The 57,671-nt window shown below is 59.8% G+C and carries 37 protein-coding genes (2 of these 37 cut by a window edge); 29 read left to right on the top strand and 8 right to left on the bottom strand.

All coding sequences use genetic code 11. The annotated features are described in order from the left end of the window. The 16 genes from fliF to LVD11_RS05510 form a co-directional block, all read left to right on the top strand. On the top strand, positions 1-911 hold the 3' portion of the coding sequence (fliF, locus tag LVD11_RS05585; RefSeq protein ID WP_237057171.1) for a flagellar basal-body MS-ring/collar protein FliF. 424 nt of this gene lie to the left of the window's left edge; 911 of the gene's 1,335 nt are visible here — the last part of the coding sequence; its start codon lies off the left edge, out of view; its stop codon occupies positions 909-911. Then, complete coding sequence (locus tag LVD11_RS05580; protein ID WP_237057170.1) at positions 886-1,251, top strand: hypothetical protein; 366 nt, start codon at positions 886-888, stop codon at positions 1,249-1,251. The genes fliF and LVD11_RS05580 overlap by 26 nt, the downstream gene beginning before the upstream one ends. Continuing rightward, a complete protein-coding gene (locus LVD11_RS05575; protein WP_237057169.1) occupies positions 1,232-1,966 on the top strand; it encodes a FliH/SctL family protein in 735 nt (244 codons plus the stop codon). Before LVD11_RS05580 ends, LVD11_RS05575 begins: the two co-directional genes overlap by 20 nt. Continuing rightward, entirely contained in the window at positions 1,959-3,266 is a 1,308-nt protein-coding gene (locus LVD11_RS05570; RefSeq protein ID WP_237057168.1) for a FliI/YscN family ATPase, read from the top strand. The genes LVD11_RS05575 and LVD11_RS05570 overlap by 8 nt, the downstream gene beginning before the upstream one ends. After that, complete coding sequence (locus LVD11_RS05565) at positions 3,263-3,718, top strand: hypothetical protein (protein WP_237057167.1); 456 nt, start codon at positions 3,263-3,265, stop codon at positions 3,716-3,718. Before LVD11_RS05570 ends, LVD11_RS05565 begins: the two co-directional genes overlap by 4 nt. Further along, complete coding sequence (locus tag LVD11_RS05560; protein WP_237057166.1) at positions 3,705-4,298, top strand: hypothetical protein; 594 nt, start codon at positions 3,705-3,707, stop codon at positions 4,296-4,298. The genes LVD11_RS05565 and LVD11_RS05560 overlap by 14 nt, the downstream gene beginning before the upstream one ends. Before the next feature lie 23 nt (positions 4,299-4,321). After that, positions 4,322-4,735, top strand: coding sequence for a flagellar hook assembly protein FlgD (locus LVD11_RS05555; protein ID WP_237057165.1), 414 nt, complete (start codon positions 4,322-4,324; stop codon positions 4,733-4,735). A 2-nt stretch (positions 4,736-4,737) separates the two neighbouring features. After that, positions 4,738-5,943 (top strand): flagellar basal-body rod protein FlgF, encoded by a 1,206-nt coding sequence (gene flgF / locus LVD11_RS05550; RefSeq protein WP_237057164.1) that lies wholly within the window; start codon positions 4,738-4,740, stop codon positions 5,941-5,943. Further along, positions 5,940-6,701, top strand: coding sequence for a FliM/FliN family flagellar motor C-terminal domain-containing protein (locus LVD11_RS05545; RefSeq protein WP_237057163.1), 762 nt, complete (start codon positions 5,940-5,942; stop codon positions 6,699-6,701). The genes flgF and LVD11_RS05545 overlap by 4 nt, the downstream gene beginning before the upstream one ends. 16 nt (positions 6,702-6,717) lie before the next feature. Next, positions 6,718-7,032: a FliM/FliN family flagellar motor switch protein gene (locus LVD11_RS05540; RefSeq protein ID WP_237057162.1), complete on the top strand. Its 315-nt coding sequence runs from the start codon at positions 6,718-6,720 to the stop codon at positions 7,030-7,032. A 12-nt stretch (positions 7,033-7,044) separates the two neighbouring features. Continuing rightward, on the top strand, positions 7,045-7,410 hold the full coding sequence (locus tag LVD11_RS05535; protein ID WP_237057161.1) for a hypothetical protein: 366 nt from the start codon (positions 7,045-7,047) through the stop codon (positions 7,408-7,410). Continuing rightward, complete coding sequence (fliP, locus tag LVD11_RS05530) at positions 7,407-8,138, top strand: flagellar type III secretion system pore protein FliP (protein ID WP_237057160.1); 732 nt, start codon at positions 7,407-7,409, stop codon at positions 8,136-8,138. The genes LVD11_RS05535 and fliP overlap by 4 nt, the downstream gene beginning before the upstream one ends. 9 nt (positions 8,139-8,147) lie before the next feature. Beyond that, positions 8,148-8,858, top strand: coding sequence for a sigma-70 family RNA polymerase sigma factor (locus LVD11_RS05525; RefSeq protein WP_237057159.1), 711 nt, complete (start codon positions 8,148-8,150; stop codon positions 8,856-8,858). A gap of 353 nt (positions 8,859-9,211) precedes the next feature. After that, a complete protein-coding gene (locus tag LVD11_RS05520) occupies positions 9,212-9,871 on the top strand; it encodes a hypothetical protein (RefSeq protein ID WP_237057158.1) in 660 nt (219 codons plus the stop codon). Positions 9,872-10,386: 515 nt separating this feature from the next. After that, complete coding sequence (locus LVD11_RS05515) at positions 10,387-28,815, top strand: DUF6531 domain-containing protein (protein ID WP_237057157.1); 18,429 nt, start codon at positions 10,387-10,389, stop codon at positions 28,813-28,815. 2 nt (positions 28,816-28,817) lie between these two features. Beyond that, positions 28,818-29,456, top strand: a complete 639-nt coding sequence (locus LVD11_RS05510; RefSeq protein WP_237057156.1) for a hypothetical protein — start codon at positions 28,818-28,820, stop codon at positions 29,454-29,456. Between the two features lie 343 nt (positions 29,457-29,799). Here the strand turns inward: LVD11_RS05510 and LVD11_RS05505 are convergent, their stop codons facing one another. Then, positions 29,800-30,792: a transposase gene (locus LVD11_RS05505; protein WP_237057155.1), complete on the bottom strand. Its 993-nt coding sequence runs from the start codon at positions 30,790-30,792 to the stop codon at positions 29,800-29,802. A gap of 943 nt (positions 30,793-31,735) precedes the next feature. On the opposite strand from LVD11_RS05505, the gene LVD11_RS05500 reads away from it, so the two are divergent. Both LVD11_RS05500 and LVD11_RS05495 read left to right on the top strand, forming a co-directional pair. After that, positions 31,736-32,305 (top strand): hypothetical protein, encoded by a 570-nt coding sequence (locus LVD11_RS05500; protein ID WP_237057154.1) that lies wholly within the window; start codon positions 31,736-31,738, stop codon positions 32,303-32,305. Positions 32,306-33,099: 794 nt separating this feature from the next. After that, entirely contained in the window at positions 33,100-34,941 is a 1,842-nt protein-coding gene (locus LVD11_RS05495) for a fibronectin type III domain-containing protein (RefSeq protein ID WP_237057541.1), read from the top strand. Positions 34,942-35,091: 150 nt separating this feature from the next. Here the strand turns inward: LVD11_RS05495 and LVD11_RS05490 are convergent, their stop codons facing one another. Next, entirely contained in the window at positions 35,092-35,688 is a 597-nt protein-coding gene (locus tag LVD11_RS05490; RefSeq protein WP_237057153.1) for a GNAT family N-acetyltransferase, read from the bottom strand. 483 nt (positions 35,689-36,171) lie between these two features. Here LVD11_RS05490 and LVD11_RS05485 point away from each other — a divergent pair, with 483 nt between their 5' ends. Continuing rightward, the gene (locus tag LVD11_RS05485) at positions 36,172-37,512 is read left to right on the top strand and encodes a DEAD/DEAH box helicase (RefSeq protein WP_237057152.1); all 1,341 of its coding nucleotides are present in this window, start codon (positions 36,172-36,174) and stop codon (positions 37,510-37,512) included. A 46-nt stretch (positions 37,513-37,558) separates the two neighbouring features. Here LVD11_RS05485 and LVD11_RS05480 read toward each other — a convergent pair whose 3' ends face one another. The 4 genes from LVD11_RS05480 to LVD11_RS05465 form a co-directional block, all read right to left on the bottom strand. Further along, positions 37,559-38,917 carry an aspartate kinase gene (locus LVD11_RS05480; RefSeq protein ID WP_237057151.1) on the bottom strand — a complete coding sequence of 453 codons (1,359 nt, stop codon included), beginning with the start codon at positions 38,915-38,917 and terminating at the stop codon, positions 37,559-37,561. A 2-nt stretch (positions 38,918-38,919) separates the two neighbouring features. After that, on the bottom strand, positions 38,920-40,197 hold the full coding sequence (ectB, locus tag LVD11_RS05475; protein WP_237057150.1) for a diaminobutyrate--2-oxoglutarate transaminase: 1,278 nt from the start codon (positions 40,195-40,197) through the stop codon (positions 38,920-38,922). A 27-nt stretch (positions 40,198-40,224) separates the two neighbouring features. Continuing rightward, complete coding sequence (ectA, locus tag LVD11_RS05470) at positions 40,225-40,764, bottom strand: diaminobutyrate acetyltransferase (protein WP_237057149.1); 540 nt, start codon at positions 40,762-40,764, stop codon at positions 40,225-40,227. Between the two features lie 193 nt (positions 40,765-40,957). Then, the gene (locus LVD11_RS05465) at positions 40,958-42,268 is read right to left on the bottom strand and encodes an amidohydrolase (protein WP_237057148.1); all 1,311 of its coding nucleotides are present in this window, start codon (positions 42,266-42,268) and stop codon (positions 40,958-40,960) included. A 63-nt stretch (positions 42,269-42,331) separates the two neighbouring features. Between LVD11_RS05465 and LVD11_RS05460 the strand changes: the two genes are divergently transcribed. The 9 genes from LVD11_RS05460 to LVD11_RS05420 all read left to right on the top strand — a co-directional run bounded on the left by LVD11_RS05460 (position 42,332) and on the right by LVD11_RS05420 (position 54,464). Further along, positions 42,332-42,652 (top strand): tetratricopeptide repeat protein, encoded by a 321-nt coding sequence (locus LVD11_RS05460; RefSeq protein WP_237057147.1) that lies wholly within the window; start codon positions 42,332-42,334, stop codon positions 42,650-42,652. A gap of 7 nt (positions 42,653-42,659) precedes the next feature. After that, the gene (locus LVD11_RS05455; protein ID WP_237057146.1) at positions 42,660-42,884 is read left to right on the top strand and encodes a hypothetical protein; all 225 of its coding nucleotides are present in this window, start codon (positions 42,660-42,662) and stop codon (positions 42,882-42,884) included. A 54-nt stretch (positions 42,885-42,938) separates the two neighbouring features. Then, on the top strand, positions 42,939-44,042 hold the full coding sequence (locus LVD11_RS05450; RefSeq protein ID WP_237057145.1) for an ABC transporter ATP-binding protein: 1,104 nt from the start codon (positions 42,939-42,941) through the stop codon (positions 44,040-44,042). Then, on the top strand, positions 44,039-46,369 hold the full coding sequence (locus tag LVD11_RS05445; protein ID WP_237057144.1) for an extracellular solute-binding protein: 2,331 nt from the start codon (positions 44,039-44,041) through the stop codon (positions 46,367-46,369). Before LVD11_RS05450 ends, LVD11_RS05445 begins: the two co-directional genes overlap by 4 nt. Beyond that, on the top strand, positions 46,366-47,307 hold the full coding sequence (locus LVD11_RS05440) for a sugar ABC transporter permease (protein WP_237057143.1): 942 nt from the start codon (positions 46,366-46,368) through the stop codon (positions 47,305-47,307). The genes LVD11_RS05445 and LVD11_RS05440 overlap by 4 nt, the downstream gene beginning before the upstream one ends. 192 nt (positions 47,308-47,499) lie before the next feature. Continuing rightward, positions 47,500-48,462 (top strand): glucokinase, encoded by a 963-nt coding sequence (gene glk / locus LVD11_RS05435; RefSeq protein ID WP_237057142.1) that lies wholly within the window; start codon positions 47,500-47,502, stop codon positions 48,460-48,462. A 133-nt stretch (positions 48,463-48,595) separates the two neighbouring features. Then, the gene (locus tag LVD11_RS05430) at positions 48,596-51,427 is read left to right on the top strand and encodes a TonB-dependent receptor (RefSeq protein ID WP_237057141.1); all 2,832 of its coding nucleotides are present in this window, start codon (positions 48,596-48,598) and stop codon (positions 51,425-51,427) included. A gap of 106 nt (positions 51,428-51,533) precedes the next feature. Next, a complete protein-coding gene (locus LVD11_RS05425) occupies positions 51,534-53,024 on the top strand; it encodes a tryptophan halogenase family protein (RefSeq protein ID WP_237057140.1) in 1,491 nt (496 codons plus the stop codon). Between the two features lie 54 nt (positions 53,025-53,078). Further along, entirely contained in the window at positions 53,079-54,464 is a 1,386-nt protein-coding gene (locus LVD11_RS05420; protein ID WP_237057139.1) for an alpha-amylase family glycosyl hydrolase, read from the top strand. 62 nt (positions 54,465-54,526) lie between these two features. On the opposite strand, the gene LVD11_RS05415 is transcribed toward LVD11_RS05420, so the two are convergent. Together LVD11_RS05415 and LVD11_RS05410 are read right to left on the bottom strand one after the other, a co-directional pair. Continuing rightward, the gene (locus tag LVD11_RS05415) at positions 54,527-55,357 is read right to left on the bottom strand and encodes a DUF3014 domain-containing protein (RefSeq protein ID WP_237057138.1); all 831 of its coding nucleotides are present in this window, start codon (positions 55,355-55,357) and stop codon (positions 54,527-54,529) included. A gap of 228 nt (positions 55,358-55,585) precedes the next feature. Further along, positions 55,586-56,494, bottom strand: coding sequence for an alpha/beta hydrolase (locus LVD11_RS05410; RefSeq protein WP_237057137.1), 909 nt, complete (start codon positions 56,492-56,494; stop codon positions 55,586-55,588). 182 nt (positions 56,495-56,676) lie between these two features. Between LVD11_RS05410 and LVD11_RS05405 the strand changes: the two genes are divergently transcribed. Further along, positions 56,677-57,671: the 5' portion of an alpha-amylase family glycosyl hydrolase gene (locus LVD11_RS05405; RefSeq protein WP_237057136.1), read on the top strand. 679 nt of this gene lie beyond the right edge of the window; the window shows 995 of its 1,674 coding nt (coding positions 1-995); the start codon lies at positions 56,677-56,679; the stop codon falls past the right edge of the window.

Genomic DNA, 57,671 nt, shown 5'->3' with positions numbered 1-57,671 from the left:
CGGAAAAGAAACTCTTTTCTGAGGATAAAGAGAAGGTCTCGGCTTCAATTACTGTGTACCTTGATCCTGGAAAGGAAATCAGCGCATCCCAGGTTGCCGGTATAAAGAAGCTGGTGGAGTCCTCGGTGCCTAAAATACAGCCGCAGGATATCTCTCTTGTGGATCAGTCTGGCAATGTGCTCGGGGCAGGCGCATCTTCTGTGGAGGGAGCCGTTGGCGGCCAGTTACGTGAGAAGATTCGTACGGAAAAGTATTTGCAGGGCAAGCTTGCCAGTATTCTCGACGGCAGTCTCGGCCCGTCGAATTATGTCGCCCACGTCGATGTTTCCTTGATGTTGAATAATCGCACTGTGCAGACCGAGCGACCAATATCACCGGAGAACGGAACCGGGATCAGGAATATCCGCGAGACCGAGAGTCGGGGGGTGGGTGATGAACAGGGTAGCCGCGAAAAATCCAGGGAAGTGAGTTACGAGTACGGTCGTGAGATCAGTAATACTGAGTATGCGGGATACGAGATCGCCAGGCTCAGCGTCGGAGTAGTCGTCGACAAAGCGCTGGAGGATATCCAGGTCAACGACGTGCAAGAGCTCGTCTCCTCTGTTCTGGGCATGAAGCCGGAACGTGGAGACACGGTTACAGTTATCAAGAATAGCATTGCGCTCAAGAAAGCTTTTGAGAAATATAATGAGGAGTCGGCTCCCGGTGTTGTCAACAGCACGCAGCGGGAGCCTCAAATGCCTGTTCCTTCGCAATACATCCTGATCGCAGTTGGCCTGCTGCTGGCTATAGGGGCTTTAATGATGCTGGCCAGGATGTTTGCAGAGCGGTCGAGAGTACGCAGGGTGTCCCGTCAGCTTCAGCAGTGGGCGGAGCTGCCAGATAATGTGGTGGAATACAGTGATAGATGAAAAGCAACTGGCCATTGACCTTTTCCTGCTCCCACGGAGGAAGCGCGAGAGAATGCTGTCGCAGATTCCGGAATCACGCAGGAAGGTTCTGGAGGGCTATTTTGCCAGGTTTGAGTCTGTATCCTGCGGGACTGGCGCGGTTGCCGGACCGGCGCTAACAGCGGATTTCAATCGTTCATCGAATCTGGCGAGAATGTTGCCTGGTGGTTCGGCCACGCTCATCCGGCGTGTGGAGAAATTGTTGTCAGGCGATGATCAAACTTTTCCGCCAGGCCTTGCCCAGGCATTGCAAGAATATTGTGGCGCCGCCAATGAGGTAGATGATGTCAGCCAGCGCTAAGAGAAAACTTCTCGGCGAGCTGTCCGGGGTTAGTGTGAGCCCGGATCCCGAGAGTGCGCCTGTTGAGGCAGTCAGTTCCACAGCAGAAACGCTGCAGGAACTCCAATTGCTCGTGCAGCAGAAGGACACAGAGCTTGCTCGCCTGCGTGAAGAACTATCGCAAAGCCGGCTTCAGTTGGAACAGCTTCAGGAGTCCATTGCGCGGGGGGAGAAGGAGGCTTACCAGGCTGCTGTTGAACAGGGGCGTGCAGATGGGGCCAGGGCGTTTGAAGAAAAGTTGCAGGAGTTGGAAGTTCGCCACAACAAGGGGCTGGATGAGCTCGTGAAGGTGGTTGAGTCAGCAGTGCAGGAAGATCGTGCGTTTATACAGCAGAACATCGCCGATACAGTTGCGGTTTCAGTGGCACGGATTATCGGGGAAAGCCGCATCAACCCAAACTACCTGGCAGATAGCATCTGTAAGGTCGTTGAGGAGTTGCGTAGCCCGGGCCGGGTGGAAGTTCTCGTGGCCGAGAACGTGCATGCCGCTCTGATGAGAAACCGTGTTGTTTTTGATCGAATAGCACGGGTCGCATCCGTTACCTGCAAGGCAGATATGAAGCCGTTTGAAATACTGGTTGATGTGGAGGACGAGGTTGTTGATGCCGGCTACGAGACGCAGCTTCGCAAGGTCCAACAACTGATCTCCGACTATCTGGCGACCCAGAATGCTTGACAGACTTAACCAGGCACTGAAATCGGCGGACCTGCTGGAGTCTTACGGCAAGGTGGAGGAGTTCGTGGGCCTCAGTGTGAAGGCAAAGGTGCGTGGTGCCTTTTACGGGGAAGCATGCACTATCTCGAGTGGACGCGGCCATAGCCTGGAGGCGGAAGTGAAGGGGTTCCGTGATGGCCAGGTGATTCTCTTGCCCTATGGCGACCTTACCGGGCTTAACCCTGGGTGCTTTGTCAAGCGGAGCCGCTCCGTCCTGCAGGTCTCGGTAGGCGAGCAAATGCTCGGCCGTGTGCTGGATGGAATGGGTCAACCAATCGACGATGGCGCCCCTCTAGCCGAAGGCACGAACCGGCCACTGCGGGCTGGGTCCTTATCGGCGATGGAACGTGGCCGCGTGAATACAGTGCTGGAGACTGGTGTTAAATCTGTCGACAGTCTACTGACACTTGGTGAAGGGCAGCGAATTGGTATTTTTGCCGGAGCCGGGGTGGGAAAGTCTTCCCTCCTCGGCATGCTGACATCAGGAGTAGATGCAGATATCACCGTCATCGCTTTGATTGGTGAGCGTGGTAGGGAAGTCCGGGACTTCCTGGAAGAGGTTGTTGCCCCTGAAGAGCGTGAACGGACAGTAATCATTGCAGCCACGGCGGATGAGCCGGCAGTGATGCGAGTCAATGCGGCTTTCACGGCCATGTCTATCAGTGAGTTTTTCCGGGACCAGGGCAAGCGGGTATTCCTCGCCATGGACTCGCTGACCAGATTGGCAATGGCACAGCGGGAAGTGGGCCTTGCGGTTGGTGAACCGCCCACCGCCAGGGGGTATACACCCTCTGTATTTGCGCTATTGCCGGAGCTGGTAGAGCGAGCGGGCAGCAAAGAGGGCGCGGGTAGTATTACCGGAGTCTATACCCTGTTGGTGGAGAACGAAGAGGCGGAGGACCCGGTAGCGGAGTGCGCGCGTGCGATACTGGATGGGCATATCGTCCTGAGTCGCGCGATAGCGAACGAAGGACGCTATCCCGCCATTGATTACCTTTCCAGTATCAGCCGGTTGGCAGGAAAGCTCCAGACTCCCCGGGAACAGGCCCTGTGTGCAAAGTCACGGAGGCTGATCAAGGCATATATAGAAGGCAAGGAGCTCATTGGTCTGGGAGCTTACCAGGAGGGCCACAATACCGAGGTGGACCAGGCCCTTGAACAGGTTCCCCGCCTGTATGAGCTTCTCCGCCAGAGTGGCAGTGCCGATATTGACCGCGCCGGGGTATATGAACAGATGGCCGGCATTCTGGGTGAGCGATGAGTGAGTTGGCACAGATCCATAGCCTGCTGAAACTGGGCCGCGTCGAGATCGGGCAGATGATGGCGGATCTGGCGGAGCTGAATGCCTTAATCGGCACGGTAGAGATACAGGAAGCCAACGCTGGAGAAGAGATCGCCGCAGCGGAGTCAGCGTACCGGGCGCTGCTGCGGCAGGATCTGTCACCGCTCATGCTGGAACAGCTATCCCTGATCACGGATAGCATTGCCTACAGCGAGAAGCGGCAGGTTGAGCTTCAGGCGGAGCTGGCCGGGTTGCGCGAGCGCGCCAGCGTCCTCAAGGGATCAATCCAGCGCCGTGATGGCAAATGCAAGAAGTATGAAGAGCGAATCGGGCAATTGCGAAAGGATACGGAGCGGCGTCATGAACGGCGCCTTGATTGCCTCGGTGAAGAGCACTTCCTGACAACGTGGGCTGCCCATGAAAGTGGTTGACTTGCCGGCAGCGGCTAATACCGCGGGAGGAAGCCTGGTTTCCAACAAGCGGGACCTGGGTTGGGAAAAGGAATTCCTCCAACAGCAGTCGCGCTACTCCGGTGGAGACTCCAGGGCCGCAGCAGGTGAGCGTCAGGTGTCGCAGCCCGGGGGACCGGAGATCGCTGGCAGGACCCGAGCCGCATCCGTACACAACAAGGCAGCGGCCATCACCCATCCCACGGGCCAGTTGTCCCGGCAGGGCAATGCCATGCCGCCAGCACCGGGAAATCAGGTAACCGGTGCCTACAAACAGGTCAGCGGTATAGGCCCCCGACCGGAGGGGCAGCGGGTGATGCAGCCGGTTGCTGCCCGCCTGGGCCCTGCCGTTGCACGGCAAATTGCCGGTCTCCGGGCCTATCTGGTGCGGCTCAAGGGGCACCTGGTGGTCGATAGCGAGGGTGGCGTATCGATCTGGATCGGCAAGCAGATGGATGTCAATGAGAAGAGAGTGGTCGTCGAATACCTGAAAGCTGCTCTCCGTGATTTTGGGCTGGTCTTTCGGCAACTCACCGTTGCCGGTGTAGCTGAAGAACTTTAATAAATCTGAAGGTGGACAAGTAAATGGATATCGGAACGCTGGGGGCGGTGAATTCTACCTCAACACAACAGCAGCAGACGGCGACGGTGAACCAGGAAGACCTGTTTAATATTCTCCTGACACAGCTGAATTACCAGGATCCGCTTGAGCCGATTGACAATGCCGAGTTTATTTCCCAGCTGGCCCAGTTCACCAGCCTGGAGCAGGCGCGGCAGACAAACGAGAATATTCAGTCATTGATCAAGATTGAAGCGGCCAACCAGGCCATTGGCATCCTCAGCCGGACTGTCGAGGTGGCAACCGAGACCAGTCGGGAACTCGGGGATGTGATTTCGGTAAATTTCAATTCCGGGTCGCCAGTCTTGACGATTGAAACTTCCGATGGCCGGTTTTTGACGAACATTCCTCTCTCCCAGGTACAGGCAGTGGGTAGCTAATTATGTTAAGTACTGTTTTTTCCAGTCTCGCTGGGTTGCAAACTTTCAGTAAGGGGCTCGATGTTATCAGTGGCAACGTGGCCAATGTAAATACGCCCGGATACAAGGGCAACCAGGCGGTATTCGCCGATGTTTACTACGGTTACCAGTTCTCTGATGGTGAGCGGCCTTACCTCGAAAACGGCATTGATGGCGCGGGGGCTGAAGTTATCCAGACAACCATCAATTTTTCACAGGGCGACCTGCGTGATACCGGTAATGACACCGACCTGGCGATCGATGGTGAGGGTTTCTTTATCCTTCAGGATGATGGAAAGCGCTTCTACTCCAGGTTTGGGCAATTCTCGTTTGATAACGACGATTACCTGGTATCCCCGTCCGGTGCGCAAGTGATGGCCCTCGATGACTCGGGGGCGCTGGTTCCGCTGAGCCTCGAGGGTTTGAAGACCATGCCGGCCAGGCCCACCGAGAACCTTACTTTCCTGGGCAATCTGTCCCTGGGGTCGACCCAGCACGTGGTATCGGATGTGGAGGTCATTGACTCCCTCGGTTCGACTCAGGTCCTGACGCTGACATTCCGCAACAATAACGCGAATACGCCACGAAGCTGGTTTGTAGACGTTCGCGATGCTGATAACAACCTGGTTGCCTCTGACCTTGAAATACGTTTCCAGGATAACGGCTCGCCAGCCGACGGTTATAACACCGTGTCATTTGATTTCCAGCCGCAGGATCGCGCCAACCAAAATATCACCCTCAATTTTGGCGATGTTGGCTCTTTTGCCTTTGGCACTTCCTTCTCCGGCGCTTCAGCCTCGGACCTGGCGCTTGAAGATAACGATGGATACCAGCAGGGAGCATTGCTCGGCCTGTCCTTCAACGAGGACGGCATACTGGAAGCAAACTACAGCAATGAGGAAACCCAGCAGGGCCAGCAGATAGCGCTGGCAAATATCCATGACAAGCAGGCGCTTACCCAGCTTGGCGAGGGACTGTTTGAGGCCAATCCTCAGCAAATGATCGAGATCGGAAAGCCAAACCAGGATATCTACGGCCTGGTGGTGGGAAAAAAGCTTGAGGCTTCCAACGTTGAGTTGTCCCAGCAATTTACCGATATGGTCGTCGTGCAGCGGGGTTACCAGGCCTCCTCGCAGATGCTGACCGCGGTCAACGAAATGATGCAGCAGTTGCTGGAGGCCTCCAAGTGACGATTGTGACCGACGTGGTTCGTGACTTCGAGTTTATCGGGAGCCGGCGACTTAAGCGCCTTCGCGTGGAACTGGAACATCGACTTGAAGCGTTTGAGGCGGACTGGTGGTCTGGTGCCAACTCTCTGAAACTTGTGGATGTTTGTGAGTATTACGCGGAGTCATCTCTCTACAATGACTACCGTATTTTCCGCAATATCCGCTTTGGTGAAGAAAACATCATATTCGTTGGTGACTCAACGGTTTGGCATGAGCTGTTTTCGTCACTTTTCGAGGGCGAGTCGCTGGAGAGTCCTGAGCTCGAGCATCACATACTGGAGCGCCTGTGCCTGGACTTCTGCTGTCGACTTGGCCTGGATTCGGGCGGTGTGAGTATCGGCATTGATGAGCACGATGAGTCAGTCAATCGCTATGGCAGCGGTTGTGTCGCACTTGAACTGGACGTGCGTGGTATTCCCATCTCGATACTGTTGACACGGGGAATATGGCAGCCGTTGATCGGTCTCGCAAAGGCCGAGGCCCGTAAAGCGGTTGAACCACTGAGCAGCGCGCTGGGTACAGAGTCGACTTTACTACGTGCCTGGTTCAAGGCCAGTGATATTCCCTGCGAGTTGGTAATGGATTTGAAGCCCGGCGATTTTATCCCGCTCGGGCAGGACTTCACCGGCATGGTCAGCGTGTCCTGTGGCTCGCAGGCAGATATGTTTGGTGCCGTTCTGGGTAAGACGGATAAAAACCGCGCTATTAAGATCAGGTAAAAATTGAGAGGTTGTTGTGGATACTTTAGATGTTGAACTGCAGGAATTGGCGCAGGATAGTGAAGGTGCTGCGGTGGTGCCCCCTTCGGTAGACATGATCAGGCATGTACAGGTTGAGCTGCGTGTCTCGGTCGGTAGTGCGCGTATTTCCGTGGAGGAGCTGTTCAACCTTAAGAAAGGTGAGCTGCTTTCCCTGGATAAAAAAGTAGATGAACCTGTAGATGTTTTTGTGAATGGGGCATTGGTTGCACGGGGCGTGCTGGCCTCAAAGGGCGACTCGCTGGGCGTCCGGATCACGGAAATTGACAACGTCAATAAAACGGTTTCGTGACCGGTGGGCACCATGCTGGTAGTGAGTTCGCGGGTCGTGGTTGTGCAATTCTCAGCGATCGTGCTTTTTGCCTATAGCCCTTTTGCCTCAGCCCAGGCTGGGAGCGAGTTCCTGGCCTGGACTTTCTTCAAGGCACTGTTTGCAGTGCTGGTACTGCTCGGGTTGACCTTTGCCGGGCTGAAGGCCTATGTCCACTGGCGGGGCCTGGGTAACGCTGCGGGCGGCAGTGCTTCGGATATAAGTCTGGGTGAGCGGAAGCGAATCAGTAACACTCTCACCCTGTATTCAGTTTCCTGGAAGGGCAGGGAATACCTTGTGGCAGAGGCGGGGAGCAACCTCACCGTAATCGACAAAACAGAAAAAGATGTAGAAGCATGAGGTCACTGTTGTTTGTCCTGCTGGCTGTTTTGCCAGGGGTTGTTGCCGCCGCCGATGTGTCATTTCCGGGCGTTGACATCCAGTTTGAGGATCAGGGTGCGGATCTAAGCCTGGCAGTGAAGATTCTCCTTGGAATGACGGTGCTGAGTCTGGCGCCGGGTATCCTGATCGTCATGACCTCATTCACCCGTATCATCCTGGTACTGGCCATGTTGCGTCATGCACTGGGCATGCAGCAGACGCCGCCCAATATGGTGCTGGTCAGCCTTGCGTTAATCCTCACGCTGTTCAGCATGAAACCGGTAATCGAAGAGATTAACAGTAAGGCATACCAGCCATATACGAATAAGGAAATCGGCTCCGAAACCGCGCTCGATCGCGGGGTGCAGCCCCTGCGTGGCTTTATGTTGCGACAAACACGGGAAGAGGATCTCGAGCTTATCTACGAAGTCATGGCCGAGGATCCGCCCAAAAGCGTTGACGCCGTGGAGCTTTCTGCGCTGGTCCCTGCGTTCCTGCTCAGCGAGTTGCGGACCGCATTCCAGATCGGTTTTATTATCTTTATACCCTTCCTGCTCGTGGACATTGTCGTCGCCAGTATGTTGATGTCCCTGGGTATGATGATGGTCCCGCCGATGATGATCTCGCTTCCCATCAAGATCCTCGTGTTTGTGCTGATTGATGGCTGGAGTCTCGTAACCCTGTCATTGATGAACAGTTTTGTTTAGAGCGGGCCAATGGCAGGGATGCTCGATATTTCCAGTCACGAAGCAGAATTGTGGGATCTCTTCTCGGAGGGTGACCGGTCTGCCCGGGAAAAGCTGATCCTGATGCACCGTGGCCTGGCTGCCAGGATTGCAGGAAAGCTCTATGCCGGCCGGATAGTCGATACGGTTTCATATGAGGACTACCTGCAGTTCGCCCTGCTCGGCCTGATTGAGGCCCTGGATCGTTACGATATTGCCGAAGGCGTGAAGTTCGCGACATTTGCCGGTTACCGGATCCGGGGCTCAATACTGAACGGCCTGCCGAAAATGACCGAAAGTGCAAGCCAGTACGAGTTTTACAAGAGGGCGATAGAGGAGAGGAATGAATCACTCATCGGTAAGGGTGATGTGGACTTTGCGGGGTTTGTCGATGCGATCCTGAACTTGGCAGTAGGGTTCCAGCTGGACGCGATCATGGCGGGTGAGCAGGCCCGGGATCATGGCGACCCGTATGCCAGCCATCATTACGACCAGCTCCTGAGAAGTATATCAACGCTGGTCAAAAAGCTGCCGGCCAAACAGTATATGGTAGTGCGTGGCCACTACTTTGAATTCAAGTCCTTCTCCGACATGGGCCAGGAGTTGCAGCTCTCCAAAGGGCGTATCTCCCAGATTCATAAAGAGGCGCTCACTCGACTTCGTGAACTTCTCCGGCAACGGGACCATGTAAGTCTCGTCTAGCTACGCCCGCACCTGTTACCCATGCCAACCCTTCTGTAAACGAGTGATGAGTAGAGTGGCATCCTTGAAACGCTGATTGAAGCTTGCGACTGTCGGCTCCCAAGTTTGCACTGCTCCGGCCGCTGCACTGCGTTTGGTGTGGCCAGGTATCTTCTTCGTGATCCCCGCTCGGTGTCATTGCGTGTAATAAAGTTGAGCTCGCTGTCGTTGTTTTTGGGCTGATAATTGGTAAAAAGTTCTCTATGATTGGGTTCTGGAAGGATGGTATAGCAAGGTAGCTGTTTGTGTCCCTGGCGATCTGGTTATGCGGGGATTCTTTAAATAAACAACGTAACACTTGGGGGTAAACGAAGATGATCAAGAAACTGATGGTGCTGGCTCTGGCCGTCGTCGCCACTGGCTGTGCGGGCGTGAAAAATATGCCGTTGGCCGAGGATGCCGGCCCGATGATCGAGGGGCGGCAATTGAGCGGCGTCAGCCGCGAGAAGCCGGACTTTATTGCCACTACGCCTGGAAACAGCATGTTCGGTGCTATTGGTGTCGTTGCCATGGTCAAAACTGGCAATAAGCTGGTTAAAGAAAATAACATTGAGGATCCTGCAGTCCGGATCTATGACGTACTTGCAGATGCCATGGCCCGTGAGTACAACATAGTGTTGCTGGATGATAATACGGTCACAGCTGAAGGAAATGATGTAGAGGAACTCACCGCCCAGGTGAATGACTCACGCTTGCTGCTGGATGTGCAAACCCTGGGATGGAAGTTCCTCAACTTTCCGCTGAATTTCAGCAAGTATCAAGTTGGCTACGGTGTCAGAATGAAGCTGGTGGATACTTCCACTAATGAAGTTCTCGCGGAAGCGCAGTGTGGCCAGGCCAACCCGGAAGAGGCTGAGCAAGCTCCCACCCACGACGAGTTACTGGCGAATAACGCATCCCTTCTCAAGCAGAAGCTGCGCGAGGCCGCAGATCATTGCGCGAACGAATTTAAAGTCAATACGTTAATGCTTTAACGGGTGATCTAAAAATATTCTGTCCGCGCAGTAGTAGAAATAACAGTTACTGACCTGGTCTGGTAGTGATTTTTCCTGGGGCATGAGAGGGCGGCCCGCCCTCCTTGCGTGCAGGTGCCTACCGGCTTGGTTCTTACTGTTCGGGTAACAGAATGCGCGTCGGGCCCCGGGCTTACTTGTCCCCGGGCCTCCGTAGCCCGGTAGTGCAACCTGCCTTTTGCTTCCTCTCTTTTCCCTTCTTCCTCTAATCTCTCTGCGCCTATGGGTGCTAAGTCCCCTCCCCCTATGCGTGGTTCTTCGATTCAATCCTTGCCCAAGTTTCCGGGCTGGTCCCTGCTGTGATGGGGATTTGGTCCAGAGCTGTGTGGCGCGTGATTCCTCCAATAAATGCGAGGAGAGTCATGTTTTTTTCGTGAAGTCCCTAAACTTTTTCCGCCAGCGAAGGATAGACAAGCAGATAACGAATTTTGGGGCGACAGGGTGTCGCCTATCCGGACTTTTTAGGGGACTTCTCGATGTCTGTAACGCTTGTTGGCGGTAACGAACTGGGCCTGCTGGATTCTTCTTACGCACTCCTGAACGATAATAAACGCACGGCCAACAACCAGGTGGGCGGTGACGAGAAGCTGTATGTCAACGTCTCCAACGGCAACCTCGTCATCCAGCACCAGGACGCCTACCTGCCCAGCATGGGCGACGACTTCAACCTGGTGCGCACCTACAACGCCCGCGGGGCCGCCAGCGATGCCCACGGCCACGAGGACGCCCGCTGGTACTTCTCCACCGGCATCCGCCTGGACGTCAGGCAGGGTGGCCAGTACCTGGAGGTCCGCTACGGCGATGGCAGCCTGTACGATTACTACTGGGATGAGGCCCGCCAGCTGTACGTGTCGGTGGACGGCGCCGGCGCCTACGAGACCATCCGCGACCTGGGGGCCATCGGCGATACCGATCCCGCCTTCGAGCTTACCCGTGCCGACCAGACCAGGCTGACCTTCTCCAAGCAGGGCGAACTGCTGGCCTGGGAGGACACCAATGGTGTGCGCATGGAGTACACCTACGAGTCCGATCGCCTGGTGCAGGTGCGCGACGACACCGGCCACGAGGTCAACTACACCTACCTCAACGGCCAGCTCTACCAGGTCACCGACGAGACCGGCGGCGTGCTGGTGGAGTACCGCTACGAGAGCGGCCGCCTGGTGGAAGTGGTGGACCGCATGGGCCACTCCACCAAGTACCACTACACCACCGACGGCTTTATCGAGCGCATCGAGCTGCCCTCTGAGCAGGACGCCGATGGCGACGGCGTGGCCGAGACCTACGCCCAGCGCGATATCAATATTACTTACGAGCAGGTGAGCTGGCGCGGCGAGAATAAGGCTGCGGCCCAGGTGGTGACCTCTATTACTGACGCGGAAGGCGGTGTAACCACCTTCGATTACGACTTTGCCTTCCACACCAATGGAGAGGGCCAGGGCAGCACCAAGGGCGACAAGATCAGCAAGGGCAAGGGGCACCGGGTGGATAACACCACCGACGAGACCAGCGTGACCTTCTCCTCCAAGTTCTTCGACGGCGGCTCCACCACTGTGGTGGACGCGCTCGGCAACGCCCGCGCCTACTCCAACGAACAGCAGTACGTCGACTGGCGGGTGGCCAACGGCTACTACGCCACCTACGACGCCGCGGTGGCGGGGACCGACACCAGCTATCAGGCGCAGGTGGATAACATCCGTCAGGGCCACAGCCTGCAGTACACCTACCTGTCCAACGGCTATATCACCGAGATCGTGGACCAGGAGGGTTACCACTCCACCTACGCCTACAACGACAACGGCGACCTGGTGTCGATGACCGACCGCAACGCCTGGGGCGCGGTGAACTCCGACAGCGCCTACTTCCGGCAGCTGCGCGCTGACCTGGGCTATACCGATGCGGCCGGCAACGGCAAGCTGGCGGCGAACCTGAGCCAGGCCGAGCAGGATGCCCTGACCGAGCTGTACACCTCGCACTTCAACTACGACAGCAACGGCAACCTGCTGACGCTGGCGGACAACGACGGCTCCGAGACCCGCTTTACCTACACCAGCTTCAACAAGATCGCCTCGCGCACCTCCGCCACCGGCGTGGCGCTGACGGTCTCCGACGATGCCCACTACCAGGCCCTGCGCCAGGACCTGGGTTACGCGGCGCTGGTGGCGGACCTGAGTGCCGCGGATGTGCAGGCGCTGCTGGACCTGTACACCACCTTCTACGAGTACGACGCCAACCAGAACCTGGTGGAAGAGCGCAGCCCCGGCGGTGACCTGACCCGTTACGAGTACGATGCCTACGGCAATCGCACCCGCCGCATCGTGTTCCTGGATGCCACCGACCTAACCGACCCGGCCAAACAGCAGGTGACCCAGTACTTCTACGATGCCTACGGCAACAACATCGAGACCATCGATGCCGAGGGCAACCGCACCTTCGCCGAGTACGATCACTACGGCAACCTGACCCGGTTGATCGACGGCAACGGCGGAGTGACCACTTACACCTACGATAACGACAACCGCCTGCTGACGGTGATCGACCCGGAAGGCCACACCACCGTCAACACCTACGACGCGGTGGGCAACCGCATCAGCGTCACCGATGCCAACGGCAACACGGTGTACCGCTTCTTCGACAAGAACAACCGCCTGATCCAGACCATGGATCCGTCCAGCGTGGACCCGGCGCAGGACCGCGTGACCCAGTACCAGTACGACCTGGTGGGCAACCGCACCAGCATGACCGACGCCGAGGGCCGCACCACCGAGTACGTGTTCAACAACCGGCGCGAGCTGCTGGAAGCCATCACCGCGGCGGTGGCCGGGGCGGACGGCAACAGCACCCGCTACACCACCAGCTACGCCTACGACGGTGAGGGCAACCGGGTCACCATGACCAACCATCGCGGTGCCACCACCGAGATGCTGTACAACGCCGATGGCATCATCTCCCAGCGCACCGACGCCAACGGCCATATCACCCGCTACAGCTACGACGCCAACAACAACCAGGTAATGGTTGTGGCCGGCCTGCAGCTGCCGGTGAGCCAGCGCCAGGTGCTGAAGTTCGGTTACGACGAGGAAGACCAGCTCGAAGAGCAGACCGATGCAGAGGGCGGCACCACCACCTTCTATCGCGACGCGGTGGGCAATGTAATTGCCGAGGTGGACGCGCGCGGACCCGAGTCCGGCGATGCAGAGGCCTACACCACCCGCTACGAGTTCGACCGCAACAACCGCATGATCCGCGAGACCACCCCGGAGGTGTACGACCCGGAGACCGGCGGACTCTCCCGGCACGTGATCGAGCATCACTACGATGCCAACGGCAACGAAGTCAAAATGGTGGACGGCAACGGCAATGCCACCACCTTCGCCTACGACCTGGACAGCCAGCTGGTGATGGTGACCGATGCCAACGGCATCAACACCGTCTACAGCTACGATGCCAACCACAACCGCACCCGCGTCGAAGTGGGTGTGGCGGTGGATGCGAACGGTGCCGTGATCGACCGCGACGATGCGCAGGTCACCACCTATACCTACGACGAGTTCAACCAGCTGGTGGCGCAGACCGACGGCCTGGGCAACGCCCTGGCCGGCAGCAACGACGACCGCTACCAGCAGAAGCGCGCGGAGCTCGGCTACGCCACCGACGCCACCCTGCTCACCGACAGCGACAAGGCCGCCCTGCGTGCGCTCTACACCGAGCACTACACCTACGACCGCGTCGGCAACCAGCTGACCCGCACCGATAACGAAGACCGCGTTACCACCTTCGACTACGACGCGCTGAACCGCCTGGTGACCACCACCGATGCTCACGGCAGCACCATCACCAGCAAGTACGACGGCAACGGCAACCTGGTCGAGCGCAAGGACCAGAACGGCAATATCACCACCTATGCCTACGACGCTCTCGACCGCCTGACCGACACCACCAACGCCATCGGCACCGTCACCCACAACGACTACGACGACTTCGGTAACGTCACCAGCACCACCGAGGCTTTCGGCACCGCGGAGGCGCGCGAGACCCAGTTCGTCTACAACCTGAACAACTGGCTGGTGCAGCAGACCGATCCCGAACAGCACACCGTGGCCTACCGCTACGATGCGGTGGGCAATCGCGTGGAAGTGACCGACGGTCGCGGCAACCCCACCCAGACTGTCTACGACGCGCTGGACCGCGTCATCAAGGTGATCGATGCCGAGGGCTTCGAGACCCGCTACGAGTATGACGGTGCCAACAACCGCGTGGGCATCATCGACGCCCGCGGCGGAGTGACCCGCATCGACTACGACGGCGGCAACCGCCAGGTGGCCATGACCGACGCCGAGGGCCGTGTCACCCAGTACGATTACGACGTGCGCGGCAATCGCATCGCCATGCGCACCGCCGCCGGCACCGCCGACGAGCAGCTCACCGTGTTCGAGTACGATGCGGAGAACAACCTGCGCTCGGTCACCGACGGTGAGGGCAATGTCACCACCAACAACTACGACCGGGTCTACAACCGCATCAGCGTGGTGGACGGTAACGGCAACGAGACCACCAGCGCGTTCGATGCACTCAATCGCCTGGTCAGTGTCACCAACGCCGAGAACGAGACCACCACCTACAGCTACGACGCGGTGGGCAATCGCCTGACCACCACCGACGCGCTGGGCCGTGTCACCAGCTGGACCTACGACGCCGTCAACCGCGTCACCACCCAGACCGACGCCCACGGCGTGCAGACCACCTACGCCTACGACGCGGTGGACAACCGCACCAGCATCACCGCCGCGGCCAACACCGCCCAGGCGGCCACCATCGTGTTCGAGTACGACCTGGACGATCGCCTGGTGCGCGAAGTGGATGCCATGGGCGGCGAGCGGCGGTACAGCTACGACCCCAACGACAACCGCACCACCGTCATCGACGAAAACGGCAACGCCACCGTCTACACCTACGACAAGAACAACCGGGTCACCGATATCCAGGACCCGGAAGGTGGTATCACCCACTACAGCTACGACGGCAACGGCAACCGCACCCAGGTCATCGACCCGCGCGGCAACGCCACCACCAGCTACTTCAATGCCAACAACGAAGTGGTGCTGGAAGTGGACGCCGAGGGCTATGCCACCAGCCGGGTGTATGACAACAACGGCAACGTCGCCAGCCAGACCCTGCACATGACCCCGGTCGGTGCCGTGACCCCGGGCACCGAGCCCACCGTGGTCGCCGCTGCGGACGACCAGACCGTTACCTTCGACTACGACCGGGTCAACCGCCTGACCACCCGCGTCGACGGCGAGGGCAACACCACCACCTACAGCTACGACGGCGTCGGCAACCAGCTGACCGTCACCGACGGCAATGGCAACACCACCGTCAACACCTACGACATGGTCAACCGCCTGGTGACCGTCACCAATGCCGAGGACGAGACCACCGTCTACACCTACGACGACGTGGGCAACCGGGTGAGCATGGTGGATGGCAACGGCCATATCACCAGCTACACCTACGACGGCCTCAACCGCGTGGTGACCGAGACCAACGCGGAGAACGAGACCACCACCTACGCCTACGATGCGGTGGGCAACCGCATCGGCATGACCGACGCGCTGGGCCGCGAGACCGTTTACGTCTACGACCTCAACAACCGCATGGTCAAGCAGGTCAACGCCGACCTGGTGGAGACCACCTACGCCTACGACGAGGCCGGCAACCGCACCAGCATGACCGCCGCGGCCAACACCGCCCAGGCGGCCACCACCCTCTACGCCTACGACGGCAACAACCGCGTCACCGACATGACCGACGCCGAGGGCGTGGTGACCCACTACGTGCTCGATGCCAACGGCAATGCGGTGGAAGAGCACCGCGCCTACGGTACCGCCGAAGCGCGGGTGAGCTTCACCACCTTCGACAAGAACAACCGCGCCACCCACGTCCAGGACCCGGAGGGCGGTGTCACCGAATACCGCTACGATGCCGCCGACAACCGCGTGCTGGTGATCGATGCCCGCGGCAACGTCACCACCAACTACTTCGACCGCGCCAACCGCGGCGTGGCCACCGTGGATGCGGAAGGCTACCTGACCGAGCGCAGCTTCGACGGCGTCGGCAATGTCACCAGCCAGACCCTTTACGCCCAGCCGGTCCCCAGCGTCGATCCGTCCGTGGTCCCCACCCCGGTCGCGGACCCGGCACAGGACCAGACCGTCACCTTCGAGTACGACATGGTCGACCGCCTGACCGCGCGCACCGATGGCGAGGGCAACCGCACCAGCTACACCTATGACGAAGTGGGCAACCAGCTGACCGTCACCGACGGCAACGGCAATACCACCGTCAACACCTACGATATGGTCGACCGCCTGCTGACCGTCACCAACGCGGAAGGCGAGACCACCGCCTACACCTACGACGACGTGGGCAACCGCCTGACCGTGACCGATGGCAATGGCCACACCAGCAGCTACCAGTACGACCTGCTCAACCAGCTGGTGGCGGAGACCAACGCCGAGAACGAGACCACCCGTTACGACTACGACGCGGTGGGCAACCGCATCTCCAGCACCGACGCGCTGGGCCGTGAGACCCGCTGGGAATACGACCTCAACAACCGGGTAACCAAAGAGATCAATGCGGACCTGGTGGAGACCACCTACGCCTACGACGAGCTGGGCAACCGCACCAGCATGACCGTCGCGGCCAACACCGCGCTGGCCCAGACCACCGCCTACAGCTACGACCTGAACAACCGCCTGGTGAGCAGCACCGACGCGCTGCAGCAGACCACCAGCTACGGCTACGACGCCAACGGCAACCGCGTGTCCGTCACCGATCCGCGCGGCAACACCGTGGTGAGCTACTTCGACAAGACCAACCAGCAGACCGCCCAGGTGGATGCCGAGGGCTATGTCACCACCTGGACCTACGACGCCGCCGGCAACCGGGTCGGGCAGACCCTGTTTATGGCACCGGTTACCGGTGCCGACCCGGCCGTGCCGCCGTCGCCGGTGGCCGGCGCCGACGACCAGGCGGTGGTCTACGAGTTCGACCGCGCCAACCGCCTCGCGGCGCAGGTCAACGGCGAGGGCGACCGCACCGAATATACCTATGACGGTGTCGGCAACCAGCTGACCGTCACCGACGGCAATGGCAACACTACCGTCAACACCTACGACGCGGCCAACCGCCTGCTGACCAGCACCAACGCCGAAGGCGAGACCACCAGCTACACCTATGACGAGGTGGGCAACCGCCTCGCCATGACCGACGGCAATGGTCACACCACCAGCTACGGCTACGACCAGGTCAATCGCCTGGTCACCGTCACCAATGCGGAAAACGAAACCACCCGCTACGGCTACGACGCCGTGGGCAACCGTATCTCCGAGACCGACGCGCTGCTGCGCGAGACCACCTGGGAGTACGATGTACTCAACCGCGTGGTGAAGGAGACCGCCGCCGACCTGGTGGAGACCACCTATGCCTACGACGAGGTAGGCAACCGCACCAGCATGACCGTCGCGGCCAACACCGCCGACGCGGTGACCACCAGCTACACCTACGACGACAACAACCAGCTGCGCAGCGAAACCAACGCGCTGAACCAGACGGTGTCCTACGACTACGACGCCAACGGCAACCGCGTTGCCATGACCGACGCGCGCGGCAATACCACCAGCTACACCTTCGACAAGAACAACCGCCTGACCCACGTCACCGACCCGGAGCTGCACACGGTCGAGTACCGCTACGATGCGGCCGACAACCAGGTGGAAATGGTCGATGCGCGCGGCAACGTCACCACCAACTACTTCGACCGCGCCAACCGCCAGGTGGCGAGCGTGGATGCCGAAGGCTTTATGGTGCAGCGGAGTTACGACAACGCCGGCAACCTGCAGACCGAAACCCGCTACATGACCGCCCTGGGCAGTGTCGACCCGTTGGCACTGCCGACCCCGGTGGCCGGCCCGGACGACCAGGTCGTGACGTTCGAGTACGACAGGGCCGACCGCCTGACCGCGCGCATCAGCGGCGAGGGCTTCCGCACCGAATTTACCTACGACGAAGTGGGCAACCGCACCAGCGTGCGCCAGCACCGCGACCTGGCCGGCACCGACATCGCCGAGACGCGCTTCTTCTTCGACAGCGTCAACCGCCAGGTGGCGCAGCTGAGCGCCGAGGGCTACCTGACCGAAACGGTGTACGACGACGTCGGCAACGTGAAGAGCGTGACCCTGTACGACGAGCGCGCCAGCGTGATCGATGGTGTGCCGCAGGCGCAGGCCGGCGACACCGGCCGCACCACCAGTTACGACTACGACGCGATCAACCAGGTCGTGAGCGAGACCAGCGCGCTGGACGTGGTGACCGCGTACACATACGACGAGCGCGGCAACCGCACGGCGGTGATCGAGGCGCAGGGCACGGCGGACGAGCGCAGCACCCTGTACACCTACGACCAGGCCAACCGGGTAACGGACATCACCGACGCCGAGGGCGTGGTGACCCACTACGAGCTGGATGCCAATGGCAATATCGCCGAGGCGCATGAGGCCTTCGGCACTGCTGATGTGCGCGTGACCTATAACAGCTACGACAAGAACAACCGCATCACCCAGACGGTCGACCCGCTCGGGGTGGCCAGCACCTTCGCCTACGACGGCAACGGTAACCTCAGCAGCCAGACGCTGGCCGTGGGGCTGGCCGAGGCGCGCACCGAGTCCTTCGAGTACGACCGCAACAACCGCCAGACCGCCCAGGTCAACGGCGAGGGCGAGCGCACCGAGTTCACCTACGACGGTGCCGGCAACCGTACCGGCGTGATCGTCGCGCCGGGCCTGCCGGAACAGCAGTCCACCAGCTACGAGTACGACCTGGACAACCGCCAGGTGGCCCTGGTCGACGGCGAAGGCATGCGCGTGGAGTATGTCCTCGACGGCGCCGGCAACAAGCGCGAGACCATCCAGGCCGTGGGTGTCGCGGGCCTGGAGCGCCACACCTATTACGACTACGACCTGGACAACCGCATCACCCAGGTGCAGGACCCGATGGGTGGCGTCACCCAGTACGAGTACGATGTGCTGGGCAACCAGACCCGCATCATCGACGCCAACGGCGGCGAGCAGCTCAACACCTTCGACCAGCTGGGCCGCATGCTCACCAGCCTGTCCCCGGCGGGCACCCTGACCGTCAACACCTACGACCAGCGCGGCAACATCCTCACCGCCACGCAGAGCTTCGCCGACGGCAGCGACGCGCGCACCACCACCTACGCCTACGACCTGCTGGACCGCCAGGTGGCCATCACCGATGGCGAGGGCTTCACCACCAGCATCGACTACGACGCCTTCGGCAACCAGACCCTGGTCACCGTTGGCCAGTACCTGGTGGACCCTGCTGCGGCCGAGTACGACGCGGACAAGGCCGCCCGTGCCCACGTGCAGACCAACGGCTTCACCTACGATGCCGCCGACCGCATGCTGACCATGACCGACGGCGAGGGCAATGTCACCGCCTACGCCTACGACGCGGTGGGCAACCGCACCAGCATGACCGAGGCCGCCAACAGCCTCGACGGCACCGCGCCGCGCACCACCGAGTACTTCTACGACAAGGCCAACCGCCAGGTGCGGGTGGAGAACCCCGCGGGCGGCGTGACCGAGAACGTCTACGACGAGGCCGGTAACAGACAACTCGAGCGCGTGCTGCAGAGCAGCATCGGCGGCGTCGAGGTGTGGACCGAGACCGAGTACGAGTACGACGGCAACGGCCGCATGACGGCCATGATCGACGACTACGATACCCGTACCGAGTACCAGCTCGATGCCATGGGCAACCAGGTGGAGATCCGCTACGCCGCCGGTACCGCCGAGCAGCGCAGCGTGTGGATGGAGTACGACCTCAACAACCGCAAGACCGCCGACATCGACGGCGAGCAGAACCGCACCGAGTACCGCTACGATGCGCTGGGCAACCGCACCCAGACCATCGACGCCCTCGGCCGCGTGGCCCGCTACTACTTCGACGGCGCCAACCGCCTGAGCGCGATCCTCGACCCGGAAGGCACCCTCAACACCTTTGCCTACGACAGCGTCGGCAACCAGGTGGAAGCGCGCCTGTACGCAAACCGCTACACTGGCCCGGTGGACGACTTCACCGCACCGGTGGGCACCGCCAGCAGCGACGACCGCGTCACCCTGACCGACTACGACCGCAACAGCCGCGCGCTCACCGTCACCGAGGCCGACGGCAGCGTCACCCAGAACCGCTACGACGCCGCCGGCAACCTGCTGCAGGAAGTGCTGTACGCCAACACCAGCGACCCGCGCACCCGCAGCTACACCTACGACCTCAACAACCGCATCGAGACCTTCACCGACGTGGATGACACCGTCACCCACTTCAGCTGGGATGCGGCCAACAACAAGACCGGCGAGAGGATCGTCTCCGCCACCGACCCCAACGCGGTGCGCGAGACCGTCTACGTCTACGACCTCAACAACCGCCAGGTGCAGCAGGTGTTCGACCCGCAGGGCCTCAACCTGGTGCAGTCCACCGCCTACGACAAGGCGGGCAACATCGTCACCCAGACCGATGCCAACGGTAACAGCCTGCATTACGCCTACGACCTGGCCAACCGCATCCTGTCCGAGGCCAACGACCTGGGTGAGGTAACCGAGTACACCTACGACCGGGTGGGCAACATCAAGACGATGGAAGACCCGCGCAACGTGGTGACCGAGTACGAGTACGACGACAACAACCGCGTGATCCGCGAGCTGGGCGCCACCGTGCAGGTATATACCATCGGTGAAGGCCTCAGCACCCAGCGCCTGGAGACCACCCGCAGCTACGATGCCTTCGGCAACGAAGTGCAGACCGTCGATGCCGCCGGCTACACCACCACCCGTTACTTCGACGCCAACGGCCGCCAGGTGGCTGAGCTGAGCGCGGACAACGTCCTGACCGAGTGGAGCTACAACGCCTTTGGCGAGAAGGCCAGCGAGACCCTGTACATGACTCGCCTGAACGCCACCGCGCACACAGATCCCAGCGAGCGACCGACCGGGCTGGGTGATGCCCGCACCACCGATATGTTCTACGACCGCATGGGGCGTCTCACCCGCACCGTGTACCCGCAGGTGACAGTGACCTCCGTGGATACCAGCACCGGCGAGCCGGTGGCCACCACAGGAGAGGTGCGCCCGGAGGAAACCACCGTCTACGATGACTTCGGCAACGCCATCGAGGTCACCGACAAGAACGGCAACACCACCTACGCCTGGTACGACGACAAAGACCGCCTGCTGGCGCAGGTGGACCCGGAAGGCTACCTGGTGGAGTGGGACTACGACGCCCAGGACAATGTGCTGGAGCAGCGCGTCTACACCCAGCCGCTGGACACCACCGGCATCACCTCCGCCACCCGCCCGGCCGCGCCGGCCGGCGAGGTGTACACCGTCAACAAGACCTACGACGCGGCCAACCGCGTGATCGAGGAACGCTCACCGCTGGTGGACGTGCTCGACAACGACGGCGTGCAGACCCGGGAGCGCGTGCTCACCCTGTACACCTACGATGGCAAGGGCAACCAGACCAGCCGCACCGTGGCGGCGGGCACTAGTCAGGAAGCCGCCGAGTACAGCTACTACGATGCCGCCGACCGCAAGGTTGCGGTGATCAACAGCGACCGGGTGCTGCACACCTATAGCTACGATGAAAACGGCAACCTGACCCAGCGCAAGCGTTACTACAACGCCGTGGATGCAGGTGTGAACCTGGCGGCACTGAGTGGCGACACCGCGTTCGAGACGCTGGTGGCGGCGCACACCAACGATCAGGCCACGACCATGGGCTACGACGCCGGCAACCGCCAGACGTCGGAGACCGACCTGATGGACGCGGCCAACGACGCCGACGACATTACCAAGACGATCCGCTACAACGCCCGCGGCGAGCAGACCTGGGCGCAGGACGGGGACGGGTTCGTCACCGAGATGGCGTACGACGCCGCCGGCCGTATCAACAAGAACATCTCCCCGGATGGTACCGGTTCCAGCATCCAGTACGATGCCGCCGGCAACCAGACCCTGGTTTACACCGGTGAGATCGACTCGGTTGCCCAGGCCGTAAGCAACGACGCCATCAACGCCGAGTTCGGCGATATGCTGGTGATCAGCTGGGACATGCCGCAGGGCGTGGACCAGAAGAGCTGGGTGGTGTGGGGCTCCAGCAGCCAGGCCGGGCTTGAGGGCTATGACTCCCGCAGCGCCGAACTGGGCACCTGGTTCTCGGAGACGGGCGAGGTCTATATCCCCAGCGAGGAATTCGGCGAGGGCGAGGCGCTCTATTTCCGCGTCGTTACCGCCGACCGGGCCGGCAACCTGGCCTGGTCCGAAGAGAAAGAATTGCGGGTTCCGCCCACCCTGGGTGCGATCGATGTGAACCGCGTCGACAGCGATACCACCACCATCACCGTAGAAGCCGGCAGTAATGCCCAGAACGTGGCCCTGAAATACGGCACCGCGGGCGTCACCAGCGCCGCGACGCCGGTGGCCATGCAGCCCAATGGTGACGGTACCTGGACCGTCACCCTCGATGGCGTTACCAACCTGGATGAAAAGTCCTTCCGCATCAGTTGGCAGGACGCGGATGGCGGAAGCTACCAGAGCAGTGAGAAAACCTTCGTCGCCAGCGACCCGCACGTTGGGGTGACCACCCAGCTGGCAGAGAGCAGTGTGGTCAGCGGCGAAAATACCAATTACCTCGTTAACCTGGACACTCGCGTACCGTCGGAGCTGGCCAGCCTCTTCTCCACCGTAGTGGCAACCTGGACAGATGCCAACGGCGAGACCGGCTCCAGGGCGGTGGAAGGCGTGGACAACGGTGACGGAACCTGGAGCTACGCCCTGGACCTGGGCACCAGCGCCAGCCCGCTGGCGGCCGGCAGCTACCAGGTCAAGCTGGAAGGCGCTTACGCCGATACCACAGTATTCGGCGCCCAGTCGCTGGTGCTGGATCAGTTCAGTGCAGAAGTCGGTGGCACCACACCGCTGTCAGGGACCCGCCAGGGGCTGACCTGGCAGGCTGCGGACGTGGGCAGCGAAGATGCGCGCGCCCAGCTGGTGCTGATCGACGGCCAGTGGGTGGAGAGCAGTCGTACCGCCGAGGGCCAGTTAATAGTCTCGGCCGAGCTGGCCACCGGCACCCACAGCTACAACGCCTTTTATGGCGAACAAGTCGCTGAGCAGCACAGCCTGGATATCACCAGCATAGAAGTCACCGAGGAAGTAGAGGACCCCGAGAACCCTGGTACCACCATCACCAATGTGCTGGGTTACGACCTGGACTTCGGCCTGAGCCTTAACGCCGCCGAACTGGCCAGCGTCACTGGCGACCTGACCCTGTCCTGGCGCACGGCGGGTAGCGGCCTGGACTTTACCGACAGCACCGTGATGGCGTTCGATGGCAGCAGCCACTCGGCCACCCTGTCGCAGCTGCAGGAGGGCGCCTATGACGTCAAGCTCAGCTACACCGATGCCGACGGCAACGAGGTCATCGTGCAGTGGCTGCGCCTGGACAGCGCCCAGGTCACCAGCGGTAGCAGCAAGAACTACCAGAGCAACAGCCTTACGGTGCTGGGTAGCGAGACCGGCGGCAGTATCAATGTCGCCGCCGACGGCCAGATTGGGTTCGATACCGGAATCTACTCCGGCCCCAGTGCCGATGAACGCAACTTTGTCGACCTGACCCTGGCCAGCACCGGTAACCAGGGTGGCAGCCGCACCGTCAGCGGTGTGGACGCAGGCTACTACACCCAGAACCGCTACAACGCCCTGAACCAGCTGGTTGCCACCAACGAGGGCAACGGTATCTGGCGCCACTTCGGTGTGGATGCCAACGGCAACCAGGTGGCGACCTACACCACCGGTGAAAACGGGGACGACCTGGCCGCTGCCACCGAGATCCGCGACAGCTACGCGGTGTTCGACGGGCGCAACCGCATGCTGGGCGAGTACGGCGTGGCCACCGCGGCCTACGGTGAGTCCGGCACCGTGCGCGCGGAAACCACCTATGCCTACGATGTGCAGGACAACCAGGTCGCCGTGACCGATGCCCGCGGCTACACCACCAGCCGCGCGTTCAACGCGCTGGGCATGATGGTGTGGGAGAACGACAACCGCAGCGGCATCACCTACCACCACTACGACCGCCTGGGCAACGAGACCAGGCTGGTGGACCAGCTGGGCAACGAGACCAGCAAGCGCTACGACAATGCCGGCCGGGTGATCGAGGAGATCAACGGCGCCGGCGACGTGAAGCGCTACACCTACGACGTCTTTGGTCGCCAGCTCTCCATGAGCCTGGTGGACGGCTTCGAGACGCGCACCACCAGCTACAGCTACGACCAGCGCGACCGCCTGATCCGGCAGACCGACGCCGGCGGCAGGACCTTGCAGTTCCAGTACGACAACCGCGACAACCGCACCGGCAGCCGCGATATCGCCGGGGATTGGACCTACCAGGAGTTCGACGGGCTGAACCGAGTTACCGAAACCCGTTACGAGGGCGTCAAAGGTTGGGTGACCGAAACCCGCCAGTACGACGCCTACGGCAATGTGATAGCGGAGAAGGATGCCGCCGGACGGGTCACCAGCCACGAATACGGCGCATTCAGCCGCAAGATCGCCACTGTGGACCAGGGCGGGCGCAAGACGGTCTTCGAGTACGACGAGTTCGGCAACCAGGTCCGCGAGTACCGCCCGGTAACCAACAGTGCCATCAATACCGGCCTGTGGAACTACGGCTTCGAGCTTTCGCGGGAGGATTTCCGCTACGAGTTCGGCCAGCTGTACCGCAGCTGGGACCTGTTCAGCAGCGGTACCACCACTACGGGCCCGGATATCCAGCGCGAATATGACGAGGCCGGGCGCCTGCTGTCGGTGGTCGACAACAAGACCGGTGTAGCCACCTCGTACCAGTACGACGTGGCGGGCAACCGTATGTACGAGCACATCACCGGTGCCGGGGGCCACAACCGCGAACTCACCTACGACTATGATGCGGCCGGGCAGATCGCCCGCTGGCACGACAGCGTCACCGGCCAGCACCTGAACTACCTGTGGGATGCGGCCGGCAACCAGAAGCGTGTCTACACCGACGCGGGCTATACCGGCGAGGGTGTCAACCATTGGTATGACTACGACGGTGCGAACCGCGTGACCGAGATGCGCAATGGCGCGGCCGGGGAGATCGTCAGCGCCTTTACTTACGACGGCCTCGGCCAGCGTGAGACGTGGAACAACAAGGGCACCATGGTCAGCTACCAGTACAACGACAGTGGCTGGGTCACCCGGGCCACCTGGGTAGTCGACGATGGTGACGATGCCGGCAGCTGGTACAGCACCTGGGGCTACGATGCCGACGGTAACGTTACCCGTTACCAGACCTTCAAGAATGGTGACCGGGAAACCTATAGCTTTACCACTTACAGCGCCAACGGTATCTCCACCTACAGCGACAGCGACGACCAGAAGACCTACAGCACCTACGACGCATCCGGTCGCCTGCTGAAGACCAAAACGGTCACAGAAGACACCACCAACACCTACACCTACTACTACCATGCCGATGGCCGCGAGCAGCGGATCGTGGGTGCGGGGGATGCCAACGGCACCAGCCGCTTCACCTACGACGCCAATGACAAGCTCACCCGCCTCGACAAGGGTGAGGGCGACGGCCAGGACCGCAAGGAATATCTGACGTTCGTCTACAACAACGACGGCCAGATCCTGTACCGCTACCACGATGAGGGTGTGGAAGACGATATCAGCCGCACCGAGTTCCAGTACGCCAACGGCAACGCCGTGGGCGAGAAGAAGACCTGGAAGAACGGCGATGTCGAGGAGCAGCTGGACAGCGGCGACTACAACCTGATCAAGGACATCGGCGAGGACTATCCCTCCGGCGCCGTGACCAGTGTGGCTGCCGTGGACGGCGACAACCTCCAGTCCATCGCCGCCCGCGTCTACGGCAACCCCAGCCTGTGGTTCGTGCTGGCGGAGGCCAACGGCCTGGATCCAAGCCAGCCGATCAAGGGCGGGGTGCGTATCACCGTACCCAACTCGGTGGAGACAGGCCGCATCGATGCCGACACCCACAAGGTCTACAACGAAAACGACATCATCGGCTCCACGCTGCCGAACCTGAAAACGCCGGACTCCGGCGACGACTGCGGCAACATCCTGATGATCATCATCGTGGTGGTGATCGCGGTGGTGGCCACCATTGTTACCGCCGGCGCGGCCGGCGCGCTGCTTGCCGCGGGTGGCGGCTTCCTTGGCCTCACGGGCACGGCAGCCACGGTGGCCGCCTGGGCGGTAGCCGGTGCCGTGGTGGGCGCGGCGGCCTCGATCGTGCAGCAGGGGCTGTTTATCGCCCTGGGTTACCAGGAGAGCTTCAGCTGGAAGGAGGTGGCGGCCGGGGCCGTGGCCGGCGCCTTCAGCGGTGCCGCCCAGGGCATCGGTGCGGCGGTCAAGGTTGCCGATGTCAGCGCCAGGACGGTGAAATACGCCAAGACTGCGGCCGCGGCCCTCAAGGTAGCGGGCGCGGCTTCCAAGCAGCTGATCACCAGCGGCAAGATCACCAGCTGGTCCAGCCTGGCAGCGGCGGCCCTGGGCCCCACCTCGAACGAGACTGCCGGCATCAACATGGAGGGCTTCCTCGACCCCACCACCCTGAATATGGTCACGCCCTGGCTGGGCGTGGCGGAAACCTATATCCGCGAGGGTGAGCTGACCACCGGGGACTGGGTGAGTGCAGTCGGCAACACCGTGGGTGCGGCCGTTGGCAGCAACGAGGACTTCCAGGTGGATGGCAGCAGCCTGCCGGCCAACCTGCTGATCGGCGGGGCCATGAGCCTGTTCGACGAGCAGGCGGGCAAAAGCTATATCCATAACGCCATTGGCAATGAAATTGGCTCTGCCATAGGCAAGGACATTACTGAAAATAGTAAGCTCGCGAAGTGGGCCGGTGCTCAGCAGGCCGGCGCGCAGGAGCAACTGGCCGCCTATTACCGTAGCAGCGAAGCCGACGACGACCTGTGGTTCAAGGCCGCTGACTTTATTGATAGTGTCGGACAGGATATCGCCGGTGCCGGGCGGGCCATCGGCAACTTCTTTGCCGGAGGCCGCAGGGATAGTCAGCAGTTTGCGCTGGACGGGATGGACTTTTCCTTAGATGATCAATTGCTGTTTGCCTCAGCAGGACTCGGTCAGGGCATGTCCGATGTAGTGACCTGGGATCAGGTGATGGCTTATCAGGCGGCCGGTGGGGAACTCTCTGCCGAACAGAGAATGTCCTTGGGGTTGTCTGTCGCTGGTGATGATACCCTCATGCAGGATCCAGGGGGCAGCGCGCTGACCTCCAGCCAATTGGAAGAATTCACGGTTCTTGTGAGCACCGGCGATACTGCTGCGATTGAGGCATGGAAAGCTGATAACCTGACTGATAGCGATGTGTTTTCATACGTGGCTGGTGATTCCGGCATTGAAAGCTTGACGCTGAATGGGTATACGTTGGATGCAGTAGAGGGGGATGGAGCTCCGATCTGGGTGCCGCGAGAATTTGGTCAAGGCGTAGAGATTGTTGGTTCTACTGAGGCTCCTCTACCCGAAGGGGTTGTGACCAGTTCTGAAATTTTAGCGGATGGGAGTGAACTTATTGATCAACCACCGACTCTCGACCAAGCAAATGGGACTACCGAGGTCGCCTCACAGTCAACTGAGGCAGACGCCCAACAGGTGACTGATCTTGAGTCGGTGAATCGAATTCATGAGCTGGCTGCAGAAGTGGATAGCCTTTCCGAAGAACAAGCGAGGGAGCTACAGACACTTCTGAATGAGTTTAATGACCTTGAGTCGGGTGTTGATGATGCGGCATTAGTGATAGATGGTAATATCGGACCAGCAACAGAAGCTGCTATAACTCAGGCATTGTTTTCTGAGAGGGCGCAAGCGGCCTTTGATTATCAAAGAGAAAACTCTGATCTAGATTACTATAATAAGATTTTTGAGCTAGGGACTATAAGGGCGAATGAGAGGTCGGACTTTGATACCCAGCTTCTGCAAAGTATGCTCGTCTCTGAATTGCCAGAAAGCGACCTTAGTGGTTACATAGAAAGGGGCGTAGGTATTGGTAGCTTTGGTAATGCAACGGCGGGGGCATTTGTTGAATCATTGAAAAATCACCCTGAACTATCAGCTATATACTCTGGTGACTTTGATGCAGATGCAGGTGCGACGTATCGAAGGACAGTAACGGTAGATAGAGGTGAAGAATCTATCGACTTTATAATGCGTGAGAGCATGGCGAACAATTATAGGGAGGCTGTCAGTGAGGAGCTCGGACGTAGTCTTACTGCTGAAGAAGCACAGCAGGCTACGATAGATGCTATCCGTTCTGTGGAGCCGCAGGTTTATCTCGCTGTTATTAACTCGGCCTTTGAGGCTGATAATATTGATTCTATAGGTTTTAGTAGCGGGCAGCGATCTACAGCCTTGCATGGTGCAAATGCTTCGGATCACCTTACAGGCAGGGCATTGGATATCAGCCGAATTAATGGTGTGGCTGTGAATAATGGTGGTTATGATAATCTAGGACAACCTTTGAACAATGAGCCGGCTGTTCAAGCAAGTTTTACTGATAACTTGTTTGAAAGTGATGTTTTCGACCAGGTTTTTACTCCATATGAGGTTAGGTATGGTATTGATGGCAATATCGACACGAATCGAATTCGAAGTGGGGCTTACAATCTGGACATAAGCTCTGCGCGATCAGATAACAATTATGTTCATAGGCATCATATCCATGTTGGTGGATACAGGGCGGGGTCTAGGTAGCAATGAAACTTGTTAAAAGTTCTATCTTATTTTTTCTGATTCTTAGTGCTGGTTGTAGCGCCAGCACGGCGTCGGCAGACGTATGGTCTTGTTATAGCCCGACAGCATCGGGCGTCACTATCGAGGCCGTATCAAAAGTTAATGGGGAAATCGATAAGATAAAGGTGCCTCCAGTTAATTTCATCTGTTTAGAGAGCTTACTTTCGGTTAGTGCAAATGGTTCTCATGAGTTTGTTGTTGGTGTGCCGTTTAAGTATATAAAGAATAGAGGTGAGTATAAATTCAGGGTTGACCCTAAAGACTTTACCCTCGTAACAGATGACTCTGAATCTAAATTGCGTGATTTTGAAGAAATAAAATTTTCCTCTGAGGATGGTGGAGATTGGGGGATTTTTAGATCTAAAGGGCGTGCTGGTTTTGTGCAGCGCTTGAATGATGATCGAATAAATCTAAGCGCGGGTATTAATAACGCGACTGGCGTAATTTATTTCTTTAACCTCAATAAGGAGCAGTTTAATTACCAGGCACTATATGCTGATTTCCAGCGCAAATGCGTTTGGTCTGAGTGGCCTGGGATTAGCAAGCTTGTTTGGGGCGGCTGGAAGGTATGCGAAGTTTTCCCTGGGATCGATAATCATTGAAGGTAGTATAAAAAGGCAGAGTATAAAAGGGACACCCATAAATAAGGCAGAGTAAGCAGAGTATAAAAGGGACACCCATAAATTAGTTAATTGGAGACAAATTACAAGAGTATAAAAGGGACACCCATAAATTAGTTAATTGGAGACTAAAAATAAAAAGGACACCCATAAAGTGAGTGATTGAGCAGAAGTCAAGATGGCTTCTGCTCCAGAATTCTGGGCAAGCAGTATTTTCTCGCGAAAGTAAATAATTTGTGGAAGCTCGCGCCATTAGGCATCTGCTGATGCACGGGGTTTCTCGCATCAGGCATGCGATGACGCTATTTGAAAGCGTAGTTATCTTTTACGTGACGGAAGGTGGGGACAGGTAACGCTCGCAGTCGCGAATACCGTGCACCCATCGTTTACCCAGCTGCTCGCAGGCCTGGCGCACAGCATGGGCACTACCCACCAGGCTCTTGAAGCGGCTCTCAAAGTTACGGTTCAGGTATAGCCAGTGCCTGGGGTCGATTTGTAGGCGCTCGAGGATGGGCGGTAGCTTGCCGTCGACAGCCCCGCGTTTATCCTCCCGCAGGCTGCGTCCACTCCAGTCCACCAGTTCCAGGTAGTCTGAAAGGCGGAAGGGTATGCCCTCAGGCATGGATTGCCGGGGATTGCCCGCGAAGGGGAATAGCCGTTCAGGCTGATGGCCACCCTCCCTGACCGCACCAATGCGCCGCTGGACAGAGGTATAGTCGGATGCTTCCGGTGTCTCGGCCATCCTGGCCCGGATTGGGTTCAGATCCACGTAGGCCATGCAGGCTGCCAGTGCCCGTTCATCAAGCAGTGCCTGGGATTTGAAACGCCCCTCCCAGAATCGACCGGTGCACCGGTCTTCCCGGTTGGCCTCGCGGGCAATGGACTCGTTGAGATAGCGCATAAACCAGCTGATGTCGGTAAGGCGCGCGCGCCAGCTCTCCGCGACCTCAGCAAGGCGGGCAAGCTCAGCCGCGCCCAGGGCGTCTCCACGGACGAAGCGCTGGGAAAGGCTCGAACCCTTAAATAGCTGATGCCAGCGCTCCACTACTTCGTGAAGCTCCCAGTCAACCGCTTGTGGGGAATTAACGTACAGCACCACATGGTAATGGTTGCTCATCACGGCATATGCACAGATCTCCAGCGCAAATATACGGGAGAGTGAGAGTAGCCTGTCCTCAATCCATTGCCGACGGTGCTCGAAGCACTGCCCGGTACGATCGTCCCGCCCGCACAGGAAGGCACGTCGCACGCAACGTGACACACAGTGATAGTATGGGGTGGTTTCCGGGCAGATCAGAGTCTTACGCGGCCTTGTCATCGATAGATAGCAGGTTGCTGGATGAATAAACAGTATTCTGCATAAGTGAGTTAAGAGTGCAACAGGCGGGGCGCAGGATTTTCTCTATTTGATGGGTGTCCCTTTTTCCTCTCCCCCTTTTTCCTCTCCTTTTTCCTCTTTTCTCTATTTGATGGGTGTCCCTTTTTCCTCCCTTTTTCCTCTCTATATGTGTTCGACTCATCCGGGCGGTATGTGGTCTACAGGTATTTCGAAGATGGGCGTGAGAAAAAATATGAAGACCGCTCTCAAGTATACAGATATCAAAACCTGTTAGTGAGGCAGGGTGCTCCTGCTGGAAAATGGGGTAGGTATTTTGGTGAAGCTTTGGGTGTTGTAACGGGGGAAGGGCAGCAAACTATATGCCCTGTGGAATATTATCGAAATAGCTCTACATGCGATAGCTATGTTGCGCCAGTAAATAAATATTCACGTTGGCACGCCCTGAACTATTTGCAGCTAAAAATGAGTGATGAGATACGGCCGATATATTTTGCTGGTCGGGAGATCTCGCTTCCTGATGTTGCACAAGTCGAGTGGGTTAATTGAGTCTGCCCCTTTGATGGGGTTCGACTTCGATAGGTGGCTTCCAACCTTGTTGTTTGCCACTTTGCGATACGCCTGCCAGGAGGCCGTCCAGCCTGCATGTTTGTCAAATTCGGAGCGAAGTGAAATTTTGACAAATCGAGCGCGCAGTCGATTGGTCCGGCTGGTTTCCGATCGATATTTCACCCAGGAGCTTGCCCCCCCCCCCCCCCCGGGAAAGGTGTTGCTCTTTTGTGGGTCGATCTGTAACCCGTCTATGGCAACAATGGTCCTAATGTATTTGTTATAGTGCTTTAGATGGTATGTCGCGGCCTGAGTTGGTCGGAGGTCACAAAAAGCCAGAAATGTTCTGGCAGCCTGTTTTCGCCTGGTAAAGGAAGTGCAGAAGGTAATTATGTTAATTAAAAATTTCGTGAGCAGTTTGGCTGTATTTGTGCTGCTTGGTGTGTCCGGCGGATGTTACTCAAATACACCGATAGAGTTGCAGAACGGCGCTTCTGTTGATAATTGCAGCGACTACAATGAAGCCCGCAAGCAAAGTAAGATAAAAGAGCAGTCAAGAAATGTTTCAATTTCATCTGAATATCTGAGTTGTTCTCTTCTGCCTGAAGTCGAGCCAATTGTTGAGGCGGAGAGCATATTAAAGCTGATAAATAGGAAGTTAAAGGTCCGGTCTATTCCTACCTCTCTGGGCATGTCAGTAGGGAGGAAGGATACATTTGAAGCGGCAGGAGCAGTGCTAAATGCTGACAAACAGGCGCTAGAGATTGTCAGTGACGAAAGAAACTTCAAGATTTTTCTGAAGGGAAGACTTAATGGCAAGCTGCTGGTATGGGTTGTAGATGAACTTTCTCAGGGGGCCTATAGATCTTACTATCCTGCCTTGTTAAGTGTGTCTGAAGATGAAGAGTCAGTTTTGGTGTCTTCATTTTATGAAAGTGGTTTCTAGAGTAGATCAAAGGAATAGGTGCGGACACAAAATATGATTGCTGTCAGGTTGGTGTGTTGACATCAATTTGGCCCTGATAGAGCTTTTACCTCTATAGAGCCTGGCCATCAAGACAGGACTCTTTGATGGGCGCGTTTTTCAAAGGAATAGACATTGAATAATTGAGGTCAGGTCAAAATTGTGGTGCTTAGATCCTCGGTCTATTTATCTGATCTACCTCTCGCTGGCGAAGCGTCATTAATCCGACGCAAATCGACGCTCGTATTGTACAGTAATGTACTCATTTCCAAGTAAAAGCCATTCTTCCAGCGACTTTCGGATCTACTCAACCATTGGCATATCCGCGTGATGTTTAGACGCGCACGATATCATTCGTGGCGCCGCTTGGTGATCAATTCGGGCCGGGCGGCCTCGATCAGCCTCCTCCTCCCTCTCCGGCTCTCTCCCCCCGAAAAACGAATGGGCTGTACCCCGGCTCCTCGGTCCCTCTGATATTGGGATTATAGAGGGCAGTCTTGACGGTACCTGAAAGGAAGGGCAGTAGCCGGTACGTCAGAAAGTGTGACGCAGTTACCATTTTGGGGCTCTTAACTAAACGCTTGTCCCAATACGCGGATAACGATGGAGAGGCATTGTTCCGGGTGTGCGGCTCTCGGCTGCTGACCGAATGGGAGGCGATCGGTTGGAGTGTTTAGCTGCGCCCGCATGAAGCCGGCTATTGATTGCATGTCCCGGGTGGGATGAGACAGCCAGCCGGAAAAGATAACAAAAGTTTTTTGAGCTGAGAGCGCAGTATGAAATACGCACTATTTTTATCTTTGTTGTTGGCCCTTGCCGGTTGCGGCGGGGGTGGCTCCGGTGGTGGGGATGCCACATCCAACCCGCCCACGAGTGGTTCCGATGGGGGTTCAAACGGGGGCACCGATGGCGGCTCAGACGGAGGGGCTGATGGGGGCACTGATGGGGGCACTGATGGAGGTACCGATGGAGGTACCGATGGTGGCGGCACCGATGGGGGCGATACCGGCAGTGACCCGGAGCCGCTGGGTGCACCTGCCGATCTCACGCTGACAGGTACCAACGGGAACAGTGTCAGCATCCAGTGGGTGGACATGTCGGACACAGAGGAAGAGTTCGTGATCGAGCGGAAGCCTGAGGGCGGTACCTTCGCCCGGATCGCTTCTGTCGGTGCCGAGGTGGAAGAGTTCACCGATACCGAACTGGCCTATCAGACCACCTACATCTATCGTGTATATGCCGCCAACAGCGAGACTGTATCGGAATACTCCAACGAACTCACCGTAACCACCGGCGAAAATTTCCAGGAAAACGCGTGGATCCGCACCTACCCCGGTGCCAATGCCGATATCACGCCGAAGGAGATTCTGGCGTTCGACAACGGCGATTACCTGGCCGTGGGCCAGTCCAACTTCCAGACCCAGTACTTCCGGCTGGATAAGTTCGGCCAGGTGGTCTGGGCGAAAGAGTTGTCGCAGAATGCGAATGGAGGCCGTGTCGACTTCGGCGGCGTGGTGCTCGCATCCGATGGAAACCCGGTATTCCTGTTGAATGTTCGCCGTTACACCGATACCTACCAGAAGCAGCTGATAAAGGTCAGCGCAGCCGATGGCAGCAAGCTGTGGGAAAAGCACCTGAAGGACGATGCCTTCACTGAAGGGCCTACCTTCAGCGAGCTTGAAGCCCTGGATGAGAACGGCGATGGGGTAACCGATGCCTTTGTCGCAGTGGGGCGGCAGAATTCGGTTGAGGATTTCTTCGACATCATCAAGGTTTCCAGCCTGGGAGAGCTGATCTGGGCCCGGCGCTACACGGCGGATGTGCTCGGTGTACCCACTGATGTGCTGCAAATAGCTGACGGCAGTATTTACGTGGCTTTCGACCGTGCGGAAACCAACTCGCTGCCGCAGTTGTTCAAACTGGACGTCCACGGGAACCTGCTGTATCAGCGAAAGTACCCGATTCTCGATACCAACTATCATTTTTCCGCACGGCTGGTGGAGGTTACCGATCCGGAGAACGCAGCAGAAATCCTGCTGGTGGGTACTGCCGACTTCGACCCAGAGGCGGCGGTGGACCTGCGCCCGGTAGTGGTGTCGCTGGACAGCCTGGGAAATGTCGCTGACAGCTATCGTTATACCGAGTCCGTACTATACGGTGACGTGAAGCGGGTGATTGCGGCCCCCAGTGGTGATATCTGGATGCTGGGCTCTGGTGCGGGTGGGTTTTGGGCCTCGAAGATGGGGCCGAACGGGTTGGTCCAGCAGCACCTGAGTGTGGCGGTAAGCGCTGAATTTTATGGAGAGAGCATTACGCTGGCAGCGGACGGGGAGCCGGTGGTGCTGACCAAGAATGGCTTCACCAATCACTATTCCCGTGCGGATCGCGGTGACCTGGCGGTATGGCGCTTTGCTCCCGAGGCAACGTTCGCTTTCGAGGAGGGTTACAGCGGCACTATTACCGACGTAACGGTAGGCCAGGAAAGCGCCAGCCCGCAGACCCCCGCAGAGACCGCACTCGTAAGCGAGGCAGGCCCCTACACTACGGAATCATTCGACCTGACCCCGGCACTGGATTTCGAGCTGGGTGTTATCACCATCGCCAACGGCACAATGTAAACGGGCTGGGCGGGTGGGCTATGAATGAGGTCGCCCGCCTCAACCGTAAAATGTGAGAGAGAGGTTGGCAATCGAGTAACAATCAATTTTTGAAAAGTCGCCTGCCCCGGTTCTCCCGGGCCGGGATAAGCGGAGGTTGCCAGCAGGGATTCAGTGCCTTACTTTCTCCCGGCTGGTTCCGGCGGCCGCCTCCTTGCTCACCAGGTAATCCGGATGCAGGTACTTGGTGTAAGTCAGCAGGGTGTAGTCGTGCGGATCCGCATGCGCTTGGAAGCCCATGGCCCGCGCCAGGCGTTCACCATGGTGGTTTTCCGCCGATTCGATTGAATAGATTTCATCAAGCCCGTGGCCGCTGGCGATCCTGGTCAGGCGGTCGAGCAGGGTGCTGCCCAGTCCCTGGTGTTGCCAGTCGTCTGCAACGACCACCGCGCATTCACACGCATGCCCGCTGGCATCGCAGGCGTAGTGGGCGACCCCCACCGCCCTGGGGTCCGTGTCCGGGTCCGCAATTGCGATCAGGGCCTCGTGTATGTTGTGGTCATTGTCGGTAAGCAATGACAGCAGTTTGTCGGTGACCTTGCAGTTCCCCCCCAGGAAACGGTCGCGTCGCAGTTCCGGGGACAGGCCTTCGAAGAGTTGCTTTTCCAGGTCACCATCGGCTCTGCAAACGGCACGAATTTGCACGACCCGCCCATCGTCAAGGGTGACGGTCTCGGGATGGAAGTTTTCACAGTAATAGGCAGACATTATCGAAGCCTCCCGCTGCCCCGCACAGCTTTCCAGAATTGTTAAATCGTAAATTCCATATGTACGACTTTATGACCCTAGCCGGCCATACCTGAAGCCTAGGCTCCGGCCTGTGTCGCACAAAGTCCCGCTGGACCTATCGATAACAGTGGAAATAGAAAATCCTTCTGTGCCCGCCCGTGGGACAGCTCAGCAGAAAAAAGAACTTACCGGTCACTTTGCTTGTGTTATAGTGCCCGCGCTGGTGGCACACCAGCTGCGTCATCTGTAGGTCGCCGGTCTTCCCTGCGACATCCTCCCCGGAATACTTTCCCAAAAGTCTCCCCTGGAACCACTACTGAATGCCGCACCGAACCGGTTGATAATTTCCCGGTCACACGACGGCAGAGCGAAACGATCCTCTTCGTGATCTCTGGTTTTCCCCGATGTAACCGCCTGGGGCGGGCATCTGTCGGTCGCGCGCGACGCGACCTGAGGACTGATATGTTATTTGAAGAACTGGGCCTGGCCGACGAGCTGGCCCGCGCGGTAGCTGAACAGGGCTACGAAAAACCCACCCCGATCCAGGCGCAGGCCATTCCTGCAGTGATGCGCGGTGGCGACATTATGGCGGCAGCCCAGACCGGTACCGGCAAGACCGCCGGTTTTACCCTGCCGCTGCTGCATCGCCTGATGCAGGGCAGCAAGGCCCGCAACAAGCAGGTCCGTGCGCTGGTGCTGACACCGACCCGCGAGCTGGCAGCGCAGGTATTCGACAATGTGCAGCTGTACAGCAAATACCTGCCGATGAAACACGCCTGTGTGTTCGGCGGGGTGAAAATCAACCCGCAGATCTCGCGCCTGCGCGGTGGTGCGGACATCCTGGTGGCCACTCCCGGACGCCTTCTCGACCTGCATGGCCAGGGCGCCATCCGCTTTGACGAGCTGGAGGCGCTGGTACTGGACGAGGCCGACCGCATGCTGGACATGGGCTTTATCCACGATATCAAGCGCGTGCTGAGACTGCTGCCGGAACGCCGCCAGAACCTGTTGTTCTCGGCCACCTTCTCGCCTGAGATCCGCCAGCTGGCGAGGGGCCTGGTGCACGACCCGGTGGAAATCGACGTGAGCCCGCGCAACAGTACGGTTGAGTCTGTTCGCCAGACGCTGCACCCGGTGGACAAGGCGCGCAAGCAGAAGCTGCTGAGTCACCTGATCCATGAGAACGGCTGGCACCAGGCACTGGTATTCAGCCGCACCAAGCACGGCGCCAACCGGCTGGTGAAGCAGCTCGAGGGTGATGATATCCGCGCGGCTGCGATCCACGGTAACAAGAGCCAGAATGCCCGCACCAAGGCACTGGCGGATTTCAAGAACGGCAAGGTGCAGATCCTGGTGGCGACGGATATTGCCGCCCGCGGTATCGATATCGACCAGTTGCCGCAGGTGGTGAATTTCGACCTGCCCAATGTGCCGGAGGACTACGTCCACCGTATTGGTCGTACCGGTCGCGCCGGTGCCCGTGGCCAGGCCGTGTCGCTGGTCAGTGCGGATGAAATCAAGCAGCTGCGGGATATCGAGCGCCTGATCAAGAAGCCGATCCAGCGCGAGGAGATCGAGGGTTTCGAGCCCGACCACGCGCTGCCGGAATCCGGTCGTGCGCCGCGCGGCGGCAAGCCTGCAGGCGGGAAGCCTGGTAATGGCAGGTCAGGCAACAGCAAGCCCGGTAACCGTCGTGGTGGCCAGGGGCGTGGTAACGGAGGCAATCGTTCCGACGCCCCCCGCAGCGACAGCCAGCGTCCGCGCCGTCGTCGTCGCCCGTCCCGGTCGACAGAGTCGGCCTGACGGGCGTGGCAGGGGCTAACCTTGTGTTCGCCCCTGCCGGACTGCCTCAGCCAATCAGCGCCCGGTAGAGAATTTTCAGGGCGTCGTCCGCCACCGACTGTTGCACACCAATATGGAAGCAGATCTGTGACGGGCTCTGGTCGATCATCTCAATCGGGATATGGGACTTGCCCAGCGCGCTCAGCGCATCGACGATGGGGTAGGAGTTGCCCTGCAGTCCCAGCCCTACCGCCGTCAGTATCGACAGGTTGTAAACCACATCCATAAAGTCCGGTTCAAGCTGCTGTTCGATACGCCGGCGCAGGTCGTTGATGACGCCGGTCAGGTCGTCCTGGTTGACCACCACGGCAATATCGTCCTTGTCCGTGGGAAAGTGAAAGGTCTGGATGCCAAACTCCCGCAGGATTCCCAGCAGGTCGGCCGTGAAACCCACTTCCTCCCCGAGCATGTCCCTTTCCAGATAGAGATAGGCCACGCTATCCAGGCGGGCGACGCCCACCACCCCCTCTTCAGGCACGCGCTCTGAGAGGATCACCGTACCGCGGTCCCCGGGGGCGTTGGTATTGCGAATATGGATGGGGATCTTGTGTTCCTTGCAGGGCAGCATGGCATTCAGGTGAAAAACATTGAAGCCCTTGCTGGACAGCAGGCGGATCTCCTTGAAGGTCAGGCGCGGGATGGCCCTGGCCTCCGGCACCAGGCGCGGGTCGGCCTCGAACACACCGCTGACATCCGTCCAGTTTTCATAGCTGCCCGCGTGCACGCCCTTGGCTATTTCGCCGCCGGTAAGGTCGGATCCGCCGCGGGAAAACACCGCCACTTCGCCGCTTTTGGTGACGCCGTAAAAGCCGGGCACCACGATGATCTTGTCACTGTTGGCCAACTGCCGGATGTTGGTGTAGGCCTCCTCGAGCAGCCGCGCATTGAGGAATTCCTCGCTCACCACGAGCCCGAAATCCTCGGGCAGGCCGACCTCAGCGTCCATGCCCGATTGGCGGAAATACTCGGCGATCAGCCGCGCGTTGTAGTGCTCACCCCGCGAGGCCAGGAAGGCTACCCGTCGGTCTCCCCGCAGCTTGCAGTCCAGGTCCTGCTTCAGTGACTCGATGATCTCTTCAGCGGCAATTTCCAGTTGCTCCATGATCTCGGTAAAGCGGCCGGTGACCGCAAGTTTGCTGTCTGCAACCGGGATATTGATGCGCTGTTCACGAAAATGGGCGCCGTCGGTGGCGATATTGATCAGGTGGTCGGTCAGCTTCTGTTCGCCGGACTCGCTGCGCCCGGGGGCGGACACCACCACGATACGCCGGCGCTCGTCCCCGGTGACGATACTGCGCACTTTTTCGATCTGCCCGGCGTTCGCCACTGAGCTGCCGCCAAACTTGCTGACAATGATGTCCGGCATGTTCAGAGCCCCTGGCCGCCCAGGGCTTTCCGGCGTTTTTCGACGACACTGCCGAGGGCGTCATCGATGATCCCCATACCTTCGCGCAGGAGGTCCTCCTCAATCAAAAGCGACGGCAACAGTTTCAGTACCTGGTCCCGGTCGCCGGCTGTCTCGATCAGCAGGCCCCGTTCGAAGCATTCCGCGGACGCCGTACTTGCGACACCGCTCTGGGGTAGCTCGATCCCCCACACCATGCCCAGTCCGCGGACACTGGCCTCCAGCTCCGGGTATTTCTCGGCAATGCGCTGCAGCTCTTCCTGCATCAGTTCGCCATTGCGAACCACGACATGGGACAGGTCGTCGTTGTCCCAGTAGCTGAGTCCCTCGGTGGCAGCGATAAACGCCAGGTTGTTGCCGCGGAAGGTTCCGGTGTGTTCTCCCGGCTGCCACTGGTCGAGCTCGGAGCGCAGCAGCAGCAGTGCCATGGGCAGGCCACCGCCGATGGACTTGGACAGGGTGACCATATCGGGATAAATCCCGGCCCGCTCGAAACTGAAAAATGTTCCGGTGCGGCCATTACCCACCTGGATATCGTCGACGATCAGCAGAATGTCGAATTCACGGCAGAGGGATTCGAGTTTTTTCAGCCAGTCGATACTGGCCACATTGATGCCGCCCTCTCCCTGCACCGTCTCAAGAATGATGGCCGCGGGCAGGTCGACACCACTGCTGCCATCCTCGAGGAAGCGGCGCATGTAATCGATGGTGTCCACGTCGGGGCCGAGGAAACCATCGTAAGGCATGAAGGCGGTGTTGCTGCGGGAACCGTAGGTTTCATCCTTGTAATCGTAGTTGCCGGTGACTGCCAGAGAACCCAGCGTCAGGCCGTGATAGCCATTGGTGAAGGTGATGATGTTGGAGCGTCTCTTGACCATTCGCGCGAGCTTCATCGCTGTCTCTACGGCATTGGTACCCGTAGGTCCTGTGAATTGCACCTTGTAGTGCAGGTTGCGCGGCGCGAGGATCGTATCCCGTAGCTTGGTCAGGAAATCCCGCTTGGCCACCGTCGCTTTGTCGAGCCCGTGGACGATGCCGCCGCGTTTCAGGTACGCGATCATGGCCTCCGTAATTTGCGGATTGTTGTGGCCATAATTGAGCGTCCCGGCGCCGGCAAAAAAGTCCAGGTACCGTTTGCCCTGTTCATCGAACATCTCAGAGCCGTGAGCCGTATCGAAAATGGTGGGGAAGGAGCGCACATAGCCGCGCACTTCCGATTCCATCTCTTCAAAAATTCGCATGGGCTGCTCCTCTGCACCGGCGTTGAATCAGTTGGTGCCCGGTTTTTCCAGGCGATCCGGATCGAATGGACCCAGCCGCAGCAGCGGCTCGGACTCGTGCTCGCCTTCCGTACCGGGAAATAGGGAGGCGTCGAAAAGGGGGCTCTCCAGCAGTTGCGTCTCGAACTGGCGGGCGATACTCCTGAACAGCGCCCGTGATGCCGCATTGGAGGGGGACACCGTCGTCTCCAGGTAGCGGACCTCTCCCGGCACCAGGTTTGTCAGTGCAAAGGTAACCATCTGCTTGGCGAGTCCCTGTCCGCGCGCCTCCGCTGCCACGCCTACCTGCCACAGGAACCAGGTATCGGGGCGAGCCGCCGAACGGTACCCGGTGGTAAACCCCACCAGCGTGTCGCCGCGCTCTGCCACCACGCAGCAGTCGGCAAAGTCCCTGCACAATAATAGATAGAGATAGCTGGAGTTGCGGTCCAGGGTGCCGGCATCCACAACCAGGCGCCAGATGGCGGCCCCGTCGGCGATGCCCGGGTGGCGAAAGTGGATATTCGGAGCATCCTCGCCTGGCGTCATACGGATACCTCCCGGCACCGAACATTACGTATGCAGAAGGGTAGTTTGCCGTGCCGCTGGCGACCAGTCGGCGCGCCGGTCACGAAGGCGGGGAGGATGTCTCTGGCGCAGGGGGAACAGGATGGGTCGTGGCTTCAGGCGTGTACAAGAGTGGCCCGGCGGCGCCTGCGCGCCGCCGGGAGTGTGGAAGGGATCAATTCCCCGCGTTGCGGTTGGCGTTGCTCTCCATATAGTCCAGGGCCAGCCGGGTGAGTGCCTCGGTACCCACCTTCAGCGCCGCCTCGTCCACGTAGAAGCGCGGTGAGTGGTTGCTGGGCGCGGTACGTGGGTCTTTACCCGACGGTGTCACGCCGAGGAAATAGTAGAAACCCGGGACTTCGTTGGCGAAGAAAGAGAAGTCCTCGGCCCCGGTGATCTTGGGAATCTCCATCACTTTCTGCTCACCGGCGGCCTGACGCACGACGGGCAGGGCGAATTCTGTGAGTTCGGGGTTGTTGACCGTGACCGGGTAGCCCTCGTAGATGGTCACGTCCGCCTCGGCGCCCGTGCTGGCAGCGATATTCTCGGCGGTGACTTTCAGGCGTTCGAAAATCTGCTGGCGGTTGTCCATGTCAAAGTTGCGGATTGTGCCCACCAGCTCCACCTCATCCGGGATGATATTGTTGCGGACGCCACCGTCGATCTTGCCGAAGGAAACCACGGCCGGCTCCTTGGTGATGTCAATCTGGCGGCTGACAATGGTCTGGGTGCCCATAACGATCTGGGCCGCAGTGGTGATGGGATCGACACCGCCCCAGGGGCGTGAGCCATGGGTCTGGCGTCCCTTGACCATAATGCGGAACTTGTCCGAGCTTGCCATCAGCGGCCCGGAACGGTAACCGATCACGCCGGTCGGCAGGTTTGAGGTGACATGCTGGCCGAAGGCCACATCGGGTCGGTATTTCTTGAACAGGCCTTCCTTGAGCATCAGCTCCGCGCCCCCCTCTTCGCCCTCGGGCGCGCCCTCTTCGGCGGGCTGGAAGACGAACAACACATTGCCCTGCAGCTCGTCGCGCATGCCGGCGAGCACTTCGGCCGCGCCCATCAGCATGGCTACATGGGTGTCGTGGCCACAGGCGTGCATCACACCCACTTCCTCGCCGTTGAACTGGGTTTTCACCTTTGACGCGAACGGCAAATCCACCTGCTCGGTGACTGGCAGTGCGTCCATGTCGGCCCGCAGCGCCACGGTGGGGCCGGGCCTGCCGCCCTTGAGGAGGCCCACCACGCCGGTGTGGGCGATGCCGGTTTCCACTTCCAGGCCGAGTTGCTCCAGGTGCTGCTGGATGTATTTGGCGGTTTCGAATTCGCGGTTGCCCAGTTCCGGGTTCTGGTGGAGATGGCGGCGCCACTCGATCACCTTGTCCTCGGTGTTTTTCAGTTGCTGCTCCGGTTCGGCCGCCATGGCTGGTGCGCCGGCGACCAGCGCCCCACCAATGGCCAGCGATACGAGTGCTCTTTTCACAGTGGTGTCCCCTCATTATTGTACGTGACCATGGATTCTAACCCGGGAGAAAACCGAGCACCCATGACCAATCCAATCATCGAGCGCCTGCGGGCGCAACTGGAGGCAGGACAGGACTCCGCCCTGCTGCGTTTCGGCCTCGGCAGTGCGCTGTTCAATGCAAAGTCCTATGCGGAGGCGGCGGAGCACCTGCAGCTGTGCACAGAGCAGATGCCCGACCATTCCGCGGCCTGGAAGCTACTGGGGCGCAGCAGGATGGCTCTGGGGGAAGAGCAGCGGGCGCGGCTGGCTTTTGAGCGGGGGCTGGAAGTGGCCAGGGCCCGTGGCGACGTGCAGGTGGAGCGGGAGATCGGCGTGTTCCTGCAAAAACTGTCTAAAAATTGATCTTTTAATGTTGTTCAATTATTGTTCGCTTTTTGCTTGTGGCCCCATCGGCCCACTGGCAAGCGGGCTGCCCCTGACCCCGGCAACGGCGCCCAATGGTGCCCATGCCTACGCCCTGGATGGGGTGGATGCCTCGCCGGACCTGGCGGTCAAGAATAGCCGGCTGTCCTGCGTGCCGATGCGTGGCAGTATTGTGCGCGATAGAAAACAAGACGAAGTTGTGCGTCGATGACTAAATCCAGCTCCCTGTTCCCGAACGGCGCCTGCGCCAGAGCGAGGTGTTCCCGTGGCCGGCATTGAGTTCAAGCGTGTGGTCAAACAGTACCCGGGCAGCCAGCCGACGGTGCCGGGCCTGGACTTGTGCGTGCGGGACGGGGAGTTCATGGTGCTGGTCGGGCCCTCCGGCTGCGGCAAGTCCACCACCCTGCGTATGATTGCCGGCCTGGAGTCGGTGAGTGGTGGCGAGCTGTGGATCGGTGATCGGCTGGTCAATGACGTGGTGCCCGGCGAGCGCGACGTGGCAATGGTGTTCCAGAATTACGCCCTCTACCCGCACATGACCGTGTTCGAGAACATGGCCTTCGGCCTGCGGGTGCGCCGGGAGCCGGAAGCGGTTATCCGCGAAAAAATCGAGCGCGCCGCACAGACCCTGGGGCTCGCCGACCTGCTGGGGCGCAAGCCCGGACAGCTGTCCGGGGGGCAGTGCCAGCGAGTGGCCCTGGGTCGCGCCATGGTGCGCGACCCGCAGGTATTCCTGTTCGACGAGCCACTTTCCAACCTGGACGCCGAGCTGCGGGTGCAGATGCGGGCCAATATCGCCCGGCTGCACCGGGAGTTCGCCACCACCTCGGTTTACGTTACCCACGACCAGGTCGAGGCCATGACTCTCGGCCAGCGCATCGCGATCCTCAATGCCGGGGAGTTGATGCAGGTGGGAACCCCGATGGAACTCTACAACGACCCGGACAACGTGTTCGTGGCCGGTTTCATGGGGTCGCCGCCGATGAACATCATCCCGGTGCGCAACGGCGGCGAGCGGGCATCCAACCGGCTGCTGGACCTGCCGCTGGCAGGCCTGTCCGGGTTGGGCGGCGAGCTACTGCTGGGGCTGCGCCCGGAAAAACTTGAATATGCAGCGGCCGCGCCGGACCATTGGCCGCGCCTGCGCGCCGCTATCGAGATGGTGGAGACCCTGGGTGCGGAAATGCTGGTGCACCTGGGGGTGGGCGAGGAGCGCCTGGTTGCGCGCCTGCCCGGCCTGCGCCCGCTGGCCGCGGGCGAAACCATTGAACTCGCTTTCGACCCGCAGGCGGTCTACCTGTTCGACGCCGGCAGCCGCCAGCGTATCCGGCTGTCGCAGCCGGTCGGGCACGCGGAGCCGGTGCTGTGACCGGCACCGCCAGCGGCCGGGACCTGACCGACGGGGAGTTGCAGTGCAAATCCCCTGTGCGTGGGCGCCTGCCCGCGGGTCACCTGTTGCTGACGGTGCTTTTTTTCCTGCTTGGCCTTGCCACTCAGCCCGTTGCCGCCCAGCAGTCCGATGAGCTGCTGCTCTGGCATGGCTATCGCGGTGAGGAGCGCCAGGCACTGGAGCAGCTGCTGGAGCAGTATAATCGCAGCCAGCGGGAGACCCGTGTGCGGGCGCTGGCGGTACCGTTTGGCAGTTTTGCCGACAAACTCTCCGCTGCAGTCCCGCGCGGACAGGGGCCGGACCTGTTTATCTTCGGCCATGACCGCATCGGCGGCTGGGCCCGCGCCGGTAACACGGTTGCCCCGGTGGATGACCTGGTTTCCGCAGAGACCCTGCGGCGCTTCCCCGCCAGCCTGGTGGAGGCGATGCGCTTCGAGGGCCGCCTCTACGGGCTGCCGTTCAACTTCAAGAGCACCGCGCTGATCTACAACCGGGCGCTGGTAGAGTCCCCGCCCGAGACCACGGACGAGCTGGTGGCCCTGGCCCGCCGCCACACCGATCGCCAGCGCGGCCGCTTCGGCCTCGCCTACAACTACACAGAACCCTTCTTTCACGGCGCGCTGCTGAACAGTTTCGGCAGCGGGCCCTTCGATCGCTCCGGTCGCCTGGCGCTGGACAGTGATGGCAATATCCGTTCGCTGGAGCAGCTGCTGGGCTGGGTGCGTGACGAGCGCATCCTGCCGGAAGAGCCCAACAGCACCCTGGTGACCAACCTGTTCAACCAGGGGCGGGCGGCCATGGTGATCAGTGGCCCCTGGATGCTGGGGGAAATCAGCCCCGATATGGATTACGGAGTGGCCCCGCTGCCGTACAACAACACCAGCGGTGCGCCGCTGGCACCCTGGACGGCGGTGGAGGGCATCTTCCTGTCCCCGTGGAGCCAGGACCGGCAGGCGGCCTATGGCCTGATGCGCTACCTGACCGGCGAAGCGGCCGGGCTGCGCATGGCGGTCGCCGGTGGCCAGTTGCCGGCCAACCTGGCGGTTTTCTCCCATCCTGAAGTGATGGCCGACGCCAGTGCCCAGGCATTCCGTCGCCAGCTGGATACCGCGGTCGCTATCCCCAACCTGCCGCAGATGACGCTGCTGTGGAAGCCGCTGGAAAATGCCCTGAAAAAAGTGGTGAAGGGCGCGGCCCGGCCGGCGGAGGAAATGCAGCGATTGCAGGGCGAGGTACAGCGGGATGTGGCAGCCCTGGAGCTGGCGCAGCAAAGAAGTGACACACCCCGGTCGGTACCGGGCTGGGTCTGGCTGGTCATCGCACTGTGCCTGTCCGGGCTCGCTGTGGAGTTGTGGCGCCGACGCCAGCGAATCGCGGCCAGCTGGCGCACCCATCGCACCGCCTACCTGTATATCCTGCCGGCCATGCTGGGCATGCTGCTGCTGGTGTTCTTCCCGCTGCTGTACGGCCTGCTGCTGTCTTTCACGGACACCACGCTGCTGAACGAAAACACCCCGTTTGCCACCCGCTGGCTGGGACTGGATAACTACGCCAGTATCCTCGGCGACTGGAACCTCTGGTACGGCGAGGGCGACGGGCGCAGCATCAATTACGACAACTTCTACTGGACCCTGCTGGTGACCATTGCCTGGACCGCCAGCAATGTGATCCTGGCCGTGGGGCTGGCCCTGGTACTCGCGCTGGCGCTGGACCGGCCCATTTTCGGGCGTACCTGGTTCCGGGTGCTGTTGATCCTGCCGTGGGCGATTCCCAACTACATCACCGCGCTGGTGTGGAAGGGCATGTTCCACCCGCAGTTCGGAGTCATCAACCAGGCGCTGCAGGTGGTGGGCCTGGCGCCGGTGGCCTGGTTCGATTCGGTGGGCACCAGCTTCTTTACCGGGCTGGTGACCAATGTCTGGCTGAGCATCCCCTTTATGATGGTGGTGATCCTGGGCGGCCTGCAGTCGATACCCCGCGACCTTTATGAGGCGGCGCGGGTAGAGGGTGCCAGTCGCTGGATCCAGTTCCGCCGGATTACCCTGCCGCTGCTGAAACCGGTGCTGGTCCCGGCGGTGATCCTGTCGGTGGTGTGGACGTTCAACATGTTCAATGTGATTTACCTGGTGAGTGACGGGGCGCCGGCAGGGGCCAACGATATCCTGATCACCCGGGCTTTCCGTATCGGTTTCGAGAAATACCAGTACGCCTACGCGGCGGCTTATTCCATGGTGATCCTGGTCCTGCTGCTGTGCTATGCCATGTGGCAGATGCGGGTGTCGCGGACCCTGGAGGCGGGCAGATGAGCCATTCGCGGATTGTCACGGATACCTGGATAGCAGCGGGTAAGTCGGGGGCTGCTGCGCGCATTAAAAGAGTGGTGGGTGATATCTTCAGCTGGCGATTTGCCCTGCTGCTGTTTGCCGGCGCCGTGGTGGTCTATCCGCTGCTGTGGGTGGTGAGCCTGGCGTTTTCCGGGCAGCAGTCCCTGCAGCTGGTGGCGCTGCCGGACGACGCCGGTTTCTGGCGGCAGCTGGCGGCGCTGGTGCCACTGCCCCAGCAGTGGTCACTGGAAAACTTCCGCGCGGTGCTCACCGAGCAGCCGTTTATGCGCTGGCTGCTGAACAGCCTGGTGGTGTCACTGTCCACCACGCTGGTGGGGCTGGCGCTGTCCTGTTCCGCCGCTTATGCGTTTTCCCGTTTCCGTTTCCCCGGTCGCGACCGGGGACTGGTGCTGTTCCTGATTTCACAGATGTTTCCCGCCGTGCTGATGCTGATCCCGCTGTACGTGATCGTGGTGCAGTGGTTGGGGCTGGGGAACAGCTGGCTGGGGCTGGTCCTGGTCTATGCCATTACGGCGCTGCCGTTCTGCGTGTGGATGCTGAAGGGTTACTTCGACACCCTGCCGTACGAGATCGAGGAGTCGGCACTTTTGGAAGGGGCGTCACGGCTCACGATTTTTTACCGGATCATCCTGCCGCTGGCGCGCCCCGCCATTGCGGTGACGGGCCTGTTCTCGTTTATGACGGCCTGGAACGAGTTCATTCTCGCGTCCATCTTCATGGATGATGAGGCGCTCTATACGGTGCCGGTGGGCCTGCGTTTCTTTGTCAGCGACTATGCCTCAGAGTGGGGCTACTTCGCTGCCGGGGCCATCCTGGTGTCACTGCCGGTGATCGCTCTGTTCCTGGCATTGCAGAGATTCCTGGTGTCCGGGTTGTCCGCCGGGGCGGTCAAGGGCTAGGGAATCGCGGGCCAGGGGCTGAACGCGGCAGGAATCGAATTCACCTCTTACAATTTCTGGATGCCCGGGCGCCGGGGGTGACGCCCGGTTCAGTCAAAGTTGCTGGAAAAACATCCAAAAAAGCTGGATTTATCGGGGCCGGGCCCGTACCTTACGCGCCCGCTGACTCCCGGGGAAAGAACAGGAAGACCAATGACAAGTATCGTCGCGGATATCGGTGGCACCAACGCCCGATTTGCCATTGCCAACCCAACCGGCTCCGGTTACTCGCTGGAAGCGCTCAAGGTAGTGAACTGCCGTGAGTTTGGCGGTTTTGATGCCGCACTGGAACACTGGCTTGAGAGCCTCGAGCAGCCGGTGCCGGAGCGCGCGTGTATCGCCTGTGCCGGGCCGGTGGAAAAAAATGATACCGGTGGCCGGGTCTACATGACCAACCTGGGCTGGCATATCGATGCCGCCGGGCTGCGGACCCGCCACGGCCTGGCCGAGGCGCAGTTGATGAATGACTTCGCCGCGCTGGCGCTGTCGCTGCCGCTGCTGGGCGAGGACGAATACAAGATCCTGCGGGACGCCCCGCGAATCGAGGACGCCACCATGGCGGTGCTGGGGCCGGGCACCGGCCTGGGGGTTGCGGGCCTCATTCGCGAGGGCGGGCGCCACTACGTGGTGGCGGGCGAGGGCGGACACGCCAACCTGCCGGTCTCCAGCCCCCGTGAGATGGAGCTGCTGCAGATCCTGGTGCGTGAACAGCAGCCGGTTTTCAATGAGTGGATCCTGTCCGGGAGCGGCCTGGTGAATCTCTACCGCGCGGTCTGTGCGCTCAACGGCCGTGAGGCCGAAGAACTCACGCCGCCGGATGTGAGCTGTCGCGGGCTGGAGGGGACAGACCCCATGTGTCGCGAGACACTGATCGATTTTCTCAACTTCCTCGGCAGCACCGCCGGGGACGTTGCCGCCTATTTCGCCGCCCGCGGCGGCGTATTCCTGGGCGGGGGGATTCTGCCGCGGATCGAGACCCTGCTCCCCGAGAGCGAGTTCGAGCAGCGCTTCCTGGCCAAGGGGCGCCTGCGGGAATGGATGCAGACGGTACCGGTATACACGCTGAATGCCGGTTTCCAGGCCCTGTTGGGGGCGGCGGCCCAGCTGGATCGCTGAACGGCGGGCCATCTGAAGCACTTTTTAACCAGAAGACCAGACGACTTACGGTGCGATCGGACGCCCCAGCAAAGGGGCGCTGTGATCTCTCCCCCTCCTCCCCCCTCGGGGGAGGAGGTCAAGGACGATGGGTATGCCTAGGATGCAGGGTACTCACCATAACGATAAGTCCAGGGAGATGATGATGAGTTCTAACAACAAGCGGTTCCGGCCAGCCCTGCTGTCCGCAGCCATCGCAGCCTCTGTGACCACTTCCATCGGCGCCTATGCACAGGAAGAGGGCGCAAGTTCGCTGGAAGAGGTAACCGTCACCGGTTTCCGCAAGAGTGTGATGGATTCCATCGACACCAAGCGTGACGCCAAGGCCGTTGTTGAGGCCATTTCTGCCGAGGATATCGGTAAACTGCCCGACTCCTCCATCGCCGAATCCATTGCCCGCCTGCCTGGCCTCGCGGCCCAGCGCCTGGATGGCCGCGCCAGCCGCGTCTCCATCCGCGGTTTCGGCGAGAATGAGAGTGCCACCACCTTCAATGGTCGTGAGCAGGTGTCCATCAGTGATAACCGCGGCGTCGAGTTTGACCTATACCCCTCCGAGATCATGAGTGGTGTGACTGTCTACAAGACGCCGACCGCGAGCCTCGAGGCCGAGGGCATCGCCGGTGTCATCGACATGCAGACGGTCAAGCCGCTGGAGCGTGGCGAGCGTGTCATCAAGGTGAACACCCAGTACGAGATGACCAGCTTCGACAAGCTGAATCCCGATGGTGAGGATGACGGCCATCGCGCGACCATCTCCTATATCGACCAGTTCGCCGACGATACCATCGGTGTGGCTTTCGCCCACAACACCATGAGCTCGCCGAACCAGGAAGAGCGCTGGAATGCCTGGGGCTACCCCGAGTTCACCGCTGAAGACGGCAATGCCTACTCCATCCTGGGTGGTGCCAAGCCGTTTGTACGTTCCTCTGTCCTGGACCGCGACAGCACCATGCTGGTGGTCGAGGCGCAGCCGAATGAAAAGCTGAACATGACCTTCGATGCCCTGTACGTGGATTTCGCTGACGAGAAGATCCTGCGCGGTATCGAGATTCCCTTTGCCTGGGGCCAGGGTTCCATCAACCCGCAAAGCGCTACCGTCGATCCGGCCAGCGGCTTTATCACCAGTGCCACGACCGAGGGCCAGCGCGTTGTTGTCCGTAACGATCTGGAAACCCGCTCAGCGGACCTGAAATCGTTCGGTTTCAACACCAAGTACGACCTGACCGACACCCTGCAGATTGAATTCGACGCCGCCCACTCTGCGGTTGAACGGAAAATCTGGAGCTTCGAGAGTTATTCCGGTACCGGTCGTGGCGACAGCGAAGGCATCGCCGACGATCTGACTTACACCTTTGATGGTGGTAACACCGGTGCCAGGTTCGAGCACGGCCTGGATTACAGTGACTGGAACCTGATCCAGCTGGGCGGCCCGCTGACCTGGGGTTACAGTGCCGCACTGAACAATGAATACGGCCTGGTAGATGGCGACCCCTACGTCAACGCGGCGCAGGACGGCTTCCTGAATACCCCGGAAATCGATGACGAGCTTACCTCCCTGAAGCTGGCTGCCAGCCAGATGGTGGAAGTCGGTATCGTCAACGAGATTTCCTATGGTGTCTCCTATCGCGATCGGGAGAAGAGCAAACGCTCTGAGGGTTACTACATGACCCTGACCGACTTCCCGGATACCGTGGTTGTGCCGGAACAGTATCGCCTGGGCACTGCGTCCCTCGACTTTATCGGCATGGGCAACATGATCGCCTATGACGCGGCAGCGATGCTGGACGATGGCTACTACAACCTGCTGGCCGAGTCCCGCACAGACATCAAGCACCTGACCGGATCCTGGACCGTGGGCGAGGAAATCACTTCCGCATTTGCCCAGGCCAACTTCGAAACCCAGGTTGCGGGACTGCCGCTGACCGGTAATGCGGGCCTGCGTTATGTCTACACCGAGCAGAGCTCACAGGGTTTCGCAGCTGAAGTGATTGATGGCCTGGTCGTGGCCACCCCGACCGATATCAGCCACGATTACAGCCACTTCCTGCCGAGCCTGAACCTGGCCCTGGAACTGGATGAGCGGCAGACCCTTCGTTTCGGTGCCGCCCAGACCATCTCCCGTGCGCGCCTGGATGAGATGAACGCTTCTGTCTCGGTCAACTACAACCAGCAGCCGGACGATAATGGCAACTTCTGGAGCATCAGCGGTGGTAACCCGAAGCTGGAGCCGAAAGAGGCGCTGGGTGTAGACCTCTCGTACGAGAACTACTTCAGCGAAGAAGGTTACTTCTCCGTGGCGCTGTTCTGGAAAGACCTGGACCAGTGGACTTTCGACGGCAGCTACCAGGTTGAACTGGCAGGTGTCGCAGATCCGGCTACCGGTGAGGTGCCCGAGTTCTCCACTGCTACCGGCACCGGTAAAGTGAACGGCGGCGGCGGTACTCTGAGTGGTTACGAGCTGGCAGTGACCCTGCCGTTCAATATCTTCTCCGAGAGCCTGGACGGTTTCGGCCTGCTGGCCAGCCACACCGGTCTGGAATCCGACATCCAGGACCCGAACGGCAACGACTACCAGCTGCCGGGCCTGTCCGACAGCATCCAGACCCTGACCGCCTATTATGAGAAGTACGGTTTCTCCGCCCGGGCCAGCATGCGCAAGCGTGACGACTTCAAGGGCGAGGTATACGGCCTGGGCTTCAGCACCCAGCAGGTGGACGTTGTCGGCGAGACCATTGTCGATGTCCAGCTTGGCTATGACTTTGCCGATGCCGGTATCAGTGGCCTGGAGGGACTGTCCGTGTTCCTGCAGGGCCAGAACCTGACCGACGAACCGTTCACCACCCTGAGTGGGGACAACTCGTTGCAGGTTCGTGACTACCAGAGCTACGGCAGCACCTACCTGCTGGGCTTCAGCTACGAGCTGTAATCCCCGCGGTTAGAGGTTGAGCCAGACAAAGCCCTTGTAATAGCTTTATTACAAGGGCTTTTTTATTTCCGGAAAACACTCCATATCCCGGTTTCAGGTGTACACAGTGAATGAAAAAATAATAAGAGATGTGGTCATACTGGGAGGCGGTACCGCCGGCTGGATGACCGCGGCACTGCTGGTCAAGATGCTCGGCAAGTCCATCAATATCACCCTGGTGGAGTCCGATAAAATTGGTACGGTCGGTGTCGGCGAGGCGACCATCCCACCAATCCTGAATTACAACCAGGCACTGGGGCTGGACGAGCAGGAATTCCTGCGGGAAACAAAAGGTACCATCAAGCTGGGCATCCAGTTTGAGAACTGGTATCGCCGGGGCGAAAGCTATATGCATGCCTTCGGTACCATCGGCAAGAACTTCCCCTTTTGCGATTTCCATCATTTCTGGAAGAGAAGTCGTGAACAGGGTGACGATTCCAGCCTCTGGGACTATTCCCTCAACTACAAGGCCGCACAGCAAAACAAGTTTTCCCGCCTGGCGCAGATTCCGGGCACCAGTCTTCCCGGGATCTCCTATGCCTACCATTTCGATGCCGGCCTTTACGCACAGTTCCTGCGCCGCTATGCGGAGGGCAAAGGTGTAAAGCGGATTGAAGGCACCGTCAGTGAAGTGGATGTCCGGCCGGACAATGGCTTTATCGACAGCCTGGTGCTGGAGGGCGGCCAGCGAGTCGGGGGCGACTTCTATATTGATTGCTCCGGGATGGCGGCGTTGCTGATTGAGAAGAAGCTGGGTACGGGGTACGAGGACTGGTCCCACTGGCTGCCCTGCGATCGCGCACTGGCAGTGCCCAGTTCTGCAGTGAAGCCCATTGCTCCCTATACACGCTCCATTGCCCACGAGGCGGGCTGGCAGTGGCGTATCCCGCTGCAGCACCGCACGGGCAATGGCATGGTGTATTCCAGTCGCCACTGGCATGACGACCAGGCACGTGAAGCCCTGTTGGCCAGCCTCGACGCTGAGCCACTGGATGAGCCGCGAAAGATCTGTTTCCGCACCGGTTATCGCCGTAAGCAGTGGAACAAGAATGTAGTCAGCATTGGCCTGTCGAGCGGCTTCCTGGAACCGCTGGAGTCCACCAGTATTCACCTGGTGCAATCAGCGGCAATACGGCTGGTGAGGAGTTTTCCCCACGCGGGTGTCTGTCCGCAAGAGGTGGCCGAGTTTAACCGGCAGTCGCGGGTGGAAATGGAGCGCATCCGCGACTTCATCATCCTGCACTACAAGGCCAACCAGCGCCGTGACAGCGACTTCTGGCGGGAGTGTGAACGGATGGATATTCCCACGACCCTCGGCGACAAGATCGAGCTTTTCCGCAAGACCGGCAAGGTGTACCGCGATTACGATGACCTCTTCAGTGAAGCGGCCTGGCAGCAGGTGATGATCGGCCAGGGCATCATTCCTGAAGATCATCACACCATCGCCGATTCACTGTCGGAGGCCCAGCTGGCGGACCTGATGTCCAGCCTCAGGACGTTGATCGATGGCACGGTCAAAAAGCTGCCCGACCATGACACCTTCCTGCCACGGGGTTAGGTACCAATTGCCCCGTCAGGAACTTCGCACGAATACCCACCTATGGGGGAGAGAATGATTCGCTATTTGCTACCCGCCCTTGCCGCTGTTTTATTGGCTGCCTGCCAGCAGCGGGCGGAAACCGGCCCGGGGCCCGCGGAAATCAGTTATGAGCCCGAACCCTACGTAAAGGTCGAGCACCCACAGTGGTCCCGCAATGCTTCCATCTACCAGCTGAATACCCGCCAGTTTACGGAGCAGGGCACCTTCAGCGCTGCCCGGAAACAGCTGCCCCGCATCAAGGCGCTGGGCACCGATATTATCTGGCTGATGCCGATTCACCCCATTGGCAAAGAAAACCGCAAGGGGACTCTGGGGAGTCCTTACTCGGTGAAGGATTATTACGGTGTGAACCCTGAATTCGGCTCCCTGGAAGACCTGAAGGAGTTTATTGATGCCGCCCATGCGCTGGATATGTATGTCATCCTGGACTGGGTCGCCAACCATACGGCCTGGGATAACGAACTACGATACCAGCATCCGGAGTGGTATGAGCGAGACCACAATGGGAATTTCCGGCCGACGCCGTGGTGGGACTGGAGCGATATTATTGACCTGGATTACAGCAAACCCGGTTTACGAAAGTACATGACCGAGGCGATGGCCTACTGGGTAGAAGAAGTCAACGTCGATGGTTTCCGTGCGGACGTGGCCGGCTTTGTGCCACTGGATTTCTGGGAAAATGCACGGCGCCGGCTGGATAGTATCAAGCCCGTGTTCATGCTGGCCGAGTGGGAGTCACGCGACCTGCATGAGCATGCGTTTGATATGACTTACGCATGGAGCTGGTGGGACATCATGCATGCCATCACTCAGGGCAAGGCCGGCCTGGACCGACTGTTCACCTATTACTCCTGGGATGAAAGCGCCTATCCCCGTGATTCCTATCGCATGGTGTTTGTGTCCAACCATGACAAGAATTCCTGGGAAGCCACCCAGTATGAAGCCTTTGGCCAGGGACTGGAGGCAACCATTGTGCTGTCGGTAGTGGGTGAGGGAATGCCGTTGGTCTACAACGGCCAGGAGGCCGGCAACCGCAAGAGACTGGAGTTTTTTGAGAAAGACCCGATCGAGTGGAAGGCGGACCCCACTGGGGATCTTTACCAGACATTGCTGCACCTGAAGAAAGAAAATACCGCGCTCTGGAATGGCGCTGCCGGTGCCACCATGGTGAAGGTTCCTAATTCCAGTCCGCAGGAGGTGTTCAGCTTTATCCGTGAGAACGAGCGGGACAAGATATTCGCCGTGATGAACTTCTCCGGACAGGAACGGGAGGTTACTTTCGCGGATACACTGTATCCCGGCGCCTATACCGAGCTCTTTTCCCAACAGGAGGTAGAGCTGGACCGGGGGCTCAGCCTCAGGCTGCCACCCTGGGGATACCGGGTATATGTGCAGTAAGTGCGCGTCAGGGTATTAAGGGCTGCCCGGGCCGGTTCCCCGGCCAGGGCGTGGCACGCATCTCACTGTGGGGGCTGGTACTGCTCCAGCTCTGCCTTGAGTGCCTCGAGTTTTTCCTTTACCCGTGCCGCATTGTCCGGCCCCATGCGGATCATCAGCTTGTGGACACCGGGCAGCTTTTCCATATTGGGATCTGCGAACTTGAAGTAGACCGAGGGGCGCACCAGCTGGATGGGCTGTTCGGCTTTCGGCGCGTCGAGAGCCACATCAATGGCTTTCAACACCTGGTCGTGGAAGGTGCGGTCCTGCATTCCCAGTTCGGCAAATGCCTCCGCCAGGCGCGGATACCAGAACCTGTACAGTGCCAGGGCAGCATCATTATCCATGCTGGCCAGCAGGCGCACAGGGGTATCGTAACGCTGGTAGTTCTCCTCCGACAGGACCATGCCGGTGGCTCCCGTCTCCTCCACCGCCAGCGAGCCCTTTGGCGATTTGTAAGGGCGATTCTTGGCCATCATCTGGCCGCTGGAAGCCGCGTTGACCGCTGCAACCCACTTGCGGATAACCTCGTCAGATACGAGCCACCGACCCAGCGCGCCTTCCGGGGCCAGGCTCAGCAGATCCTGGCTGACAGCCTTGTCGCTATCGTTCAGCGGTGGCAGCTCCCGTTCTGGCTCTGGGGCGGGTTCCGGCTCACTGGTGTCCGCCATCTCGGGTTCCGGTTCAAGGTCCACTTCGGGCTCGGGTTCGGGCTCCGGCTCGGGTTCGCTCACAGCCGGCTCGGGCGTTTCTGGCTCAGGCGGGGATGAGAGGAAGAAATATGCGCCAATCGCCAATACGATCACGACAGCCAGCCCGATGATCCAGCCCTGGCTCGAATTCTGTTCTGACATAGTCTGTATCCCCTTTGCCTTGTAGTTTGGCGGTCGCCCATGAATATACCGGTTTAACAGCGGCACGCTCTCCGGATCAAAAGACCATCTACCGTACACTGTTGAGCATAAAACTTCAGACAGCGGGTGCAACCGGCGGTTTCCTGCCCTGCTGGTTGCGTCCGGGCCGCCGGCCGGGATCGCCCCGGTTGGTGCCGCCCATGCAACAGTATCCTCGGGCGCGGGTAGTCACAAAGCGGACAGGTCCCGGCCAGCCGCCGGACGGGTGGGGAACAACCAGTTGACCGCCCGGGCAAACTCGTCGCGCCAGAATCCTTCGTTGTGGCCGCCGTCCGGCACCAGCCGCGTGCGCAGGCAGGAAGGTGGTATTTGGCGCTGTAGAAGGGTCTGCATCCTGAGGTAGCCGCTTACCATATCCTCGCCCTCAGCCCCGCCCATCAGCAGGTACAGGCGCGATCTGGCCCCGTCAGCTGACTCGGCGGCCAGGGGGTAGATGCCCGGCGCAACCCAGTAGGCCGGGGAGAACACTGCGGCGCGGGAAAATACCTCCGGATAGCGCAGCAGGGCGTAGTGGGAAATCAATCCGCCAAGGGAGCTGCCCATGATAGCGGTGTGGTCACGGCCGGGCATCGTGTTGAACCGCGCGTCCACAAACGGCTTGAGCTGCCCCACCAGGAACTCCAGGTAGGCCGCGCCTTCCGCGGCACCGTATTCCGGATGATCGAATGGCGTCAGTTCGTGAATACGGTGCTCGCCACCATGGTCAATACCAACCACGATCAGTTCGAGCCCGCGTTCGGTCGCCAGACGGTTCAGGGTCTCATCCACGCGCCACTCACCGGCATAAGAGCTGGCAGTGTCGAACAGGTTCTGGCCATCGTGCATATAGAGCACCGGGTAGCGCCGGTCGCTGTCGCCGTAACCCGGAGGCAGGTAGATGCGCACAGTGCGCTGCCGGTCGAGACTGTCCATGGTCATGGGCGGCAGTACGTGCACGTTGGCCTGGGCGGTGCCGGGATTGCCAGTGGCGAAAGCCAGGGCCGGCAACATCATAGGGATGGCAATGGCCAGTAACAGGAAGGTTATTCGCGGGCATCCACGGGTTAGTGGCGGGGAGGCTGTATCAATCAGGTCCATGGTGCTGGTTGCGACGGGGCTCCGGTTTGCTTGGCCATCCATTCTGCCACAACAGGTCACGGGCGGCAGGCCACTACCTGGCCACGGCTACGCCCCCGGCCCGGGGGAGGCGTGCGCCAGCGCCAGCGCTAGAGTGTCCTGATAACGTCCGATAACCATGATGGATGCAGGTAAGCCGACAGATGATAAAGAGAAAGATTGCGAGTGTGCTGGCGGGACTGGGCCTGCTGGTGGGGTGTGGCCCGGCGGTCGATACTGTGGCGGAAGCGCCGGCGGTCGACCCCTTCTGGCGCAATGCGACGATCTACTTCATGCTGCCCGACCGTTTTGCCAACGGCAACCCCGACAATGACCTGGCTTACGGCCGTAAAGATGACGCTGCCCCCTTGCGCGGCTTTATGGGGGGGGACCTGCGGGGTGTGATTGAGAAACTCGAGTCAGGTTATTTCAATGACCTCGGGGTGGATGCCATCTGGATGTCACCTGTGTACGAACAAATACAGGGCGCCACCGATGAAGGGACTGGCCGCACCTATGCCTACCATGGTTACTGGCCGAGAGACTGGACCGCGGTCGATCGCAACTTTGGCACCGAAGCCGAGCTGGCTGAACTCATAGAGGTTGCGCGCAGCAAAGGGATTCGTGTGTTGCTGGACGTGGTCATCAATCACACCGGGCCGGTCACTGAGCGGGATCCGCTGGCACCGCAATCCTGGGTGCGTCCTGCCCCGGTCTGTGACTGGACGGGTTTCGCCGGCACCGTGAGCTGTACCCTGGTCGATAATCTGCCGGATATCCGTACCGAGAGCGAAAAGCCGGTGGAGCTGCCGCCGCAGTTGCGGGAAAAATGGCAACGTGAAGGCCGGCTCGAGCAGGAGCTGGCGGAACTCGACGAATTCTTCGCGCGCACCGGGTATCCCCGTGCCCCCAGGTACTACCTGGTGAAATGGGCCACGGACTGGGTGCGTGAATACGGTGTGGATGGGTTCCGCGTGGACACTACCAAGCATGTGGAGCCCGAGGTCTGGGCTGTGCTGGAAAAGGAAGCGAGTCAGGCGCTGGCCGAATGGCGGGCGGAAAATCCGCAAGAAAAGCGCGATGACCGCGACTTTTTCATGGTTGGGGAGGTCTACGGTTTTGGTGCCAACGGTTTTGGTATGACTCGTGGGCGCAACTA

The sequence above is a fragment of the Microbulbifer sediminum genome, assembly GCF_021729035.1.
GTDB lineage: Bacteria > Pseudomonadota > Gammaproteobacteria > Pseudomonadales > Cellvibrionaceae > Microbulbifer > Microbulbifer sediminum.
Note: the sequence above shows the minus strand (reverse complement) of the source record. Positions and strands in the feature narration are given on the sequence as shown.

Coding starts and splice junctions, on each gene's coding strand:
- LVD11_RS05580 (WP_237057170.1), top strand. CDS start 886: ATGTGGTGGAATACAGTGATAGATGAAAAGCAACTGGCCATTGACCTT.
- LVD11_RS05430 (WP_237057141.1), top strand. CDS start 48,596: ATGCCTAGGATGCAGGGTACTCACCATAACGATAAGTCCAGGGAGATG.
- glk (WP_237057142.1), top strand. CDS start 47,500: ATGACAAGTATCGTCGCGGATATCGGTGGCACCAACGCCCGATTTGCC.
- flgF (WP_237057164.1), top strand. CDS start 4,738: ATGTTAAGTACTGTTTTTTCCAGTCTCGCTGGGTTGCAAACTTTCAGT.
- ectB (WP_237057150.1), bottom strand. CDS start 40,197: ATGCGAATTTTTGAAGAGATGGAATCGGAAGTGCGCGGCTATGTGCGC.
- LVD11_RS05505 (WP_237057155.1), bottom strand. CDS start 30,792: ATGACAAGGCCGCGTAAGACTCTGATCTGCCCGGAAACCACCCCATAC.
- LVD11_RS05480 (WP_237057151.1), bottom strand. CDS start 38,917: ATGCCGGACATCATTGTCAGCAAGTTTGGCGGCAGCTCAGTGGCGAAC.
- fliP (WP_237057160.1), top strand. CDS start 7,407: ATGAGGTCACTGTTGTTTGTCCTGCTGGCTGTTTTGCCAGGGGTTGTT.
- LVD11_RS05490 (WP_237057153.1), bottom strand. CDS start 35,688: ATGTCTGCCTATTACTGTGAAAACTTCCATCCCGAGACCGTCACCCTT.
- LVD11_RS05515 (WP_237057157.1), top strand. CDS start 10,387: ATGTCTGTAACGCTTGTTGGCGGTAACGAACTGGGCCTGCTGGATTCT.
- LVD11_RS05560 (WP_237057166.1), top strand. CDS start 3,705: ATGAAAGTGGTTGACTTGCCGGCAGCGGCTAATACCGCGGGAGGAAGC.
- LVD11_RS05570 (WP_237057168.1), top strand. CDS start 1,959: ATGCTTGACAGACTTAACCAGGCACTGAAATCGGCGGACCTGCTGGAG.
- LVD11_RS05495 (WP_237057541.1), top strand. CDS start 33,100: ATGAAATACGCACTATTTTTATCTTTGTTGTTGGCCCTTGCCGGTTGC.
- LVD11_RS05455 (WP_237057146.1), top strand. CDS start 42,660: ATGTTGTTCAATTATTGTTCGCTTTTTGCTTGTGGCCCCATCGGCCCA.
- LVD11_RS05440 (WP_237057143.1), top strand. CDS start 46,366: ATGAGCCATTCGCGGATTGTCACGGATACCTGGATAGCAGCGGGTAAG.
- LVD11_RS05415 (WP_237057138.1), bottom strand. CDS start 55,357: ATGTCAGAACAGAATTCGAGCCAGGGCTGGATCATCGGGCTGGCTGTC.
- ectA (WP_237057149.1), bottom strand. CDS start 40,764: ATGACGCCAGGCGAGGATGCTCCGAATATCCACTTTCGCCACCCGGGC.
- LVD11_RS05410 (WP_237057137.1), bottom strand. CDS start 56,494: ATGGACCTGATTGATACAGCCTCCCCGCCACTAACCCGTGGATGCCCG.
- LVD11_RS05555 (WP_237057165.1), top strand. CDS start 4,322: ATGGATATCGGAACGCTGGGGGCGGTGAATTCTACCTCAACACAACAG.
- LVD11_RS05520 (WP_237057158.1), top strand. CDS start 9,212: ATGATCAAGAAACTGATGGTGCTGGCTCTGGCCGTCGTCGCCACTGGC.
- LVD11_RS05535 (WP_237057161.1), top strand. CDS start 7,045: ATGCTGGTAGTGAGTTCGCGGGTCGTGGTTGTGCAATTCTCAGCGATC.
- LVD11_RS05510 (WP_237057156.1), top strand. CDS start 28,818: ATGAAACTTGTTAAAAGTTCTATCTTATTTTTTCTGATTCTTAGTGCT.
- LVD11_RS05575 (WP_237057169.1), top strand. CDS start 1,232: ATGATGTCAGCCAGCGCTAAGAGAAAACTTCTCGGCGAGCTGTCCGGG.
- LVD11_RS05420 (WP_237057139.1), top strand. CDS start 53,079: ATGATTCGCTATTTGCTACCCGCCCTTGCCGCTGTTTTATTGGCTGCC.
- LVD11_RS05565 (WP_237057167.1), top strand. CDS start 3,263: ATGAGTGAGTTGGCACAGATCCATAGCCTGCTGAAACTGGGCCGCGTC.
- LVD11_RS05485 (WP_237057152.1), top strand. CDS start 36,172: ATGTTATTTGAAGAACTGGGCCTGGCCGACGAGCTGGCCCGCGCGGTA.
- LVD11_RS05460 (WP_237057147.1), top strand. CDS start 42,332: ATGACCAATCCAATCATCGAGCGCCTGCGGGCGCAACTGGAGGCAGGA.
- LVD11_RS05525 (WP_237057159.1), top strand. CDS start 8,148: ATGGCAGGGATGCTCGATATTTCCAGTCACGAAGCAGAATTGTGGGAT.